Source organism: Myxacorys sp. (genome assembly GCF_059501405.1).
Genome location: NZ_JCACCM010000036.1, coordinates 1 through 56,568 on the forward strand (window position 1 = coordinate 1; position 56,568 = coordinate 56,568).

Here is a 56,568-nt window from a genome sequence, read left to right on the forward strand (position 1 = left end):
TGGACGCTCTCGCCTCATGAGTGGGGCAAACACATCTTTGGAGCGAAGCGCTCGTTATTTATCGTTTGCCAACTCTTGCTCATCAAAATTGACGCCTTCATACAAATCGCCAAAGCCAATCTCAAGCCCAACCGTTCCCAACCGCACCACAGAATTCTCGCTCTCGTAGTCTGTCAGCAGCCATCCCTGCTCAGTCTTCCGATACTGCATCACCCGCGATCGCGTCTGATCGATCAACAGATACTCCTCCATCTCTGGAATCGAGCGGTAATACGTGAACTTATCCCCCTGATCATAGTTCTGCGTAGACTTCGGCAACACCTCTGCAATCAGCATCGGATTAGTTACCGTTGTTGTGCCCTTGTCCGCATAAACTGGTTCACCCCGAATCACCATCACATCGGGATAGGTGTACTGTCGATGTTTAGGAATCCACAGCCGCACATCGCCAATGTAAACCTTGTAGGGTTGAGTACAACATCTAAGCAGGCCAAACTAAGATAAGAAACTGCACTCAAACGATCGAGTTACTTGTGAACGGTTTCCTCAATCTCAACAAACCCTCTGGCTTCACCTCACACGACTGCGTGGCAAAAGCTCGCAAGTTGCTCAAGCTCAAACGCATCGGACATGCTGGAACGCTTGACCCTGCCGCGATCGGGGTTCTACCGATCGCGATCGGACGGGCGACCCGACTACTGCAATATCTCCGTAGTGACAAAGCGTACCAAGCCACAATTCGATTTGGCGTTACCACTGCAACGGATGATTTAGAAGGCGAAACGCTGACGAGTCAAGCCGTTCCCCAATTGACGTTAGAGGCAATTAGAGAGAAGTTACCGCTTTTTTTAGGCAACATTCAGCAGATACCGCCAAACTACAGCGCCATTCAAGTTGAAGGAAAACGGCTGTATGACTTGGCGCGATCGGGAGAATTGATCGATGTACCCGCACGATCGGTAGACGTTTACACTCTCGATATTTTGGATTGGAGAGCGGGAGACTTTCCCGAATTAGAGCTTGCGATCGCGTGCGGGGCAGGCACTTACATTCGTGCGATCGCCAGGGACTTAGGCGCAGCGCTAAACACTGGAGCGACGCTCGCAAAACTCATCCGAACGGAGAGTAGTGGCTTTACGCTGACCGACAGTTTGACCTTCGAGGAACTCGCTCAGCAAATAGAAGCAGGAACCTTCACGCTGGTTTCACCCGATCGTGCGTTGTCTCATTTATCTAAAATCCATCTGCCCGAAGACTTAGCGCGGCGTTGGTGTCAAGGGCAAAAGATTGCTTCAGACCACTCCGAAGATCAACTCATGCGCGTGTGGGACGAGCGCGATCGCTTTTTGGGCATCACCCGTTCTATAGAAGGTGTCCTTGTGCCTCAAATGGTGTTTGAACCCGTGTGAGCTTTCTCTAAAATCCAATCCCGCAAAATCGGGTTGACGACTTCCGGTGCTTCATCTTGCGGGCAGTGCCCCACTCCCGCAAGCGGAATAAACGATTCGACTCGCGGATACTCAGCAAACGCACGCCCCAGCGCGATCGGTTCCCACGGATCTGCTTCGCCCCACAGCACGATCGCAGGGCACGACAACTCTGGCAACAAATCTTCGGGCAAGGGGCCTTGAGAATAATTTGTAAACGCAATGAATACTCCCATCGCGCCCTCATCCTTGGCGGCTCCCAACAGCAGATCGACTAATTCGTCCGTCACCGCGTCTGATCGTCCATACGCCTTCAGCAACACTTTCCGAACCGTCTTAGGTGTGGCAAGCTGCTTGAAAAACAACTGACCAAACCATTTCTTCTTCAGCACCTTCTGCAAAATTGGCGCACCGACACGCTTAAACCACGGTTGCGTCGCTTGATGCCGTTCATGCAGCAACCGCAGCGAACATCCCACCAAGGCAACACCACGCACCCAGTCAGGAGCATCAACCGCCGCTTGCATGATCGCGATTGAGCCAATCGAATTGCCCACTAAGAATGCAGGCTCACCAATCACCTCTCGGCAAAAATCTGCAAGCTGCGCTCCCCACGTCTCAAAGGTGTACTCCATCTGCTTGTCAGGAATCGGTTTAGACGATTTGCCAAACCCGATTAAATCGATCGCATAGACGCGACAGGTTTTTGCAAGCTCGGGCAAATTTTTGCGCCAGTGATAAAACGATGCTCCAAATCCATGCACTAGCACAACCGCAGGACCTGCTGTTCCCTCAGCTTGATAGGCAACTTGAAAGCCTTTCCACATCCAGGTGCTGTAATCAGACCGAACCGAAATTGAAGAGGTGAGCATAAACCTTGAGAGCGTTTGGGTAAGGATCCCCTGTTAGCGCCAGGGCGAATAGTGGAATTCTATTAAAATATGAACTTTCATAAATCTAGCATTCGGGATACGGTTCTTCGCTTGTCGCTCTAGTCCATTAGGCGACCCTTATTTGTCCAGTTCCTACGCTTTTGTCCAGTTCCTACGCTAATCCTTCATAAAAAAATGATAGAAACCCTTGGTACTTCGATTGGTAGCTATGCCCCAGATTTCGAGCTTCCCGGCACAGACGGCTTAGTGCATCACCTCGCTGACTATTTGAAAAATCAGCGCGCGATCGCAGTGGTGTTCATCTGCAATGGGTGTCCTTACGTCAATCTATACCTCGATCGCCTCAAACAACTCCAAGCAGAGTTTCACGATCAAGGCTTTCTGATGATTGGCTTAAACCCCAACGATGAGCAGCAGTTTCCTCAAGATCGCTTCGAGCAAATGAAATCGTTTGCTGCCAAAAACCAGCTCAATTTTCTGTATTTGCGTGATGTCACTCAAGACGTGGCCGAGACGTTTGGTGCAACCAAGACACCCCACGCGTTTCTGATCGATCAAGCCGGAGTGCTACGCTATCGCGGTGCGATCGATGACAATGCCGAAAATCCGAAAGCGGTCAAACGTCAGTATTTAAGAGAGGCGATCACGCAGGTTCTCAAGGGTCAATCTCCGTCGCCTGCCTCGACCGAACCGATTGGCGGCTCGGTCAAATGGCGTGCATCTTAACGAGCAGCATCAGGCTTCGCGGGTGAAGCCTTTACCTTCGGTGCAGAAGTGGCGGCTTTTGGCGATGGTGTTAGCCTGGGTGCAGGCGAAGTGAGTGAGGTCGGAGCAGCAGGACTTGCCGTGACTTGCGGGTTAGGCTTCGTGCCCAGAATGCTCGCAGCACCCGTATCGTATACTCCCGCCACACAAGCAATCATCAGCGTCGCAAGCGTGCCAACGAACAACGCTTTCCAGCCCAAATCAGCAATATCTTTGCGCCGCGAGGGAATCAGCGCGATCGTACCACCGACAAAAATTCCGACGGAGGCGAGGTGAGCAAAGCCCGACAGCGCATAGCTGACGATCAGAACGGCGCGATCGCTGAGCGGATTGTCAGGACGAGCAGCAGCCAGACCCAAGGCCTGATATGACGGAATGGCGGTTTCAAACAAGCGGCGTCCGATCAGCACCGACGATTCCCAAAGCTCACTCCATTCGAGAGAAACACCTGTCAAGATAGTGAACGGCAGGAATAACGCGCCTTCAATATTAGCAAGCGTCACCACTTTGAAGAAGTCACCTACACCGCCCGGAATTCCGGCGAGACCTGCAAAGATTTGATTGATCAGCGAAACGAATCCCAGAATGAGGATCAAGACAGCCGCGATCGCCACTGCCATTTTGACGCCATCTAACGCGCCGACGATCGCAGCATCAAGGGAATTCATCCGCTCGATCGGTTCTCCTCCAACCGTTTCTTGCACGCGCTGCGTCTTTTCTTCCTGAGGAACACCGCCCATTGTGAGGGGAATCTCGGTTTCTGGAACCAAAATTTTAGACAACACAAAACAGGCGGGAATCGCAATAATCGACGCCGATACTAAATGTCCCAGAATATTGGGAAAGACGGGACGCAGAAAGCTGACATAGATTGCCAGTGTGGAAGAAGCCGCCGTTCCAAAGCAGCAGGACAGAATCGCGCAAAGTTCGCTGCGAGTCATTTTGGCGAGGTAAGGCTTGACGACGATCGCGGCTTCGATGCCCACAAAAATATTTGCCGCGCCGCTGAGGGCTTCTGCTCCACTCAGCCGCATTGTGTGATAGAACGCCTTCGCAAACACGCCCGTAATCGCTTGAATAACGCCCAAATTTTGCAGCAGTGCCATCAGTCCTGAAAAGAAGACGACCGTCGGCAGCGCTCGGAACGCAAAGATGTAGCCTAAGTTGATGTCCGCAGGTTTAGTCGGAAGCGGCACTAAATTTTTGCCAAACACGAAATTCGCACCCGTATCTGCCGCCAAAAACACACCATCTAACAAACTACTAAAAACTTGAAGCGCCCATTGCGTCACTGGAAACCCAAACACAAGCGCTCCCAGCACAAGCTGAAGCAGAATACCCGTGAACACAACGCGCCAGGGAAAGAATTTCAGACGGCGGTTTTCTGAGAAGAGCCAAGCGATCGCGCAAAGCCCAAACATGCCAAGCAGCGAAATGAGATTGAGGATCATAAGGGCAGTAGAAGCGGGGGTAGGTATCGTCATTGACAATCTGTTCATACAGACGATACCCAAAAAATCTCTACTTGGCACAAATTATTGACCCGGACGTTGCACTTTGGGCGTGATGGCGAAATCAATGCTTGAAAGCTGTTATCCGATTAGAGCGGATGGTTAAAGATTGCTAAGTAATGCAGGCTGGGTAGAAGATTTGTCTCTACTGAGGAACTGGATGAAGCAAGCGATCCTTCGGAGCTTGCGGAGCAATCGCGCTTTTTTAATGCTTTTCACGGAAGCGATCGGCTTCAGAACGCGAAGTTCCGCCTTCAGAATGCAAAGTTCCACCTTCAGAACACGAAGTTCCGCCTTCAGAACACGGGTTGTCAGGCTCTATACTCGGAACTCCAGGCTTTTTACTCGGAGAGCGAGGCTCAAAGCTCGGAGTTCCGCCTTCAGAACTCGGAACTCCAAGCTTTTTACTCGGAGATTGAAGCTCAAAGCTCGGGACTTCGCCTTCAGAAGCCGAACTGCCAGGCTCTACACTCGGAACTCCGAGCTTTATAGCTGAAAATAGATGTTACTAACTTGGCGTCAGTTCAACAGAAGTAGTGCGCTCCGATTATGAATTCGAGAAGCCTCCCTAAATCTCTCAAAATTGGGGGACTTCAAGCCAAACCTTCCGATTCAAAGTTCCCCAGAATGAGGGATTTAGGGGGCAGAAGCCGCTATCAACGAAGCGAAAGAACTCGTCGAACTCAGGTTAACTTGCAAAAAATGATGCTTGCAAAAACTAGCGATCGCTCGGCTTCATCCCATTGCCGATTCCCTCATTCCCTCTAAAACACGTCATAATGAGCGAGACGCAACGCTGCAAATTCGCTACGCCATGATGGACGCTTTTGACCCGACTCCGCCTGCGTGGACCAAACCTGCCAGTCATTCTTACACGTTCGCCTGTCCGACCTGCCGCAAAACTTCCACGGAAGCAACCCAAGTTTGGATTAATCGCCGCTCTCCCGTGTTTACAGAAGACTACCGGAAAAAGTGGCAAGAGTTTTATCAGTGTCAGTGTGGTCAAGTCTGGTGGGCGTGGAGCAACGATCGCCCCCCCTCCGAACTCGGGCAGCGCGATCGCCCCACGCGAGATTTCTTCAATCCCTTCGAGGATTTCTAATGCGAAATCCATCCACTCGCCGTCTGCCACAACAACCACCCGTTCAGTCCGGCAATTAAGATTGCCACACCCCAACCCGTGAATTTGAGCCAAGTTGGATTGACAAAGGTTCCCATCAACTTACGATCGCTGGTAAACATCATGAGCGGAAACACCGCAAACGGAAGCTGTAAGCTCAGGATCACTTGACTGAGAATCAACAGATCCCCAGTGCACTGTTCTCCAAACACCAAAATCGTGATCAGCGCAGGCACGATCGCAATCAACCGAGTGATCAAGCGTCGCGCCCAAGGGGGCAGGCGGAAGCTTAGAAATCCTTCCATCACAATTTGTCCGGCGAGCGTTGCGGTTAAGGTTGAACTTTGTCCAGACGCTAGGAGCGCAAAGCCAAAAACAGCACTTGCCACCCCAACACCCAGCAGGGGCGACAGCAACTTGTAAGCATCCTGAATTTCTGTCACGTCATGATTCCCGGACATGTGGAAGGTAGCGGCAGCAACAATCAGAATTCCGGCATTGATCAGCAGGGCAAACCAGAGCGCCACTGTAGAATCGATCGTGCTGAATTTAATTGCTTCCCGTTTTTTCTTGATCGTGGGTTCAAATGCACGAGTCTGCACAATGGAAGAATGCAGATAGAGGTTGTGCGGCATCACCGTTGCGCCCAAAATGCCGATCGCTATGTAGAGCATCTCAGAATTCTTGACGATATCTAAGCTGGGGACAAATCCACCCAGAATACCGCCAACACTAGGACGGGCAAACCAAATTTCGGCGGCGAAACAGAGCGCGATCGTACCGACCAACGTAATAATTAGCGCTTCGACATAGCGGAATCCTTTCGATTGCAGCAGCAACATCACCAGCACATCGAATCCCATGAGACAAACGCCCCACGCCAACGGTAAGCCAAACAGAAGTTGTAGCGCGATCGCGCTACCCAGAAGCTCGGCTAAGTCACACGCTGCGATCGCGATCTCACAGACAATCCAGAGGGCAAAACTAACCCGTGGACTAAATTGCTCATGGCACATCTGCGCCAAGTCACGCCCGGTCGCAATGCCAAGCCGCACACACAGCGATTGCAGTAAAATCGCCATTAAATTCGAGAGCAAGATCACGCTGAGGAGGGCATAGCCAAACCGAGAGCCGCCAGCAATGTCTGTTGCCCAGTTGCCAGGATCCATATAGCCGACCGACACGAGGTATCCCGGACCGGCGTAGGCTAAGAGCTTGCGCCAAAAATTTTTAACGTTTGGAACCGGAACACTTCGATGCACTTCAGGAAGGCTCGGTCTCGACGCTGTACTGTTAAAGGACATCCGCTAAAATCCTTCGATTATGAAAAGAATATGACAAAGATGAAAGCGATAGGAAGCAAAGCGTTGTGCACTTTGATATCTGGGCTTTAATATCTAGGCTGAAAAATTGTTAAAAGACGGTCACGCAAAAGGAAAACCGAGCGCTTTAACGAATCCCGCTCAATCCTATTGAATCGTGACTACCCAACTCGTCTTTCTTGAGAGTCAGAGCCGTTGTGTCCATTGGCGGAATTTAATGAAACTAAATCGAAGCACTTTGGCTCCAGTCAATAAAGAAAATTGGCAGCGAGTTTTGGTGTGCGGTAGCGATCGCGTTTATGGTTGCAAAAGCAAAAATAAAGGAGCACTCTTTCAGATACTTCGCATTGTGAATTGTGCAACGCTCGAATTTTTATCACTCGGACTTCCGGTACTTTGACATCCCGTACCTTGACATTGAGGTGCGACTAAATCATCTCGATTGCTACTTCTCTTCTGCTGAACAAATCAAGCGATCGTAAGGTTGGAGGATACTCTCCCAGCAACCCCTTTAAACGCAAATGGTGCGAAAGCTCAGAACGCTAATCTGAAACTCTCACACCACATTTTTGCTTTTCTAATCGGGATGATAGGATTTGAACCTACGACCCCCTCGTCCCGAACGAGGTGCGCTACCAAGCTGCGCTACATCCCGATGCCTATAGTTCAGGTTAGCACACCCGTCTAAATATACAATCCTCCACACCAACTTGTTAAGATTAGGATTGCAAAACTTCAGGAACGACAGACGTGGTTGTGAAACCGGACTGGTTACGGGTCAAAGCTCCTCAGTGGGAGCGGGTCGGCAACGTTAAAGACATTCTGCGAGATCTCGCTCTCAACACAGTTTGCGAGGAAGCATCCTGCCCCAACATCGGCGAATGCTTCAACGCTGGAACGGCGACGTTTTTGATCATGGGACCCGCTTGCACCCGCGCCTGCCCCTACTGCGACATTGATTTTGAGAAAAAACCGCAGCCCCTCGACCCCACAGAGCCGACCCGGTTAGCAGAAGCCGTGCGACGAATGCGGCTCAACCATGTGGTGATTACGTCCGTCAATCGCGATGATTTGCCCGATGGAGGAGCAAGTCAGTTTGTGCGGTGCATTGAGGAGATTCGAGCCATTTCACCGGGTACAACGATCGAGGTTCTGATCCCCGATCTGTGCGCCAATTGGGAAGCGTTGGCGATTCTGCTAAGCGCTGCGCCCGAAGTGCTAAACCACAACACCGAAACGATTCCTCGCTTGTATCGGCGAGTGCGTCCCCAAGGAGACTACGCCCGATCGGTCGAACTCTTGAAGCGATCGCGGCAAATCACTCCGTCGGTCTACACCAAGTCTGGCATTATGGTGGGCTTAGGCGAAACCGATGACGAAGTGCGCCAAGTCTTGCGGGATCTGCGAGCCGTAGACTGTGACATTCTCACCATCGGGCAGTATCTCCAGCCGACGCAGAAACATTTGGGCGTTCAGGACTTTGTGACGCCCGAGCAGTTCGACGCATGGCGTGAGTACGGAGAAGCGCTAGGATTTTTACAAGTTGTCTCGTCCCCGCTTACCCGCAGTTCTTATCATGCAGAACAGGTGAGAGCGCTGATGAAGCAATATCCACGGGGGAACGCTTGAAGATCACCGTCGTAGGAGCAGGGGCATGGGGCAGCACCTTAGCAGAGCTTGCTAGAGGAAACGGTCATCAGGTCGAGATCTGGTCACGACGCTCTTCGACCTCTCTAGAAGACGTGATTGAGAATGCCGAGATCATCGTCTCTGCCATTTCGATGAAAGGCGTCCGCTCGGTGATGGCACAGCTACAAACGTGCGCGATCGCACCCAACACCATTCTCGTCACCGCTACTAAGGGACTTGATCCTGACTCTGGCAGCAATGTTGATCTGCCATTACTGCCGTCTCAAGTTTGGCGAACGGGCTTTCCGGCGCAGCTAATTAGTTCCGGCAAGCTCCAAAAGAATTCGCTAACCGAAGCCTTGAGGATTGCGATTCTATCAGGACCAAATTTATCAAAAGAAATTGAACAAGGCTTACCGGCTGCTAGCGTCATTGCAAGTGACCATCCAGAGACAGCGGAACGAGTGCAGGCGGCCTTTTCGTCCAGTCGGTTTCGAGTCTATACAAACTCTGATGCGATCGGCGTTGAATTGGGCGGGGCACTGAAAAATGTGATTGCGATCGCGGTTGGAGCCTGTGACGGACTGGAACTGGGAGACAACGCCAAAGCCGCCCTGATCACTCGCGGGTTAGCCGAAATGATTCGCATCGGCACCTATTGGGGAGCCAAAGCCGAAACCCTATACGGGCTCTCAGGATTAGGAGATCTGCTAGCGACCTGCAATAGTCCGCTAAGTCGCAATTATCAAGTTGGCTATGGGTTGGCACAAGGCAAAACACTATGTCAAGTTCTAGAAGCGCTAGAAGGTACGGCTGAAGGCATCAACACAACCGCAGTCTTGATCAAACTTGCTCAGCAACAAGGCATCTCAATGCCGATATCTCAACAAGTGCATCGCTTGCTCCAGGGAGAGATCACCCCTCAAGCGGCGGTCGGAGAACTAATGCAACGCGATAGCAAACCCGAAGTTTAGTCACTCGCATCTCTTACCAGTTTTAATTACTCGAGAGTGTTGTAGACCGTGGCTGAACGATCGCATTGCCCTCTAATCTTCGAGTTGAAGCTCGTCCAATTCAAGCGGCTCTTCTGCTCCTAAATCCTTTCGTATTTCTTCCGATGTATCCAACGCGATCGCTTCTCCATCCGTCACTTCTTCCCCGCTGGGTTTCGCCTTTCGCCGCGAAATCAATTGACTCATGCCTTCCGGTAGCTGATTCAACTGAAAATATTGGTGAAACTTATCGGTCACTTGCACCCAATAAGACCGACCATCCGACTTGCGCCGTCGCTTTACAAAGCCCTGAGTCACGAGTTCCTGAACGTGCTGATAAGCGCCTGATCCCCGCAAATCGACTAAATCCGTTTGGGTGAGCGGCCCTCTCATCGCAATGACCGCTAGCGTTCTGAGCGCCCCGACTCCCACATCCGCAGGGATTAAGGCATGAACCAAATTTTGGTACGACTCACGAAGCTGGAGTGTGTAGCCTTTTCCTGTATCTACCACTTCTAGCGCCGTGTCGCGATGGGCATAGTCTCCCATCAGTTCTAATAATCCTTCCTCGGTCGTTTTGCGATCGCAGCCCGCAAACTCGGAAATCTGCGCGATCGACAGAGGTTGCGCTTTGAGGTAGAGAATCGCTTCAATCGTACTGGCAAGACGAGACATGAGACGTTAATCGATAAGTCAGCAGAATGAATTAACAGGTTAGCAGGTTCAGCCCAACGTGCAGATTTATTTCAGTCAGCGCGTCAGTTGCTAGAGTAAGAGTGCCTCTCTTGTCACGGAATCTAGATTTTATGACTACACCCTCTGAAGCGCCTGTTGACCCGACTCCTGAGACGCCAACCGAGCGTCCGCCGACCTATGTCAAGCTCGCCATGCGAAACATGGTTCGGAAGCGGGGAACCTCCATATTTCACTTCCTCTTGACGGCAACTGGGCTACTAGCCGTGCTGATTGGTCTATCTTATCTAACTCGGTAATGGGCATCATGCACGTCGAACTCAGTGTGCAGGATTGCTTTTTTTCCACTCAACCGTCAGCCGAAACGTCTCCCGTCAGTTCGGAAACTTGGGAGATTTGGTTTCGTCGTTGGCTAGAGATGCTACGTCCTACCGATCCTGACGATGAGCTACCCCTCCATCCCCAAGAACTCTACGAGTTAAGCTTGCGGCTAACCGACGACCAAGACATCCAGGTTCTAAACCGTCAATATCGGCAAAAAGACCAACCCACCGATGTTTTGTCATTTGCCATGCTGGAAGTAGAGTACCCAGAATTTGATGAGCTGGACGAAGAACCCTTGTATCTGGGAGACATTATCATTTCGATCGAGACTGCCACCCGCCAAGCCCAGCAGCACGAGCATTCTCTAGAAACCGAATTAGCGTGGCTCTCTGCTCACGGACTCTTGCATCTCCTAGGCTGGGATCATCCCGATGATGAGCATTTAGAAAGAATGTTAGATCAGCAGCAGGTGCTTCTCAACTCCGTCGGAATCGCCGTTCATCTGTAATGTGATGTTTATGTAATGTGATGTTTACGTTTGATGGCATTGTTGCAATACTGTTTCTGAAGTTTATTGACTAACTTATAAAATAGCTCCACGCCTTACTCTAATCGCTGAAGAAATCGCTGAAGAAACGAATCGCTAAAGAAACGGTGAGTTCAATTTCCCCGCCCGTTATGTAAGTTATTGCTATGTCCTCAGAAGTTCCGACCCAGCCGCCGAAGCGCCCTCCCTCTAAAATTTTGTCTTTAGTGAAGCCCGATCGCGATTTGGCGTGGCAAGTTGCCCCCACGTTGTTTACCAGCTTTAAGTACGCTTGGATGGGCATCAGCTATGCGTTTCTGACGCAGCGTAATTTTCGGATTCATGTGTTGCTGGGGAGTGCGGCGATCGGGTGCGGAATTGCGCTGCGATCGAGCGTGGTAGAACTGGCGGTGATTGGCTTGACGATTGGGCTAGTGTTGGCGATGGAGTTGCTCAACACGGCGATCGAGTCAGTAGTGGATTTGACCGTGAAGCAGTCCTATCACGAACTGGCAAAGATTGCGAAAGATTGTGCGGCGGCGGCGGTGTTAGTTTCTGCGATCGCGGCAGTCCTAGTCGCTGGCTGTGTCCTTTTGCCTAAAGTATTTGTGCTGTTGCCTGCTCTTCCGGGCTAAGAAGGGACAGGGTAGACTAGAATTCACCGTTCTGGTCTATTGCCATGATTCTTGTGATCGACAACTACGATAGTTTTACGTACAACTTGGTTCAGTACCTCGGTGAATTGGGGGCAGAATTTCCGATCGCAGCAGACATTCAGGTTTACCGGAATGACCAGATTACGCTGGAGCAGGTGAAGCAGCTAAACCCCGCCGGAATTGTGATTTCGCCAGGACCGGGACGTCCAGAAGATGCCGGAGTCTCAATGGAGCTGATTCGGCAACTGGGAGTGACAACGCCAATTTTAGGCGTCTGTTTGGGCCATCAAAGTATTGGACAGGTGTTTGGCGGCAACATTGTTTCTGCACCCGTGTTAATGCATGGCAAAACATCTGACGTGCAGCATACGAATCTGGGCGTGTTTGCGGGCGTTGAGAACCCAATGACGGCGACTCGATATCACAGTTTGGTGATTGAGCGGGAGAGTTGCCCGGATGTGCTAGAAATTACGGCTTGGGTAGACGATGACACGATTATGGGCGTTCGGCATCGACACTACCCGCACATTCAAGGGGTGCAGTTTCATCCAGAAAGCGTGCTAACGGCTTCGGGTAAGCAGCTATTGCGGAACTTTTTGCAGGATATTAGCGATCGTTGAGACCATCTTTGAGATCTTCGTGAAGTCAAGCTGTGAAACCAATCATTCAAGGCGACTGGAGGAGATAAGTTGACGAGGGGAACCGTTTGACTCAACACTTAGAACTCAGGAGTCGTGATCGGCATTGTTGAGGAGAACTCGTTGAGGAGAACTATGAAACGGAGACAATTTTTACAGGTAGCGGGCGCAGGATTGGGAAGTGCAGTCGCGACGATCGCGTTATCAGACCGACGGGCGATTGCTCAGACGGGTTCTCTCTCAGTTCAGTACTTGGGACATAGCTGCGTCTTGCTGAGCGGTAGTGGACAGCGCATTCTCGTCAATCCGTTTAAGAGCGCAGGCTGCACCGCCGGATATCGTGCCCCCAAAGTGGGAGCCGATTTGGTGATGATTAGCAGTCAGCTTCTCGATGAAGGCGCAGTGGACGTTGTGCCTGGAAATCCTAAACTGCTCTACCAAGCTGGTGCTTACAATTTGAATGGGTTGAAGATTCAAGGCATTGCTACCGACCACGATCGCAATGGCGGTAGACGCTTTGGCAAAAATATCGCGTGGAAATGGACTCAAGGCGGTGTGTCCGTGTTGCATCTTGGCGGGGCGGCGGCTCCGATTAGTCTAGAGCAAAAGATTTTGATGGGCACTCCCGATGTGGTGTTCATTCCGGTGGGCGGCGGCCCGAAAGCCTATACGCCACAGGAAGCCAAACAAGCACTGCAAGTGTTGAACGCTAAACTTGTTGTGCCGACTCAATATCGCACTTCAGCGGCGAAAGATCAGTGTGAACTGACCGCGTTAGATAATTTCCTCACGCTCATGAGCGGCACACCTGTGCGGCGGGGAGGAAGCTCGCTCACGATTAGCCGTTCAGATGTGCCCAAAGAGGGTATGGTAATCCAGGTTATGAGTTACAAAGGTTAATAGAGGGTGTGTTTTGGCGTTGCCTAACACCCATATGTTTACCCCGTTTATTCCACATCGTTATGCAATCAGAATTTCGTCAACGGCGCGATCGCTTTCTCGAAAAAATTGGCAACGGAACTGCGATTCTTCGGAGTGCACCGACTGCCGTGATGCATAACGATGTGGAGTACAACTTCCGGCAAGATAGTAATTTTTTCTATCTAACGGGATTCAATGAAGCGGATTGTGTGGCGGTGTTTGCGCCGTGGCACGAAACCCATAAATTTGTGTTGTTTGTGCAGCCGAAAGATCGCGACAAGGAAACGTGGTCAGGCTATCGGATTGGGGTTGAGGCGGCGAAAGAACTTTACGGCGCAGATGAGGCGTATCCGATCACGGAGTTGACGGAAAAGCTGCCGCAATATGTCGAAAAAGCCGATCGCATCTACTATCACATGGGGCGCGATCGCAGCTTTAATGATCGAATCATTGCGCTGTGGCAGCGATGCATGGCGACCTATGAGAAAAAGTGGATTGGTCCCATTGCGATCGAAGATCCGGGGCCTTTGCTCTATCCGTTGCGGCAGGTGAAGAGTGAAAGCGAATTGGAGTTGATGCGCAAGGCGGTTGCGATCGCGGCAGAATCTCACAATCTCGCGCTCCAACTCCGCAAACCGGGCATGTATGAATACGAACTCCAAGCTGAAATGGAGCATCTGTTTCGCTTGCGGGGTGGATGGGGCGCGGCGTATCCGTCGATTGTGGCGTCGGGAGCGAATTCTTGCATTTTGCACTACACCGAAAACGATCGCCAAATGCAGGACGGGGAACTTCTTTTGGTGGATGCTGGCTGTTCCTACGGTTATTACAATTCAGACATTACGCGCACGTATCCGGTCGGCAGCAAATTTACTGAAGAGCAGCGCATTTTGTATGAGCTAGTTCTGAAGGCGCAACTGGCTGCCATCGCGCAGCTTCAACCCGGCAGCGCTTGGAATCAGTTTCACGAGACTGCTGTTCGCACGATTGTAGAAGGATTGATGGCGCTTGGCCTGTTGCAGGGAGACATTGAGGAAATCATTAAAGAAGAAAAGTACAAGCCGTTCTTTATGCATGGCACGGGACACTGGTTGGGGCTGGATGTACATGATTCTGGCGTGCGGCAAATTGGCGAAACGTGGCAGACTTTCCAGGCAGGGCATGTGGTCACGGTTGAACCTGGAATCTATATTCGACCGGACTTCAAACCGTTTGAAGGACAGCCAGAAGTGCCAGAGCGGTGGCGCGGCATTGGCATTCGGATTGAGGACGATGTGTTGGTTACGCCAACGGGAAATGAAATTCTAACGGCAGCCGTTCCGAAATCACTAGAGGCAATGGAGAGATGAAGCTACCAGAACTAGAACAAGCAAGTATCGATCGCATTGTTGAGATGGCGTGGGAAGATCGGACGCCGTTTGACGCGATCGCTACGCAGTTTGGACTAGATGAAAAACAAGTCATCGCTCTGATGCGACGAGAGATGAAGGAATCTAGTTTTCGGATGTGGCGCGAACGAGTGAGCGGACGCAAAACAAAGCATTTGAAGCCGCGAGGATTTGTCGAAGGACGATTTAAATCTCAAAATCAGAACACTTAAACAACGGCTTTACCCTCTGTTTATGGGTGCTGAAGGTTAACAAATGCTTAGAAGAGAAATGGTATAGTGCCCTTCCTAGCTTGATGGGCATATTGATTGGTATACACTCCATCTTTGGGATGAGCGGCATCATTCTTCTGATCTATAACCAATCCAATTTGACTTCTTGAAGCTCATGCCATTTTTTACCAGCACGTTATTCTCACCTCGCAGCATTAGTATTTCTGAAGCGGTAGATCTCTCAGCAGTTCTGAGAGCTTGCCAAGCTTTCTCTAGGGAAGTCGAGCTAGAGAAATTGATGGCTGCTCTGCTGAGGGATGTGAGCGAGTTTGCTGGAGCCGAAAAATGTGTTTTGCTGATGCACCAAGAGGATCAGTGGGTGATTGAAGGGTTGGCTGAGCGTGGAGGAGTAGCAGTCAATCGGCACTCTCTCTCAGTTGATATCAGTCAAGTGGTTCCGATTTCTCTCGTGGGTGCTGTTAGCCGCACGTTGCAGCCTATCGTTCATCAGAATGCGGTTTCCTATAACTCTTTCTCTAACGATCGCTACTTGCTGCACCATCAGCCGAAAAACGTGCTGTGTGCGCCTCTGTTGAATCAAGGTAAGCTGATCGCGATTTTGTACCTAGAAAATAGTCGGCATCTTGAATCATTTACCTGCGATCGCGTTGAAGGTCTCAACCTGCTGTTTACTCACGCCGCGATCTCGCTAGATCACGCTATTCTTTACCAGAATCTACACGCCACTGCCGCGATCGGGCGGGCAGAGAATGTCGAACTGAAGAACACGCTGGCTGCCCTCAAAGAGCAAGTTCGACAGGTGGAGTTTCGAGCAGAAGTTGACTTCGCGCTGACCAATGGCAGCACGCTGCAAGAGGTTCTGAAACACTGCACCGATGCAATGGTGCAGCACTTAGATGCGGCCTTCGCGCGGATTTGGACGTTGAACGCCAACGAGAACGTTTTGGAGTTGCAGGTGAGTTCTGGACTGTACACTCACATTGATGGCGATCACGCTCGCGTTCCGGTGGGGATGTTTAAGATTGGCTGGATCGCTCAAGAGCGACAGCCGCATTTGACGAATTCTGTTTTAGACGATCCGCGAGTGGGGGATAAGGACTGGGCGCGTCGGGAGGGAATGGTTGCCTTTGCGGGATATCCGCTTTTGGTCGAAGGGCGATTGGTTGGCGTGATTGCCATGTTTGCTTACAAAAAGCTCAACGATTCTGTTCTTGAAGCCCTCAAGCTCGCTGCAACTGATGTGGCCTTGGGTGTTGTTGGCAAACAAACCGAAGAAGCGCTGTATCAGTCAGAAGCACAACTGCGTCAGCAAACTCAAGAGTTACAGCAGGCGTTGCAAGATCTGCAAAAGGCACAGGCGCTGATGGTGCAGAGCGAGAAAATGTCGGCGTTGGGCAACCTGATGACTGGGGTGGCTCATGAAATTAATAATCCGGTTGGCTTTTTAGCGGGCAACATTACGCCTGCAATGAACTATGTCGAGGATTTGATGGGCTTGATTAGGCTCTATCAGCAGAAGTATTCTGATGCTGAAATTGAGGACAAGATCAGTGCGATCGATCTCGATTACATCGGTCAAGACTTGCCTAAGTTAATTGGCTCGATGCGCGAAGGGGTCTCTCGAATTCGCGGCATTAGCACTAGCCTCCGATCGTTTGCGCGTGCCGACTGCGATCGCGCCGTTCTGCACGATTTGCATGAGGGGATCGACAGCACGTTGCTGATTCTCAAGCATCGTTTGAAGGGGAGCGAGACACGCCCCGCGATTGGGGTGATTAAAGAGTATGGTCAGCTTCCGCTAGTCGAATGCTTTGCGGGGCAGCTTAATCAGGTGTTTATGAATCTATTGGCAAACGCGATCGAGGCGTTGGAAGAGTCGAATGTAAACCGGACGCTTGCTGACTTAATTGCTCGTCCGAATCAGATCACCATTCGCACTGCCGTTGCAGCCGATCAGCAGCATGTTGCCATCCGAATTCAAGACAATGGAATCGGCATGAGTGATGAGGTCAAAGAGAAGATTTTCAATCATTTGTTTACGACGAAAGCCGTTGGCGTTGGAACCGGATTGGGGCTTGCGATCGCGCGGTCGATTGTGGTGGAGAAGCACGCTGGAACAATAGAAGTCAATTCGGTATTAGGTCAGGGCGCAGAGTTTGTGATTACTCTCCCGATTGAAGCGGCAGGATCAGAACGGCAAGAAAAATGATCCGTCGTTGATGCTCAAACATTCACGCGCGAAGCTCAGACTTTCAACGATGATGCTCAGACTTTCAACGATGAAGTTCAAACATTCACGCGCGAAGCTCAGACTTTCAACAGTGAAGCTCAAACATTCACGCGCGAAGCTCAGACTTTCGTCGATGAACCTCAGACATTCACGCGCGAAGCTCAAACATTCAACAATGCACCTCAAACATTCAGGCGCGAAGCTCAGACATTCAACGATGAAGCTCAAACATTCAACGAGAAAGAGCGAGGCTCTATCACGGATGTAAAAAGCGCGATCGCTCAGCAAACTTGAAGGATCGCGCAAGTTAACTATTTCTTCATCGTATGGATCAGCAAGGCAACCGATTTGATGAGGATCGCGATCGCAAGAATGAACTGAGTTGTGGAATCTCTTTGCATCGGCTGCGGCGGTGTCACTGTGATAGGCACTTCGGTATGAGAATGAGCCGTGATGTAAGACATTGAAAGTTCTCCAAGTTGTTTGACGCTTCTAATGTCTTGCAAACAGCGTATTCGCTAGGCTTTTGCGCTGTGTGATTTGAGAGTGCGCTATGAGTGAGTTGTGAATGACTCCGCTAGAATAAGCTTAAGTTTTTTCGGTCGTCGTATGGTTCAGCGATCGCTTCAGGCTTCTCAAGACGGAATCCAAACTGCGGATACAGCACTCGTTAGCAAACGGTTAACTCAACAAGCTTTAGCAGATGCTTTGGGAGTGACTCGTCAGCCAATTAGTAAGTTTTTTAATGGAAAGTCTATTGATCGCGATCTGTTTGTTCGTGTCTGTGTTTTCTTGGGGTTGGAATGGCAAGCGATCGCGGTTCAGGCTCAAAAGAATGTTTCAGCATCGGATGAACCTACGGTTGATTCGGAGCAGCAGTTGAAATCGAGCCAACAGCCAGAATCTAAGATTGAGCAAACGAACCGCGATCGCAGTACAGGATTGCAAACCAAGGCTGAATCAGGCAGCAATGTGCATATTGCAGAGACGATGCACTTTTATGCTGGAGAGAAAGCGGAAGAGGCGAAATCTCAAACAGAATCAGAACAAGATATCGATGCTGTGGTGCAAGAGACTCGTGAATACATACGATCGCAGGTTGAACAGCAGTGCGGGACGATGCGTGTGTTGGATATGTCGCACCCAATCGAACTCAGCGCGATTTATACCGATGTCAACATTCTGCAAAAGCTAAGCGGACGGCAGCGGCTAGAAATAACAGAGCTACTAGCAAAATGCAGCCTTGAGAACTTCGATCGCTTTGGCTTAAGCACTGTTCAAGAGAAGCGCGTAGATGGGTTTGAGGCAGTAGAACAATATGACAAGCTGGTTGTTTTGGGTCAGCCCGGAGCCGGAAAGACAACATTCCTAAAGCGGTTGGCAATGCAGTGCATCAACCAAAAATTTCAGGCGAACCGAGTGCCGATCTTCGTCACGCTGAAAGCGCTTGCCGAAGCGGATGGAAAACCGAATTTGTTGAAGTATTTACCGCAGAGCTTTGAACTGAGCCAAGAATCGGACGAAGGTGCAGCGATCGCAGCTAAATTGCGCTCCATCCTAACCGCAGGAAAAGCCCTAATTCTTCTCGATGGCTTAGACGAGGTGAAAGAAGCAGACAGTCAGCGCGTTGTGCACCAAATCGAACGGTTTGCAACGCAGTTTCACCGCAATCAGTTTGTCATGACCTGCCGAATTGCAGCGCGGGAATATACCTTCAAACAGTTCACCGAAGTCGAAGTTGCTGACTTTGACGAAAAGCAGATTCACGATTTTGTGACGAAGTGGTTTGCCACAAAACAAGATCCCGTCAAAGCAAAGACGTTTAAGCAAAAGCTGGAAGAAAATGAGCAAATTCGAGAATTAGCAACCAATCCTCTGCTTTTGACGCTCCTGTGTTTGGCATTTGGGGAAGCGGGCGACTTTCCAACCAACCGTTCGGAGCTATATGAAGAGGGCCTGGATGCACTGCTGAGAAAGTGGAATGTTTCCCGGAATATTGAGCGCGATCGCGTTTACAAAAAATTGTCGCTCCAACGCAAAGAAGACCTGCTGAGCCAACTCGCCCATACATTCTTTGAGCGAGGCGAATATTTCTTTAAGCAGCGCGTGGTTGTAGACCACATCATCAGGTTTATTCGCAATGCCCCAAATGTTAGTCAAGACGAAGAGAGCTTAGAATTGGATGGCGCAGCGGTTTTGAGATCGATTCAGGCACAACATGGGCTGCTAATCGAGCGAGCGCACGGCATCTACTCGTTTTCTCACCTCACGTTTCAGGAATATTTCACCGCACGGCAGATTAAAGAAACGCGAAGTGACGAACTGCTGCAAAACTTAGTCAGCCACATGACTGAGAAACGCTGGCAAGAAGTTTTCCTGTTGACTGCGGAAATGCTGCCGGATGCAGATCATTTTATGAAGTTGATGAAAGCAGAAATCGATCAACTCTTAGCTGAAGAGCCGGCGACACAAGAACTCCTGAAATGGGTGCATCAAAAATCTGAATCTGTAGAAGCTTCCTACAAACCTGCTGCAATTAGAGCATTCTACTTCTACCTCGACCTCGCCCGCGACCTCGCCCTCGTCCGTGCCATCGACCGCACCCTTGTCCGTGCCATCGCTCGTGCCCTCGATCTCGACCTTGACCTTGACCTTGATCTCGACCTCGCCATCGACCTCGACCTCGACCTCGCCATCGACCGTGCTATCGCCATCGACCTCTCCATCGACCGTGCTATCGCTATCGACCTCGCCCTCGACCGTGCCATTGACCGTGCCCGTGCCCTCACTCGCGCCCTCGTCCGTGCCATCGCCCGTGCCCAAGATGTTGAATTAAAACGCAAGTTGCAAGAGCTACGCGACGATCTACCCAATGTCTCTCCGGAAAATCGAGAGAACTTTAAGCACTGGTGGCAATCGAATGGTCAAACCTGGGCTGAGCGACTGAGAACCGTAACGATTCAACATCGCAACATTGGGCACGACTGGCAGTTCAACCATGCCCAAGAAGAACGCTTACAGAAGTATTACGATGCCAATCTTCTGCTCGTGCAGTGTCTAAACAGCGAGTGTTATGTCAGCCCAGAAGTGCGACAAGAGATTGAGGACACATTGCTATTACCCCTTTCCGAAATCGAAAAACGGCGGAAAACTGAGGTCAAGCGAACTTAGCCAACTCATCTAATCGCGGCTTTTAACCGTAGAGAAATCCTCAAACCAGCCTTTGCGTTTGAAGTAATAGACTAGCGCGATCGCGATGCCAAACATCACCGTCAAACAAAGAGGATATCCCCAGTACCAGTTCAACTCCGGCATATTAAGCGGAGATTTCTCGGTATTAAAATTCATTCCATAGATTCCCGCAACGAAGGTTAATGGAATGAAGATCGTTGAAATCACCGTCAGCACCTTCATGATTTCGTTCATCTTGTTGCTCACCGATGACAAGTACACATCCATCAAACTAGACGCCAATTCGCGGTAAGTTTCGACCATATCGAGAACTTGAACCGTGTGGTCGTAGCAGTCCCGCAAATAGATCCGAACCTCCTCGCTAATCAAAGCATTGCCATCTCGAATCAGCGTATTGATCGCATCTCGCATGGGCCAAATGGCGCGACGCAACGTGAGTAGCTCTCGCTTTAAATAATGAATCCGTTCTAACGTTTGATGAGTCGGGCTTGCCACAACGGCATCTTCCAACTCTTCAATATCTTCGCCATAGATCTCCAGCACCGGAAAGAAGCCATCAATAATCGAGTCAAGAATGGTGTAAGCAAGGTAGTCAGCCCCCTGTTGGCGGATGGTTCCTTTGCCCATGCGGATGCGATCGCGCACTGCCCCAAAGCAATCAAACTCCGGCTCTTCTTGCACCGTCAACACATAGTGTTGGCTTAAAATCAGACTGACCTGCTCTTGGTGAAACGAACTGCCCGATCGATTAGGCATCACCATACGAGCGATAATCAGCAACTGATCGTCATACTCTTCTACCTTGGGGCGTTGGGGCACATTCACCACATCTTCCAAAACCAGAGGATGCAACCCAAATACTTTTCCGATTCGTTGCAACACGTCTTCGCTACCCAACCCTTTGACATCCACCCAAGATACCGATTCCGAATCGAGGTAAGGCGCACATTCTTCCGGCGTCTCAACTTGCAGACGCACGGCTTTCTGTTCGTTGTAGTCAATCAATCCGATCACTGGAGGCAGCGCATTCGATGGAATTCGCAATGTCCCCGGCATACTTCCCGGCACATCGTAGAAATATTCCATCTGAAAATTTGGTTCTCCTTCGCGTGTAACAACGTTGACAAGTTGACGGCGCTTTCCCACCATATCGGTTGATCCTTCCATTGATGTGAGCTTGAGATTATTGATGTGAGCTTGAGATTTATGAGCTTCAGAACCTAACAGACATCACTCTAATGTACTTATACCTGAACGGAACTGATATCCTTACTAACTAAGTTACTCATGGATTTTTCCATTGACTGAAACGCCCCAACCTCAAGCATCGGAATTAGGACTCTGGAGCCGCCGTCTACTCGCTGCCATCTTGCTGGGTGGTCAAGTTCTGGTTCATTTACTCAAAGGTCGAATTAATCGGCGCAACACACTCGATCAGATGGCGGCGGCTGGTCCTGCATCCCTACCGATCGCGTTAGTGACAGCTAGTTTTGTCGGCGCTGTGTTTACCATTCAGGTCTCTCGTGAATTTATCAACCTAGGGGCTGGCTCGGCAGTCGGTGGAGTATTGGCGATTTCTCTGTCACGAGAATTAGCGCCGGTGTTGACGGCAGTCGTGTTAGCCGGGCGAGTTGGCTCAGCCTTCGCTGCCGAAATTGGCACCATGAAAGTCACAGAACAGATCGACGCGCTTTATATCTTGCGGGCTGATCCGATCGATTACTTAGTCATTCCACGGGTCATTGCCTGCTGTTTGATGTTGCCAATTTTGACTCTGCTTTCCTTCGTGACAGGGCTAATTGGCGGCATGTTCGTTGCCAATGGACTGTACGGAATCTCAAACACGATTTTTCTCGACTCAGCCAGAGATCTCATGTCCGTGTGGGATTTGTGTAGCGCACCCATCAAAGGAGTTGTGTTTGGAGCATTGATTTCAATCATCGGGTCAAGCTGGGGACTAACGACCACTGGGGGCGCAAAAGGGGTCGGGCAATCGACGACAACAGCAGTTGTTACCTCGCTGTTAGCCATCTTTATTTCTAATTTTTTCTTATCCTGGCTCATGTTCCAGGGTGCAGGACGAGGAATCGTCGGATCGTAGAACTGCCTTGAAGAAGTGTATTGAAAATTCTTCCAAAGTACAGTTGTACTTTTAATTTTTTCTGTGTATTTTATGGCTCAAGGGTGACAAATTCAACTGAAGTAACGGCAACATACTAGAGATAGGGCAGAGATGCAGCCTTATAAAGGGCGTTAGCAATAGAGATGCTATTCGTCACACACGCGTTCTCGCACAGGGACGCAGCGGCAACGACGCAGCGCAACCTCTGCGATGACATCGCTCTCTAAAGCCTTCACGAAGCAAATGGTTTCCTATTGACGATTTACTATATCTAGTGTTTTATATGTAAGCGGCTCGCACAAAGACGCTATATCTAAATCCCTTTTTACGGTGCATTCAACCGACCTGTTCTTCTAACCCCCGAATGTCGCTATGGTTTCACAAGTCGAGACCCCTGTATTTGACTCTAAACGATCGCCTAACCTGCGTGTAGAAGGGTTGGTACAGGTGTTTACCTCTCCTCACCGCAGTTTTTTTACCAGTGTGATGGCGCAAGCGCTGAGAATTGCCAGTCAGGGAACACCCGTTTTGATTGTGCAGTTCCTGAAGGGGGGTATTCGGCAGGGGCACGATCGCCCAATTCAACTGAGCCAACATTTAGACTGGTTGCGCTGCGACATTCCTCGGTGCATCGATACGCCGCAACTCGACGATGAAGAGTTGCGATCGCTGCAAGACCTTTGGCAGCACACTCAAGATATGGTGCACCAGGGTAGATACGATCTGGTGGTGTTAGACGAATTGAGTCTAGCGATCGGGTTTGGATTTGTGCCTGAAGCGGAGGTGCTGGACTTTCTTAAGCAGCGTCCGTCTCACGTCGATGTGATTCTGACAGGCCCCGACATGTCACCTGCAATTTTAGATATAGCCGATCAAATTACTGAGCTTCGCCGCAGCCATCAGCCCTGAGTCATTCGTCCCGTTCTTCAAGTCACTCCTTACAGAGAAGGCAAATCATGATTAAAAACGATACCTGGATTACTCAAATGGCGCAGGAAGGGATGATTAGCCCTTTTGAGCCGAAACTTGTGCGCCGCTCGAATGAGCTTCCTGTTATTTCCTACGGATTGAGCAGCTACGGCTACGATTTGCGGCTGTCGCCGACAGATTTCCGCATTTTTCGTCATGTTCCAGGTACAGTCGTTGATCCAAAGAATTTCAGTTCTGCAAACCTAGAGCCTGCTGCGCTCCATCACGATGACAATGGCAGTTTCTTTATTTTGCCTGCGCATTCCTACGGGTTGGGTGTGGCGCTAGAGCGGTTAGAAGTTCCCGATTACATCACTGTGATCTGTATTGGTAAGTCAACCTATGCACGCATTGGACTGATTGCTAATTTGACACCCGCAGAAGCGGGCTGGCGTGGGCATTTGACGCTAGAGTTTTCTAACTCTTCGAGCGCCGATTGCCGGATTTATGCCAATGAAGGCGTTGTGCAGTTGCTATTTTTAGAGGGTGCGCCTTGTGCAGTGAGCTATAGCACTCGGAATGGCAAGTATCAAGACCAAGTGGAACAAGTGACGCTGGCGAGAGTTTGAAGACGAGACGCCAGCGGCAACGCTTTGTAAAGAAGGAGGAAGGAGCTAGTTCTTTATGTCCTCCTTTCTCCTTGGTCTGGGCATCTGCCAGTGAGTGTTTACTTGCTGCTTACGGGGGTTTTGATGAGCTTTCTTACATTATTTTTTGCCCGACCCTCGCTGCTTCTGCGGATGCGATCGCTCTTCCGAGTTCCGCCTGCCATTTCATACTCGCGGCTGTCGTTGCCATACTTCACCCGAACGCTGCTTAGCATCTGATCGAGCAAATCGCCCAACTGTTTCTCCATGTCGTCGATTTGGAGTTTCATAGCATCGATCTTCGCGAGTTCCGTGTTGTAGTCGTTGAGGGTGGTTTGCAATCGCTCGATCTGTTGCGTCAGGGTTCTAAGGTTGCCATCGCTGCCAAAGTCCATGTTGGGGTCGATTGCTTTAAGTTTCAAGACCCGTAGCTGTCCTTTGTCGAGAATGCGAGAGGTGCGGTGCGAAAGTGGCATAAGGTAGTGTCCCTGAAATAATGTTTTCTAGTGCTAGTTTGTCTTCTGCGATTCGCAAACTGGATGAGTACATCTCGCAAAAAGCTATATTTTTTTGATGAAGTTTTTTGAGCAGATCTCGTGATTTTCCGAACCCGCTTGGGGTCTACCCGTGTCTTTACTGAAAAAATTACGAGCTTCGTGACGAACGTTACGACATTGGTGACGACAACTACGAGCTTCGTGACGAACGTTGCGGGATTCACGAGGAACGTCACGAGCCTGATAACGACAACTACGAGCTTCGTGACAACGACGACGAGCTTTGCAGCGACGACGACGAGCTTCATGACGACGACTACGGTGGGGGTGCGATTCTCTGAAGCTTGGCAAAGCCAATTGCGCTTCATGTCACAGAGTTGATATCAGTAATTTCTACTTAAAGACGATAAGAACTGGCACAAGGTAGCATAGAAGGCAAGTTACACTCAGAAGCCCCTCATGCCCGAAGAATCAGCGCCAAAATCTGACTCTAACGCCGAATCTAAGTCGCCGAATCGCTCAGAGCAGATTGCAGATTGGATTCTCAAAGCGATCGTAGCGGGCGGGGGATTAAATGCGTTGTGGGCGGGGTTCAAAGATAGCGATCTGCCCAAGGCGTTCCTATCTGCTCTATTGGCGGGAGTTGCTTACTACGGCACGAGATTACTTCAACCGATGCACAAACGGGCTGAGGAAGAACTCGATCGCATGGGCAATTCTGTTGTTAAAAGGGGCGACAGCGTTGCGAGTCAAGTTTCTGGATTTGAGAAGAAATATCTCCAAGCGCTCAAGATTTACTGCGATGAATTGCAGATTGAAGGGGTTAAAAGTTACCTAAAGCGGGTTCCTTTAAACGAAGTTTTTGTGCCGCTTTGGTTGGGTGACGATTCGACTTCAGTAACTTATCGCGATCGTAGTAAACAGATATGGGATTTGTTACCGAAAAAGCAACACAAGAGCGATCGCGTGTGTCGGTTGGCAGTCGTAGCTGATCCGGGTTATGGCAAAACCACGCTGACGCGATATCTCACCCTAAGTTTTTCTAACGAAACGTATCGGGAGCATCACGCTCAGCGATTGATTCCAGTGTTGTTGTTGCTGCGATCGCTCTATCCAAAAATTCAAGACCAGCGCACGCCAGCACTGCCAGATCTGATTGCAGACGAGGTAAGACAATTGCCGCGCTGCGAGGACTTGAGAACATCGAGTCAATGGTTTAGAGAGCAGTTGCAAGATGGTAAATGTTTGGTCATGCTAGATGGCTTGGATGAAGTGCCCGAAGCTCAACGGGAGAAAGTCAGCCGTTGGGCAAACTGGCAGATGCAACACTATCCCACACCCTTGATTTTGATCGACCTCACGGCTACGATAGTACGTTGTTTGAGCAAACTCAGCAGATTGGAATCAAAGACTTTAATCGAGAGCAAAAATCGGACTTTATTCACAAGTGGTATCGTGCGGATGAGCGAGAATACTGGGATTCGGGGCGAAATTCGATTGACGATCGCGAGCAGATTGAAGCCCAAATTGAGCATCGTGCGAACGAGAGAGCAACGGAACTAATTAATCAACTGGCGCTCAATCCAGCGTTGAATGAGTTGGCAAATAATCCGCTATTGATCACGATTATTGCGATTACCTATCAAACGTCGCTGACGTTACCCAAGCACCGAGCAAAACTGTATCAAGAGATCTTCAAAACACTGTTAGAACTGCGTCCTCGTCGTCGAGATACGAAGTTAACACTATCGATTGCAGAAGAAAATCAAGCGGTGTTGCAGGTGTTGGCATTGAATTTAATGCAGCAGCAGAAAACATACTTCACGCCACAAGAAGGAGCGCAATGGATTCAAGCCAAATTATTGGAATATAGTGCAGAGCTTTCACCCAAGAAGTTTTTGCAGGAGATTCAAGATGTTGCTGGGTTACTGGCGGGTGCTGAAAGCGATATTGTGGCGAGTCATCTCTACCAGTTCACTCATAAAACCTTTCAGGAATATTTAGCGGCGGTCGAAGTGTATGAACACCATGACGGCGAATGTTTAATCGAGCAATTCCATAACTCCGATTGGAAGGAAGTGATCTGTTTCTATGCGGCGCTGCGAAATGCGACAAGATTTGTACAGGTTGCTTTGGACAACCGCACAGACTATGCCCTGCAATTGGCACATCGCATCGTAATAGATGAAGGCAGTAAGGTGGATGATGAGACCTACGATCGCTTAACCAAAGTACTAGAAACGATTGATTTAAGTGGTGCATTAGGAGCAAAGGTGCAACTCGAGCAACGGTTTCGAGATCGCTTAGCCAGTCTTGATGACAACAGGATTATTTCAGATGTCATCACGATTGGAGAGTACCATCTATTTATGACAGCCCAAGCCGATGGACAGTTTCATTCTCAAGCAAAAAGTATGCCTCTGTCGGTTAGTGAGAGTCGCCCTGTGACAGGCATTTCTTGGCAAGATGCACGATGGTTTTGTGCATGGTTGGCAACTCAGGCAAGTCTGCAATCGGATGATGTCGTGTATGACTATCGTTTACCGACTGAAGCAGAATTGCAACAGATCAACGATCGCGACAGTTTCACCGTTTCAGAAGACTCTCGCAACGACCGAACCTTACGAATTGTGCGTGAGGAACTGCCGAACCACTACAAATCATTGCTCAGTTATTTAGCAAACGGACGATGGCAAGAAGCCGACCAAGAAACAGATAACGTCATGCTAGAAGTAGCAGGACGAAAAGAAAAACGATATTTGGATGTCAAAAGTATTCAGAAATTTCCCTGCGAAGATCTCCGCATCATCGACCAGTTGTGGGTAAAATTCAGTGGCGGACATTTTGGATTTAGCGTCCAAAAGCAAATCTATGTGGAATGCGGCAATCCGTTGGATAGTCAGTATTACGAGGGAAAATGGGAAGCGTTCTGCGATCGAGTCGCCTGGATGAAAAACGGAAACTACGTAGACTATCCTAACGAAGTAATTTTTGATACCTCCGCTTTAAGAGGACACTTACCCTTGAGGGGTGTAATAAGTTGGGGGAGGTGGGCCGTTAGTTGGTCTCTTTTCTCTCGCAGAGACTTGTGAACTGTAGCATATCTAAGTCCTAGCGTTTTATTTAGTTTTTTTGCAGCGTTGATTTCAACGATAGAATCAGCGTTTCAGAAATTTCTTACCTTGCAATCGCCTCTGCACAACGATTAGCGCAAAGCACAACTCCGAAGGAAACGCAGTGCTACCTTAAAGAAAACAAATCAAAGACATTGCTATGACCTTGCAAGAACTAGAACAACAAGTTCAGCAGCTATCCATTGCAGAGCGATTGTCACTACTCAACACCATCACACAATCGCTGCAACACGATATCGCCCAACCACAAGCCCTCACTCAACCTGACAAGCGCACATTAGTCGAACAACTTCGAGGTTGCCTAAAACAACCTGGCGAACCTGCGCCTACCGATGCAGAAATTGACGCAATGCGCGAACAGCGTTTGGTGGAGAAATACTTGACGTGAAACTTCTGCTCGACACCAACATCATCCTTGATTTCTTTCTCGAACGTGACCCATTTTATGTAGAAAGCAGCCAACTCTTTGATGCGATCGCAGAGAGTAACGTGGAAGGCTTTTTCTCAGCATCAAGCGCCACAGATATCTTCTATATTTGTAGACGGCAAACCCAAAGCCTTGATACTGCAAGACAAATCTTTGAAAGAACGCTTGCCCTGCTTACGGTTTGTCCAGTCACTCAATCAGTCCTTGAGACAGCATTTAATTCTGGACTCCCTGATTTTGAAGATGCCGTCCAAATTAGTTGTGCCGTAGCTCAACGCTTAGATGCAATTGTCACTCGCAATCCCAGAGACTTTCAAACGACCCTCATTCCAGTTGTATCGATCGCTAACCTTTTGCAACAACTAAACAGTTAGCAACAGCTAGACAGTTAACAGAGTAGAGGTTCCCAATCAACACTTGTCCTAACCCTTCTGACTCCAGCTATATAATCTAGAAAACAAACAGCACCAGCAGCAAAAGACGTGACTCAAATGGAAAGCAATTGCCACGATCGCTAAACTTGAGATTGACAACACCTTAATTCAAGAAGCGCTGGCACTGGGCAAACATCAAACCGAACAAGCCGTCATCGAAGCTGCCCTGCAAGAATACGTTCAGCGGCGCAAGCAAGTGCAGCTTCTAGAATTATTTGGCGCAATCGATTACGACCCAAACTATGACTACAAACAACAAGGGTTAGCTTGTCTTCCCTGTGTCCTACGAGGGAAGACAGTTGATATACTACATGTCATATCTAGTGAATTGCATTCACTAGTTCGTGCTTTATGGCTGTGATTAGCGCAAAGCGCAACTCCGAAGGAACCGAACAACCAACGCTAGTGGATCTCGTGCGGGAAACGCGACAACGCTTGCAACTCTCACAAGCCAAGTTTGCGACGAAGCTAGGAGTTTCATTTCAGAGCGTTAATCGTTGGGAGAACGGGCGGACGAAGCCCGTACCGATCGCTTCGCTACACGGATACGTGCTTGCGTTGAAGCAGGTTGAGCAATTGCTGCACCAGATGGGCGACTCTGGCAAAGGTCTGCTTGCCAAATACTTTTCACAGCAAGGACGGAGACGATATGACTGATAGACTCCAGCGCTCTGTCCCTTCAGGCAGTGGTTTATCTCAAAATACTACTCTAGACATCACTGAAGCCGATGTCCTCATGACAGCAGAATTGGCAAGTCGTCCAGCTCGGCAGCCCGATTTAGCAGCGGAAATCCAAGCACTTCAAATCCTTGCCCAGCAGCTCACAGATGACCCGCAGGTGATGCTCAAAACCCTCGTTGGAATCGTGCTTGATCTCGCTCAAGCGGGCACTGCGGGAGTCAGCTTACTGGAAACTGCGCCGGATGGTGAATCCGTCTTCCGTTGGGTCGCGATTAGCGCAAAGCCCAACTCCGAAGGAACCGCAGGAGCATTCACAGATTTAGAGCACACCACAACCCCAGGTGATTTTAGTCTCTGTTGCACCACTCTTCGCAGTAACCAGCCCCAACTATATGCCTATCCTGAACGCTACTTCACCTATCTGCACCATCCTCAGTGTCCGATCGTCGAAGGATTGGTAATTCCGCTATGCGTGAACCATCAACCCTTGGGCACGCTGTGGCTTTTGTCCCATGATGAGGCACGTCGATTTGACTTAGAGGATCAGCGGTTAATGACCCGTTTAGCTGGCTTTGCCGCTGCTGCCCTCCAAAGCATGCAGCAGGTGCGCCAGAAGGCTGAGGACGCGCAGCGATCGCAGAAAGTGGATACAGAACAGGCACAATCAGCAGTGCCATTGCGCCAAAGCGAGGAGGTGAGTCAGCAGATCCTCGATAGTAACGATGACTGCATCAAGGTGTTGGACTTAGAGGGGCGAATTCTGTTCATGAGTCCGGCGGGGCAAGCGCTGCTGGGCATCCAGGATATAACGCCGTTCCTCAACACGCCCTGGGCTACGTTCTGGGAAGGCGCAGCTCAGCAAGCGGCCATCGAGGCGATCGCAGGGGCAAAAGCAGGAGAGGTTTGTACCTTTCAAGGGTATCGCCCGACGATGACCGGCGAACTCAAGTACTGGGATAACAAAGTTACTCCCATCCGCTCTCCGAATGGGCAAGTTGAACGGCTGTTATGCATCTCGCGGGACATCACCGAGCGCAGGCGGAGCGAAGACAAACGCAGACAGGCTGAGGAGTGCTTGCGTAAGAGTGAGGAGCACTTATCTGCGATCTTTTCACGAGCAGCGGTGGGGCTTTCCGAAGTCTCGCTCGATGGACATTTCCAGCGGATCAACGACAAGATGTGTCATATGCTGGGGCGATCGCGTCAGGATATGTTAGCGGCAAGCGTGTTCGGTGTTACGTATCCCGAAGACGTGCCCAAGAGCCTCCAGGCTCTTCAACATCTGGTTGAAACTGGCGAGCCGGTCTCACTTGACAAGCGCTACTTGCGCTCGGATGGAACGATCGTCTGGGCAAACAGCAGCCTCACCCGCCTCGACGATGAGCAGGGGCGTCCACGTACCCTACTAGCGGTCACTGTTGATCTAAGCGATCGCAAACAAGCAGAAGAAGCCATTCGCCGTTCAGAAGAAAAATATCGCACGCTGTTCGAGTCGATGGACGAAGGCTTTTGCCTCATCGAAGTTTTGTTTGATGAAACCGGAAAAGCAGACGATTACCGCTTCCTGGAAGCCAATCCGGCATTTGAGAAACACACGGGACTTGTGGACGCGATTGGCAAAACAATGCATGAGTTAGTGCCGCAGCACGACGCACCTTGGTTTGAGATTTACGGCGAAATTGCGCTAACGGGGACACCCACACGGTTTGAAAACTACGCCAGTGCGCTTAAGCGTTTTTACGATGTTTACGCCTTCCGCGTCGGCCAGCCACACGAGCGCAAGGTAGCAGTTTTCCTCAAGGACATCAGCGATCGCAAGCAGGCAGAAGAATCGTTGCGCGAATCGGAAGCGCGGCTGCAAAAGGCGATCTCCATCGAAACAGTTGGTGTAATTTTCTTTAGCGCCGAGGGCGTCATTACCGACTGCAATGACGCGTTTCTCCGCATGAGTGGCTACAGCCGTGAGGATTTTGAGCAAGGGCGAGTGCGATGGGACGAACTGACTCCACCAGAGTGGATGCCCGCTTCTTGGAGGGCGATCGAGGAATTTTTAACCCTGGGGCGCACAACGCCTTACGAAAAGGAATACATCCGCAAAGATGGTTCGCGTTGGTGGGGTTTGTTCGCGGCATTCCGCCTCAACGGAACTGAAGGTGTGGAATTTATTATCGACGTCAGCGAACGCAAAGGAGCCGAAGCCGCTGTCGCCGCAGACCTTAGAGATACCCAACTCTTGCGTGACTTGAGCGCACGACTGCTCGGCGAATCTGACGTTCAGGTGCTTTACGACGAGATTGTGACGACTGCGATCGCATTGATGCAGGCGGATGCTGGCTCATTTCAAGTGCTCGATACCGCGACGCAAGAACTGCTGTTGCTTGCTACGCAGGGCCTTAGTCAGGTAATAGCTGGGCATTTCGATTGCTTCGATCGCATTGATGCCAGTTTCAATACATCCTGTGGCATTGCCCTGGCAACTGGCGAGCGATCGTTTGTTGATTTTGATGTGCCAGAAAGCGAAGACCCAAATGGTTATCGGCGAATTCATGTCGAGGCTGGGTTGCTCTCTGCTCAGTCTACTCCGCTCATCTCTCGTTCCGGCAAGTTGATCGGCATGGTGTCAACCCATTGGCGCACCCATCACCGACCGACGGAGCGCGAACTGCGATTTCTGGATTTACTAGCGCGTCAGGCGGCTGACCTGATTGAGCAGCGACAAGCTGAAGCCGAACGCAAAAAACTCTTAGAACAAGAACAGGCGGCGCGGGAGGAAGCCGAACGAGCCAACCGCATCAAAGACGAATTTTTGGCAGTGTTATCTCATGAGTTGCGATCGCCGCTCAACCCTATTCTCGGTTGGTCAAAACTATTGCAGAAGGGCAATCTAGACGCGACAAGAACCCAGCACGCCTTGAAGACGATCGAACGGAACGCCAACCTGCAATCGGAATTGATTGAAGATCTGCTAGATGTTTCCCGGATTCTACAAGGCAAACTGTCCCTTACGGTGAGTTCGGTCAATTTAGCGGTGGTGATTCGAGCGGCGATGGAAACGATGCGACTTGCGGCAGAAGCGAAATCGCTCCAAGTCGAAGCCCGTCTTAACCCAGAAGTGGGGAACGTATCCGGCGATGCGACTCGTTTACAGCAAGTGATTTGGAACCTGCTTTCCAATGCTGTTAAGTTCACTCCCGCAGGGGGTCGGGTGACAGTGCAATTAGAACAGGTGGGGAATCAGGCTCAAGTCACTCTGAGCGATACAGGGAAGGGAATTCAGCCTGAGTTCGTGCCCTATGTATTTGAATACTTCCGGCAAGAAGATGGGGCGACGACCCGTAAGTTTGGTGGACTGGGACTAGGGCTAGCGATCGTGCGTCACCTCGTCGAACTGCATGGGGGCACAGTTAGGGCTGAAAGCCCCGGAGAAGGACAGGGAGCAACGTTTGTAATCCGACTGCCGCTGATGCGGGCGGCATCAAAAGCGACTCAGGACGAGCGACTGCCTGAGAATCCTGTCGCTTTGAATAACATCAACATTCTCATAGTGGATGATGAAACCGATTCTCGTGAATTGGTGGCGTTTTTATTGGAACAGCAAGGGGCACAGGTGAGAACCGCCGCTTCAGCACACGAAGCCCTGATCGTTCTGTCCCAATCAACGCCTGATGTCCTGCTGAGTGACATCGGCATGCCAGAGATGGATGGCTATATGTTAATCCAGCAGGTGAGAACGTTAGCACCAGAACAAGGCGGGCAAATCCCGGCGATCGCGCTGACGGCTTATGCTGGGGAAATGAATCAGCAACAGGCGCTGGCAGCAGGGTTCCAGAAACACATTTCTAAACCAGTAGAACCGCAGAAATTAATTCAAACGATTTCTAGTCTGATTCGGTCTGCTTAGCGATCGCTGCAAATCTTGCAATGAGGAAAAGATAATACGACTTCTCGCACCATGCGCTTACGTTTCATCTGGTTAGCACTCCTGGCCAACTCTACGACCTCACTGTTGAAGTTCACTGTTGAAAGCTCACTGTTGAAGGGCAAGCAGTAGGGTCATGTGTAGGAGTGCTATATCTTGTAGGAAGATGGAGTAAAAGTTACTACTTCAAATTCTATGGAAGATTCATCAGCAGCCCTATCCATCCTGGTGATAGAAAGTAATCCTGATCATGCTCAATTGATTCAAGAGGTATTGAGTAGTAATTCAATCCAGCACCAAATTGTCACGATCGCGGATGGATTAGAGGCGTTGGACTTTCTGCACCAACGGGAAAATTATGTGTCCGCTGCTCGTCCAGATTTAATTTTATTAGATTTAAATATATCAGGAAAAAATGGCAGAGAAATTCTGTCAGAAATTAAAACAAATCCGCAACTCAAGAGAATTCCAATTGTGGTATTAACGACCTCTACCGAGGAAGCAGATATTTTCAACAGCTATGCTCAGCAGGGCAACTGTTATGTGATCAAATCTTTTGATGCCAATCAACTATTTCAAGTTGTTAAGCGAATTGAAGAATTTTGGTTGGGAATTGTAACTCTTCCAGTGGAGTAGAGACTTTCATACACAAGAAGTTTTATTAAAAAAAGCCGATTTTTATAATCAAAACCAAACTTATAAATTGTTTATATCGTGTAAGAAAATATTTCTTTTTTTAGTCAATGGAAGCTTTCTTTTATTTAAGAATTCCCGCCCCACGATCCACAATTTTCTGCGATATGCTGCTGACGGAGGACTAAAAATCGAATGCATATATCGGTAGGTAGATTTATCGGTAAGCATATTAGTAAATTCATGCCCTCCAGGTTTGCTTTATTTCAGTTCAATTTGTACTTTGGCTCTGTGGAGGCTAATCATGGTTGGTATGAATTTAGAGACTCAAGAAATTAATTTAACTCGATTAAAACAGCCATCAATTCATACCCTGACGCAAATTCAACCTCATGGAGTTTTGCTGGTTCTACAAGAACCCGATTTAAAGATTCTGCAAGCCAGTAAGAATACATCTACAGCCCTTGGTATTAAGGCAGAAGACGTTTTGGGCAGAACGCTAGATGAGGTGCTCGATTCGTTTCAGGTCGATCGCTTTAGGACTGGGCTAGCTCAGGAAAACCTGGATCTGATTAATCCCACCAAGGTCTGGGTGAGACGGAAAGGGGATGATTATCTAGTGTTTGATGCTGTTTTTCATCGCAGTGCTGACGGCTTTTTGATATTGGAATTAGAGCCTGCTCTAAGCCATGAAAATATTCCCTTTCTCAGCTTCTACCATCTGGCAAAAGCCTCTATTAACCAGCTAGAGGCAACCTCTAGTCTGCAAGATTTCTGCCAAATTATTGTGCGAGAAGTTCGCAATGTCACGGGGTTCGATCGCGTCATGCTCTATAAGTTTGACGATGATGGACATGGTGAAGTGGTTGCCGAAGAAAAACTGGATGAAATGGAGCCTTATCTGGGGCTGCATTTTCCAGAGTCAGATATTCCCCAGCCTGCCCGCAAAATGTTCGTCTCCAACTGGATTCGCGTCATTCCTGACGCTCACGCTGAACCTGTTGCACTTTATCCGGCGGCGAACCCGGTTACCAATCAGCCGCTCGATCTGACGCTTTCCATTTTGCGTAGCCCCTATTCCTGCCATATGGAATACCTGCACAACATGAAAGTGGGTGCGTCACTCACGATTTCGCTGATGAAAGACCAGAAACTTTGGGGGCTAATTGCCTGCCACCATCAGACGCCCAAGCTAGTCAACTATGAACTGCGAAAGGCCTGCGAATTTCTGGGGCGAGTCATTTTTGCCGAAATTTCTACCCGTGAAGAAGCGGCAGATCATAGCTACAAAATGAAGCTAGCTGGGGTTCAGTCGGCGTTGATTGAATCCATGTCCCAAGAGGACAATTTTATTGATGGCTTGATGCAACATGAGCCAAACCTGTTAGATTTAGCCGACGCAACGGGTGCTGCCATTTGTTTAAGTGGACAGTGGACGACGATCGGTCGGACACCTGGTGAAGAGGAACTCAACTACCTAGTTCACTGGTTAGGAAAAACGGTTGATGAGGAAATCTTTTACACCGATTCGCTGCCGCTGATTTACTCCGATGCAGAACGGTTCAAGGATGTGGCGAGTGGCTTACTGGCGATTCCGATCTCGAAGCGGAGCTACGTTCTGTGGTTCCGTCCTGAAGTGATTCAAACGGTGAACTGGGGAGGTGACCCCAATAAGGCGTATGAATTGATCGAATCCGGTAGTCATCCGCGCTTGTGTCCCCGTAAGTCGTTTGAGCTGTGGAAAGAGACGGTGCGCTTGAAGTCTCTACCCTGGAAGCAGGTTGAGGTCAAAGCCACGCTAGAGCTGAGAAAGGCGATCGTTAACATCGTGCTGCGGCAAGCAGAAGAACTGGCACTGTTAGCTCAAGATTTGGAGCGTTCAAACGCAGAGTTGAAGAAATTTGCCTATGTTGCTTCCCACGATTTGCAGGAACCGCTGAACCAGGTCGCGAACTATGTGCAGCTGTTAGAGATGCGCTATCACGATAATCTTGACCAGGATGCTACGGACTTCATCGATTTTGCCGTTGAAGGTGTTAGCCTCATGCAAACCTTAATCGATGATGTATTGGCTTACTCCAAAGTCGATCTGAAAGGGATTGAGTGGGAACTGACGGAAGTTGAAACCGCTCTCAATCAGGCGTTAGGGAACGTTCGCGGTCGGACGACGGAAACGGGCGCTGTGATTACCTCTGAGCCGATGCCGACGATCGTGGCAGATGGCACCCAATTGATGCAGCTCTTCCAGAACTTGATTGGCAATGCCATTAAATTCAGGCAAAAAGACGAGCTGCCCAAAATTCACATCGGCGTGCAGCGGCAAGAGGATGCCTGGTTATTCTCGGTCAAAGACAATGGGATTGGGATTGATCCACAGTTTGCCGATCGCATCTTTGTGATTTTCCAGCGGTTGCATACCCGCGATGAGTACGCCGGTTCTGGCATGGGGCTCGCCATCTGTAAGAAGATTGTTGAGTGCCATCGGGGACGGATTTGGGTTGAATCTGAACTCGGCAAAGGTGCAACCTTTTATTTCACTATTCCGGTAGGAAGGCGCGATCGTCATGCCAGTGGACGCAAAAACCAAAATTATCCTTCTGGTCGAAGATAACCGGGGTGATGTTCGGTTAATTCAGGAAGCCTTAAAGAGCACCACTGCCCAATGTCAGGTGGTGGTAGCTCGTGATGGCATGGAAGCCATGGCATATCTGCGGCAGGATGGGGAGTATGAAGAGGCAATGCGCCCTGACCTCATCCTGCTAGACCTGAATTTACCTAAAAAAGATGGGCGGGAAGTGCTAGCAGAGATTAAGGCCGACCCCAATCTCAAGCACATTCCCGTCGTTGTTCTCACGACTTCTCGCAACGACGAGGACATTTCTAAGAGCTACGATCTCCATGTAAACTGCTACATCTCGAAATCGCGAAATTTGCCTCAGTTATTCAAAATCGTCCGGGGGATTGAGGAATTTTGGTTGGAAACGGCAACGCTGCCATCGGAGGAACGGTAGGCAGACCTCTCATCAATATTCTGCTAGTTGAAGATAATCTAGCAGAAGCCCGCTTACTACAAGAGATTCTCAAAGGAGCAATTCTCAGTCGCTTTAACCTGACTCATGTACAGCGGTTGGGAGAAGCGATCGCTTTGCTGAAATCGTCAACCTCAATCGCCTCAGTCAATTTTCAACCAACCCATTCTCAATCCGTCAACGTCCAGCAACCACCGTTGGATACCATTCTGTTTGATGTCATCCTGCTTGACCTGACATTGCCAGATAGCTATGGCTTAGCGTCTCTCGATGCGTTGATTCAGCATGCGCCCAACTTACCGATCGTCGTTTTAACCAACACAAACGATGACCAATTGGCCGTGCAAGCGGTGCGACAGGGTGCTCAAGATTATCTGGTGAAGCGACATCTAAATCAGGATAATTTGGTTCGGTCATTGCACTACGCGATCGAGCGCAAGCAGGGGGCAGAGGCTCTGCGGGAAGCCAACGAGATTTTAGAAACGCGAGTTCAAGAGCGCACAGCCGAATTAGAAACCGCCAATGAACGACTGCGGCAAGAAATTGAATGGTGCCAAAAAATTCAAGAGCGGCTAGAACTGGCTCAAAAAGCGGGCAGAATTGGCCCGTTTGAGTGGAATGTTCAATCCAATGCAGTCACCTGGACTGCCGAACTAGAAGCGCTATACGGTTTGGCAGCAGGCAGTTTTGCCAATCAATATGACGGATGGATTAAAACCATTCACCCAGACGATCGCCCCAAAACAGAACAGGAGTTGGAGCAGGCGATCAAGCTGGGAGAGGGATTGAACACCGAATTTCGGATCATTCTGCCAGATGGAGAAGTGCGCTGGATTGCGGTTAAAAGTAGTTTGTTCCATGATCAGACAGGTAAACCCCTGAGGATGATTGGCATCCACATGGACATCACTGAGAAAAAACAGTTGGAGGCACAGTTCCTGCGAGCCCAGCGCTTGGAAAGCCTAGGTACCCTAGCAAGCGGTATTGCTCATGACCTCAATAATATCTTGACGCCGATTCTGGCCGTGGTGCAGCTACTGCCGCTGAAACTACCCGACCTGAACGACTCAACCCGACAAATGCTGAAGGCGGTAGACACCAGCGCCCACCGGGGAGCAGAACTGATCAAACAAATTCTGTCATTTACACGGGGGGTAGAAGGCAAACGGCTGTCGCTTCAAATCCATCATTTGTTGCTCGAAATCATTCAGATCATTCAACAAACTCTACCCAAATCGATCGACATTAATACAAATATTTCGCCGGACTTGCTGCCAATTCTAGGAGATGCAACCCAACTGCACCAGGTGTTTATGAACCTGTGCGTTAATGCTCGTGATGCCATGCCCTACGGAGGCAAGTTGACGATTACCGCGAACAACTTGCTGATAGATGAATCCTATACCCGGATGCACTTGGATGCCAGCGTTGGTCCCTATGTTGTCATCACGATCGCAGATACTGGAATGGGCATTCCCCTGTCAAATTTGCACCGCATTTTTGATCCCTTCTTCACGACGAAAGACATTGGCAAAGGTACAGGACTGGGACTTTCGGCAGTGTTGGGCATTGTCAAGAGCCATGGTGGATTTGTGGATGTTCAGAGCGAGGTTGGTAAAGGTAGCCAGTTTCAGGTATTTTTGCCCGCAAGCCAATCCATTGAGTCTCAAATGGATGATGAAGTTGAGCTATTGAGCGGGCAACAGGAATTGATTTTGGTGGTGGATGATGAGGTTGCCATCTGCGAAGTAACGAAAACTACCCTGGAAGCCTATAACTACCAGGTATTAACCGCCAATGATGGAATCGAAGCGATCGCTCTATTTGCTGAGCACAAGGATGCTATCAGCGGCGTTTTGATGGATATAATGATGCCCTCAATGGATGGGCTGACGACTCTCCCTTTGCTGCGCCGATTGAATCCTCACGTTCAAGCGATCGCCATGAGCGGTCTAAGATCGATCGAAGCAGTAACGCAAGCTGAAAAGCAGGGATTCCAAAGCTTCTTACCCAAGCCATTTACAACTAAAGACCTGCTGCATACACTGCAGAACGGGTTGTGTCACAACAATAAATAATAGAAATAGTAGAAAGAAATAATAGGGTAGAAAGGTTTGTTCCTCTAACCTGAAGTAAATGGCTGCTCTATCCCCATACCCTATGGGTAAAGCGACAGATCGGGCGACCGGACTTTAAGTTTGACAAATAATTCATCGCTACAGTCAAACAATCTGTCACTCTACAGATGGGTTTAGAACATATAGATTTAGATCTGGAAGTGGGTTTAGATCTGGAAGAGGCGCTCATGATGCAACTGAAGCAATAGATGTGTTTTGAACTACGTCACGTGTCGTTGGGTCATCGCTGCCCAGATGTGATATGAGAATTAGAATGGACGAGATGTAGAGGTCGGACTTGAATATGGTAGCCCCCATCTCTGAAATAGTAATTTCGCATCATGCAACCAGCAACTCCTTTAGCCGAGGAGAAGATTACTACCACCGGAGCGCCGTAATCGATCTGGTGCAACGAGGCAATACGATTCACGCTGAAGTCGAAGGTAGTGAAGTTACTCCATATCGTGTCAGTCTTCAGTTTGACTCCGGTGGCATTACCTCGGTTCGGTGTACCTGTCCTTACGACTATGAAGGCTGGTGTAAACATATTGTGGCAGTGGCATTGACCTGGGTGCGGCAACCGGATCGACTTGAACTCCGACCTACGTTACCACAATTATTAGACCGACTGGATCACCTGCAAACGCAGCGATTGGTGCAGGCATTGGTGGCAGAACAGCCAGAACTAATTGATGCAGTCGATCGTCAGGTGATGCTGATGTCGAATCCTGCCTCGTCAACGCCGATGGCTGCGCCTCAGCGTCGATCGACGCTGGATGTGGCTCCCTTCCGACGGCAAGTGAAACAGATCTTACAAGAAGGTGTGCGATCGCTGGAGGAGGGCTATGAAGATGATCCATTCACCGATGACTTGTTGGGCATTATTGAAAAAGCACAAGCATTTGCGAGAAATGAAGATGGGAATAGTGCGATCGCTATTCTAGAAGCAATCACAGCCGCTTGTGTAGACGAATGGGATGACATCCAAGATTATGGGGGAGATGCCTTTCCGATTGCCGAGTCGCTAAACGAAGCTTGGACAGAAGCCATTTTGAGCGCGGATCTCTCGCCACCCGAAGCTGTCGATCTGCGGGTGATGTTAGAGGAATGGCAAGATGCGTTGGATAGCGATTTTTCGATGAGCTTAGTAGCATTGCAGCAGGGATGGACTGATCCAGACCTACTGCGGGCACTGCAAGGCAACGGCTATGCTGATCCAGAACGGTTGAATTCCCCGTTTGCTCAAGAACTAGCATTGATTCGGCTACAAATATTGAATCGGCAAGAACGGCAGACCGAGTATTTGAACCTGGCTCGAACAGAAGGATTGACGGCGCAATATCTCACTCGATTAGCGGAAATCGGTAACATCGACGAAGCGATGACTGTGGCACGCGATCGTATGACTACGGCAGAAGAAGCATTTGCCCTGGCAAAAACCTTACGAGAACAGAATTATTTGTCCGAAGCGTTGACCATTGCTCAAGCTGGACTGCCCTTACCCGGAAATTGTCGATATGCTCTGGCAAGTTGGACGAGTGAACTGGCAGAAGGGCTAGGAAATCGAGAAGCTGCATTAGATGCCAGTGTTCTCGCCTTTAAGCTTCGCCCTAGTTTTCCAGAGTATCAACGGGTCGCTCATCTTGCTGCCGCTCAGTGGGAGGGCATTAAATCAGACTTGCTGAAAACCCTGCGTCAGTCTCAGGACTGGCAAGCCAGGGAAGCAAAGGTAGACATTTTCTTGCATGAGGGATTGCTGGATGATGCCATTGAAGCGGTGCGCTCCGACCATTACTACCGCTCCGAGTTAGTACATCGCGTCATGCAAGCAGCAGTGTTCACCCATCCTGATTGGGTCATTAAGGCGGCACTCGAACGGGCAGAACCAATTATGGAGCAAGGCAAAGCCGATCGCTACCAGGAAGCTGTGCAATGGTTGCAGCACGCAAAAGCGGCTTACATTCAATCCGAGCAGCAATCAGTTTGGATGATTTATTTCAATCAATTACAGTCTAACCACGCCCGCAAGCGTAAACTCATGGATTTATTCAAGCAATTACTGTAATGCAGGATGACGAATGGGATTTACCTAAAAAATGGTGTAAGGGTGTGATGCCGTTGGCAAAATAGGAACCGACATCATGTAAAGATTCTCCCTCTCTTCTGGCATCCTCTTTGACTGCCAGACTATGGGTCTGCAAAGCTCCAATCTCTCCCTATCGGCAGGGCTGTTTTATTGTGAGAAATGGAAATTTGCATACTCGATTCTCTCGTCCAGCGTTCTTGAATTTTTTGAACCTCGCAAACGAGGGCTTGCGGCTTTCAGATATCTCCTAATGACAATGAAACAGCCCTACCAACTGCACCGCTCATTGTCCCCATGATCACTAACACCAACACTGCCCACAGGGGATAGCGCGGTTGGGTCCGATAATCTCGCACGTGTTTGAGATGCTCAATCAAGCTCATGGTCAACGCAACCTAAACAGCGTCTTGATTCTAGTTTTTCTATCATCAATAAAACAGCCCTGCCCAGTAGATGGTGAAACGTACGTAAACGAAATTTTGGAGCGGTTTAAGCAAGTACATCAAGCCTAAAAGCGATCGCATCCTCATAGCTTCAAAGCATCACTTCTACCATTTACTGCGATCGCCCAGTCAAATCGCTAAAGCAACAGGTCTACATTTTGATACGTCACAACAATCAGTAAGTTACATCGCTAAACTCGGCAGATACTACGATCTGCTATTGCATTCGAGCGTTCTAGCTGTTATGGAGCCGTTGCATAAACTGTAACCAATGAATTTCTATTCTCTCTAGCTCGGCATAATAGCAGCAGCAAATTCTATCGCTAGTTCTGAGTTATGGCGTTTCAAGATGCTCGGCTGGTTCAGATTCTTTTTCTCTCAACATTTCTATTTCTGGGCTTTTGGACTCGCGACTGGACACTGCGATCGCAGGTCATCGGAGTCGCGATCGCAGCATGTCTGTTAACTCAATTTGCAGTGCAACGATACAGAGAAGACCAACCGTTCACACCTCAATCTTTTTTGAGTCCACTCATCACATCACTCGGATTGAGTTTGCTGCTACGGGTAGATCATTGCAGCACTATGGCGCTGGCTGGCGGAGCGGCAATTTTAAGTAAATCTGTATTTCAGGTCGGCGGCAAACATGTGTTTAATCCAGCCAATTTTGGAATCGTAATGGCATTGCTGCTAACAGGAGATGCGTGGGTGTCTCCGGGACAGTGGGGGGAAGAGGGGTGGTATGTGGTGCTGTTCTTAGCTACAGGTGGATTAGTCGTGGGTAAGGTCGGGAGATGGGACACCACACTGGCATTTCTGGGCATGTATGCCGGGTTAGAGGCCGTACGAAATGTCTGGTTGGGGTGGACTTGGGATGTTTGGGCGCATCGATTGATGAGTGGATCGCTGCTGATGTTTGCGCTGTTTATGGTGACTGATCCGCGATCGATTCCCAATGCTCGAACGGGTCGAATTATTTGGGCAGGTGCGATCGCGCTACTTACTTTTATTCTTCGCAACTATTTTTTCATTCCAACGGCAGTGTTTTGGGCGTTGTTTGCTCTCGCGCCGCTCACGATTCTGTTAGATCGTTTGTTTCCAGACGATCGTTTTATATGGGCACAAAATTCTCAAACGCAAGATTCTCAACTGGAGGTTTCAGTATGAAGCTCATTCGATTCGCACTTTCATTATTAGTGATTGTCATTAGTGGATGTATATTTGCTACAAAAGCATGGGCATTCTGTGGTTTTTATGTTGCGAAAGCTGATTCCAAGTTATACAACCAAGCGTCACAAGTTGCGATCGCGCACAGCGGTAAGAAAACTGTTTTGACGATGGCAAACGATTACCAAGGCGAGGTGAAAGATTTTGCCATTGTTGTTCCCGTTCCCGTTGTATTGCAAAAGGAGCAGGTTAAAATTGCCGAGCCTAAAATCATTGAGCGATTAGATGCTTTTAGCGCTCCACGATTGGTTGAATACTTTGACGAAGATCCTTGTCGGGTGGATGAAAATCGAGCGTATAATGGAGCGCCAATGCCTCAAGCAGCTCCAGCCCCCGCCGCCAGTCAAAGGGGTGAGGTATCACTCGGAGTGACGGTTGAAGCCAAATTCAATGTAGGAGAATACGACATTCTGATTCTAAGTGCCAAAGAATCTAGTGGACTCGAAACGTGGCTGCGTCAGAATGGCTACAAGCTGCCTCAAGGCGCAAACCAATTGCTGAAACCCTACATTCGCCAGAAGCTAAAATTCTTTGTTGCTAAGGTCAATTTAGAAAAATTTGACCAATCTGGAATCGAAAAATTGCGTCCTCTGCAAATTGCTTATGAGTCACCGCGATTTATGTTGCCGATTCGGTTAGGCATGATCAATGCAAAACAAGCACAAGATCTATTGATTTACATCCTTTCACCCAAAGGACAAGCAGACGTAACCAACTATCGAAGGGTGAAAGTGCCGTCGGGTGAGGAAGTTCCCGTGTTTGTGAAAAATGAGTTTTCCGACTTTTACACCTCAACGTTTGCCAATTCTTACGATCGCGAAGGTCGAAATGTCGCTTTTCTAGAATACGCGTGGGATATGAGTAATTGCGATCCCTGTTCGGCTGAGCCTCTCAATCAAGACGAACTGAAGCAAGCAGGTGTATTCTGGCTCAATGGTTCTGAAGCATCAACGAGATCGATGCCACCAATATTTGGGCGTCCGATGCCCGAGGCTGATGCAGGAGTGTTTATCACTCGGCTACATGTGCGCTACACTCGCGACAAGTTTCCTGAAGATCTAATGTTTCAAGAAACGTCAAATCGCGATTCATTCCAAGGGCGGTACGTGTTGCGCCATGCTTTTACAGGCGAGACGACGTGTCAAGAGGGAAGACGGTATACGCGATCGCTGCCTCGGCGCTATGAAAAAGAAGCTCAAACTCTCGCTCGCTTAACGGGCTGGAATATTAATGACATTCGCAAGAAATTGCCGCAAGTTCAGAAGCTCTCGTGGTGGCAGCAGGTGTTCCTGTCGTTAGTAGACTAACGTTGCATTGATGACGTTGCATTGATAAAGAATGGGTTGGTGTGGATCGCGCTCATTGCGTCAGCCACACCAACCCATCTCTGTTTGCAGATCATGTTTACAGGGATACCTTCATCAATATCCCTGTAAACCAATTTAGAAGCCTTTAGCAGCCATATTTTGCGCCATCTCTAAATGATCTGAGACAATCGGCAAGAACTGCTTTGCAAACGCTTTCAAATTTGCATCGCGTCCTGCTCTCTGATAAGTCTGATATTCAGCTTGAGTTCCGGCATGACCTCGGACTTGACCGACAATATAGGCTCTATCAAATTCAGAGCCTGATAATTGAGACAACTCGTCTAGCAAAGGACGATTGAGAGGGCCAACATCCTTTGGCAAGGTGATGCCTTTCTGCATCGCGATCGGCATGAGTCTTTGGCTAGAAGTCGTATGGTCGCGAATCATACGTTCTGCATACTGGCGCACGTTTGGATTGGTTGATTTCTGCAACGCCAGTTGGCTGGTTTGAATTTCCGTTTGGTCACTTTGGGCAGCTTTAATCGCGAACTTAGTATCGATATCGCGAGTTGCCGCAGGAGATACTCTCGAACCTGGTGTAGCTGGTCTTGCTGGTGTAGCTGGTCTTGGACGAGGCGAAGTATTGACTTGAGGCGCACGAGGAGACGAGGGAGAAGTAGGAGCTTGAGCTAAAGCAAGCGAGTCTGCCTCTAAAGGCGAATGAGTCTTCAGCCCAGAATGAGGCAGTCCCATCACTCCAAACAATGCCCCAATGCCGACCAGACTTAGAGAACCAGCAATTTTTCTAACCTTGTGTTTTTGAAAGATAGACATGAGGGGTAACAGCGTTCTATTAAGGATTAATCTTCAGCTTCAGATTAGCGATCGCGACTCCACGATTCGTCTACCCAAAGAACAACTTGGTCTCAACCACCAGACAGAACACATTTATCACCACGCCTACATCACCATTACGGACAGTGGCTTAAAATCGCCTCAACTTTGATGAAATGTTCTACAAAAAATTAAGTGTTCTACAAATAAAATTCAGTTTTGTTTGGGCTGGTATGATATGCAAGACCAAACCAGATCGAGCATTCATTGTTTTTGAGGGACATAGGCATGAAAGGCATGATCGTCGCGCTGCTGTTGGTGCTAACCCTATTAGGATTTCCGAAAGCAGCGTCTGCCCACGCACTACAGGCAGACTATTCGCTGCTCCAGAAGTCTCAGCTAGAAATTCAGGCGAAGTTTAGCGATGGAGAACCATACCCGTTTGCGGATGTGCAAGTCTTTGCTCCTAAAGATGCAACTCGCCCTTGGCTAGAAAGCAAAGCCAATGCTCAAGGACAGTTTGAATTTATTCCAGATGCATCGCTGAAGGGCGATTGGACAGTCAAAATTGGCAAGTCAGATCACAAGGATATTTTGACGATTCCGGTCAGCGATCGCGGAGTTGAAGTAAACGAGATCAGCCAAGGATTCGGGCGATCGCTAAAAGCTCAACTGGCTGTTTGGGGCTTTGCCGCGATCGCGGGTATTACCGGAACTCGCTTGTTATCACCCCGTCTGCTAAATCGGTAGGTTTTTCACATTCGATACTCCAACGCGCGATCGCACTTCAAATCAAGGGCGATCGCTTTTTTACAATTACTCAACTCACGCTCCACAAAAGTGCGATCGCTTACAACACGGTTACTCTTACAACACCGCTATACGTTAACAGTTAGTAAGTTAACAGCGACATAACTTACAACGAAGGTTTTCCCATGAAACGACTGCATCAATTCGCGGGTTATCTCACAGTAATGCTATTCGGGTTTGCCTTGACCGCATCGCCTGCGATCGCGCATCCACTCCACCTAGAATTTCTGCTCACACAACCATTGACACCCGCCTTATTTCTAGCAGGATTAGGTCTTGCGTTTTGTATTGGTGCGGGACATGCGTTAACGCCAGGTCATGGTAAGACGATGGTTGCAGCTTACTTAGTTGGAACTCAAGGCACTCCGCAACAGGCAGTCTTACTCGGAGTTGTCACTACGTTAACGCATACGATCGGAGTATTTGCTTTAGGAATCGTTGCGTTAGTTGCTTCTCGATATGTTGTACCAGAAGATCTGTATCCTGTTCTCAGTTTGGTGAGCGGAATTACGATCGTTGGTGTTGGTTCTCAACTGATTTTAGATCGGCTTCAATCATCGTCCAGCCATCATTCTCACGATCATCATCATGAGCATCACCATCACAAATCTGTTGCCACCTCTTCGCTGATCTCTTTAGGAATTGCGGGTGGATTAGTTCCTTGTCCGTCGGCGTTGGTATTATTGCTCAGCGCGATCGCACTTCATCAAACCGTTTATGGCATCGTTCTGGTGAGCGCTTTTAGTCTCGGTTTGGCGTCTGTATTAATCGCATTAGGCATTGCGGCAATTTATGCCCACCACTGGTTTGAGCAGTTCTCATTTGAGCAGTTCTCAACCGGGCAACTGCTTCAAAAATATCTTCCGATTGCTAGTGCGATCGCCATCACCCTCGTTGGCGTTGTACTGTCCACAAACGCACTTCTGTAGTCCGTTTGTAATTCGATGTAAGTTCAACTTAAAATTACAGTTCCGAAATTGCGCATCTTGAGAGTGAAGACTGAAACAGTCGTTTCTATAGATGATGGAGATTTCGTAAATCTGTCATAAGATAGAGTAGACATATTGATACTACATGTGTAGTATTTTAATAGAAGAATATTTGAGGAGTTTGCCTTCCCATGTTATGTAACTTCCCCTGGAACAGTACCGTTGAGCCACGACCCAGCACCAGCTTGGGAAATGTGCTGTTCGCAGTTGTGGGAACATATAGCGTCGGTGGCGATGCAGCTATTAATGCCATAGGCATAATCTCGGAAAAATTAGACTACAGAGAGCCAGATCTAGAGCAATCGACCCAGAGCGGAAGGTGCAGGCGCGTCCTGTCACCCACATAAAGCCAGAGCAGTTTATCGACTGTAACTAGCTACCCCCGCTCTTAGAACCAGAGACGGGGGTTCTTTTTTGGGGGTTTGCACGTTAGCCGCCGCTAACCAGTTTTAGAACATTAAGGACATTAGTTAACCAAGCCGGTCATGGATTGAATGAGACTTCAACCTTTGTATGGCTGACTCAAACCGCCACCCAGGAGTGACGCACGATGTTAAAGCTCACCTACACCGAATTTGGATTGCACTTAGAGCGGGTCACCACTTCTCTAGAGACGCTGGTTGCTCAGCGAGTTGTGTTGGCGTTGCGTTTAGGATGTACGCTGCACGTTGAGTCGAGCCGCGCTGCCTTTCTGATTTCTGCTCACGCTCCGGGGTTAGCCACTCTAGAAAGAATGGTGCGATCCTTCGGAGCTTCGCAAAGCGAATCGAAGGAATCGCAGCACTCGACGCTAACACTGGCATTGGTCGATGATGAATTTGTCGAGGTCGGCTTGCAAGGGTGCTGGATAGCAGACAGCGCTGATGCTGACGAGGGAATGTTTGTCACGGCATTAGAGGAGCGGGTTGAATTCTTTGTTTATGAGTTGTGGCAAGTCACCCAAGCAGAAGCCGTCTGCAATTCGTAAGTTGTAATCCACAGTCGATTGAAGAATCACGGTGGATTACGACCCACTAGAGACATTGTGTTGTTTTAATCGAGGAGGTTTAAGAAAAGGTAACTTTCAAAAATTAGACAGCACCTCTGTTGACAGTGACTTTTGTTCTGAAGCTTTTCTTGACTCTCCATTAAACTGGAACTTTTAGAATAAAGAGAGATGCTGAGTAGTTCAAGTTTGTGATGCGGGGTACAAAAGATGTATAGCGTCAAGACAGAAAATCTCTTGAAGATTGGAGAAGTGGCGGCTAGCACCAATTTGCCGATCAAAACAGTCCGCTATTATGAGGAGCTTGGATTGCTGACACCCACTGTCAGTCGCTCAGAATCTAACTATAGATTGTTTAAACCGACTGTTCTGGATCGGTTGTCGTTCATTAAGCGATCGCAAGCGTTAGGTCTTACCTTGCGTGAGATTCAAGACGTTCTGAATGTGCATGATCAAGGACAACTTCCGTGTGACGAAGTAAAACACAATCTTCAGAGAAAACTTCAACAAATTACCGAGCAGATTGAAGCCCTACAACTGCTGCGCTTTGAGTTACAAGGTTTGTTGTCAGGTTGGCAAGATCAGCCTTCAGAAGAGATTGCGGCACGAACTATTTGTCCAAACCTAGAAACAGCAACTCTGTTCGAGATCGATCAGAATTAAGGCTCTTTAGTGAAGTTCCGCATCAAAACTCGAAGCGCCTTTAAGGAGAAGGTTTAGAGCGCGTCGAACGGATTCTGTCCAAGATTCAGGGTTTGGTTGAAAAATTAATGCATAAAGCATGATTCCGCTCATCGCATCGAAGACTAAACCAGGATCTAGGTCTGCCCCAATTTCATGTCTTGCTTTTGCTCGCTCCAGTACAACCGCAAAGGCTTGGCGTCGAGGTTGTAAATATTTTGTCCAGTAAATCTCCGCAAACTCAGGATTGCTCGATGCACTGCTGATAATCATGGCAACGGTTTGTCGTCCGAGCGGACTGAGCGTGATTTGTGCAGCACTTTGAATTAGTGCGTCAATATCGCTCTTCAGGCTACCTGTATCAGGAATGACGATTTCTTCTCGAACTCGTTCGATCGCATCCGCAACCAGTTCTGCTTTAGAGGCATAGCGACGATAAATAGTTGCTTTGCCGACTCCAGCCCGAGCCGCGATCGCGTCAATGCTCATAGCATCAAACCCAACTTCTCCCAGTAATTCTAAGGTCGCTTGCAGCATGGCTTGATGAGATTGGGCACTGCGAGGTCTTCCTGGCGACTTTTTATGAATGTCATTCATGAGTGCTAGTATAAATTTACGAAACTGCACCGTATCGAAATAAACGATGAGCCAGCAGCCTCGTCCTCATTACACGGACAAAACCAGTACTCAGACGCTTCGAGAAGGACTAGAGGAATACTATGCCTTAAATCCGAACATCACCGATTCAAGAGGACTCCCCCCGGACTTTGCAAAAATTTTGCTGGCACATGATGTCTCGCACATTATCTACGGTTGCGATACAGGCATGTACGATGAACTCAAAATTTTGCCGCTCACTTGGTGGACAAGCAACTACAAGTTTCGGGATCACCTCAACACGATTAAAGATCCAACCATTAGCCCTGCAATTCGCGTGATGTATGACGACTTGATCAAAGAGCATGGAGTGCTCTGGTTATATGCCTCGATTTTCGTTGTGTTGCCTCAACTATTCCCAGAATTGATTTCAATGTGGTTGAAGTCACGTCAGAGATCCCAGTTGGTTCCATTTCTTGATTTTGAATCCTTACTCGATCGTTCTCTCCTGGATATCCGTCAAGAGTTTGACCTATTGCCGTTTATCAAATGACCGATTCTGGCTAATCTGTTGCGATTGGCTTCGCCAAGCTTCGAAGGATCGCTTAGACTCGACAAACTGTTTCCCGCAGTTCTTGCAGCGATAACACTGCTTTCCCCGACGATACCCATTTTTTGATACCTGCTCAGATTGGCAATGGGGACATTTCATTACTTTCATTACATCATCTGACAGATTGTCTCCTACATGCGGCTCTAAATACGATACGAGCAACTCTTCAATTTGATCAGTCAATTGTTGCCTATGTTGGAGATCCGGGTTACGCAGTGCAGCAAGCATCACTGCATTGCTGCTGTGAACGCACACCTCTGCTAGTAAGCTGCACTGCGCTTCACTCAAAGCTGAGTTTCGCTGCTGCAAGAGACTTGCCATAAAATTAATCGCTTCCTGGGTCATGCTTTCATCGATCGACTGGAAGATCTCGCGAGAGACATAAAACTGCACAAACACCACCCGTGACACTGGTTGCTCAAACAGTTCTGCGACAGCACTTGCAACGGCGTGAATCATTTGGCGGAGAGGTAGCTGAACAATTTCTGGGGTGTTGGTCTGCGCCCACATTCGTTTGACCCGCTCACTGTGGCGCAACTCCATCGCTTGAAAGATGGCAGCTTTATCTGGAAAAAACTGATAGAGAGACCCGATCGCTGTGCCCGCTTTTGCAGCAATTAGATGGGTGGTCGCTGTTTCGTAGCCCACTTCGTCAAACACGGTTGCCGCCGCATCCAAAATTTTTTCGACCCGTTCTTTTCCTCGCTGCTGTTTGGGCTGACGACGCAAACTTCTTGACGAAAGCGAATGTTTTGTCATATTTTAAAAACACGACGGATTTTTCACAATTTTATATCTAGCGGAGAACACTATGCAGTCTATGCTTCCCGGTGCGCCTTGGTTGTTGGCGCACAAGTCGATGCTGACCGTGAATCAACCTCGCAAGATCTCGTTGTACGGTGCTGATTATGTGATGTGGAAAGATGCTACTGGAGAGGTTCACGCCCTGCCCAACGCCTGTCCGCACATGGGGGCCATGTTGTCAGAAGGATGGTGCGAACCCCAAGACGATGGTAGGAGTGCGGTTGTCTGTCCATTTCATGCACTGAAGTTTGATGCTGAAGGCTGCACTGTCTTGCCAGGATCGAACAAAAGAACATTACCGCAACTGAACCCTTTAGACCTCATTATCGAAGGCGATTTCGTTTGGTCGTATGCAGGTCACGAACCGAAAATTCCCATTCCTACTGTGCTGAATGCGATCGCAGAGACGTATTCCTTTATTGGGCATACTGCCGATCGCAGTGTGGAAACCGATCTGTTGACCATGCTGCTGAATATGCATGACTACAATCACCAAAACGGCACGCATCGAGACTTGTTTCGCATCACCGATGTCGAGTTTCATCAATTTATTGATCAGGGGCATCATTCCCATGCGTTTTATGACATGCCTACTGCTCCTTACAGCTTGACCGAAAAGCTGAGAAAACCCGATCTCATGTTGTTGCCTAGCACGATTAAAGCGCACCTGGAAAATCACTTCCCGTCCTTGGTCATTTTTCATGGCGAAATGCCGTTGGGGAAAGCGGCTCAGTGTCATATCTTTGTGCCAGAATCCGAGAATTGCACTCGGACATACATCCTGCTCTTTGGTCAGGCTAAGCACCCACTCTTCAAGGTGTTTGGCAGCACGTATCTCAAGTTTGGTGAGGTTGTCGTGAATCAAGATGCCGATATTTTAGGAAAGATTTATGCCGACACGCCTCAGAAAATTAAACTCAACAATGAAGTAGGAATGGATTGGGTACGGCGTAATTTTGCGAGTTTTCCTACTGTTGTGGAACCAAATCTTTCTAAGTAATGTAGATCAATCTATTTGCATCCCGTAGCGTGAGCGTCTCGAACCGATAGCGCTAGTTGTTTTGCGATCGCGGCAAAGATGCTCACACTACATTTGATAGTCAATATGACAGTCAATAGCTTGTTCTATGTTCTACCTAAATGGTTCTACCTAAATGATGGCTATGCTGTTGGTTCAACATGCTCTAAATCTCACATGCTCTAAATCTCACATGCTCTAAATCTCATAGTGCCAAACTTCCATATCGCTAATGACCATCTGTTGGCGAGACAAGCGGTTGATCAATCCTTGCTCTTCAAGATGACTAAGAATCCGAGTTACCGTCACGCGGGTTGTGCCCAAGAGTTCTGCTAAATCTTGATGAGTCAGGTGAAAGTCGAGTAAGTGTCCTTGCTTCACCGTTCGCCCAAATCGCTTCGCCAGCCAAAGTAACAACTGGATCAGAGCATCCTCAATGCGTTTGTGATGTCGAATAACAGTGAGTTCTTCTAAGCACTGAATGTGCCCCAGTACTGCTTCTGTCATATGAGACAAACTTTCTGGCGGTAGAGCGATCGCTTCTACGGCAGTGAGACATTCCATTTGAAATGGATTAACCCTGGAAAGGGTTTGTCCGACGATATCTCCCGCTTTCCAAATCCCAAGTGTAATTACGGTTCCATCCTCTAGCCAAGTTAAGGTTCGCACAATACCCTGATCAATGCGCCAAAGAGAACCTGATGTTGGTGGTAAGAGCGATCGCCGATTAAACGATCGGGTATAGGTTGGGTAGTACGGTATGAGGGGCGTTAGTCGCGCTGTTGGCATATCTGGTTTAATCATCTTTAGCAGTGACCTTTACGAGAGTTGTCGGCTTCAAATTCCTGCACCATCTAGAAACTCTTCAATTAGTTGATTGGAGACTGCATGATCGGAGACTGCATGATTGTTACGAGGATTAAGAGAGGGAGTTGCTACCGATGTCATTGGCTTCTGCGATTCCTGCCGAGGTACGCCTTGCGTCGATTGGATATGCGCAATCGCGTGTTCTAACTCCTGAATGCGATCGAACAGTACTCGAATCACCTGAGCCTCAACGTCGGGCAGTGCATCGGTATTGAGGCTCTCTTTCGTTTTCTTTTCTCTCACGATTCGTCCTGGAATGCCGACAACCGTGCAATCTGAGGGCACGTCTCGCAACACGACTGAACCCGCACCAATCCGGGCTTGATTACCGATTTGAATATTGCCCAATACTTTCGCGCCTGCGCCTACGATCACGTTTTCCCCTAGGGTTGGATGCCGCTTTCCGGTTTCCTTTCCGGTTCCACCCAGGGTGACATCTTGATACAGCAAACAGTTGTTTCCAACGATCGCAGTTTCTCCGATTACGATGCCGCTTCCGTGATCAATCACTACTCCTTGACCAATGGTTGCGCCAGGATGAATCTCCACCCCAGTTAAAAATCGTGCCAATTGCGAAATTAGCCGAGGGATAACAGGCAGCCCAAGCAGGTAGAGCCAGTGGGCGATGCGGTAAAACCAGAGGGCATGAAGTCCGGGGTAGCACGTGATCACTTCTAGCCAGTGGCGAGCAGCAGGATCGCGCTGATAGATAGCTTGCAAATCGGTTAACAGCATGAGCATCCGCAAGGAGTGACAAGGAAAATCATCTTAAATTTCTGCCGATAGAGTGAACCTTAGAGTGAGTTCTGATTAAACTACGGCAAACTTATCGATTTATAGTAGATTACTTGAATTAGCATACTATCACACTCTCAAAGCTCTCCTGCTTGAAGTCGCACTTCATCTCCAGATAAATTCCAAAAGACTAAACCTCCACCGTTACAATCAGTTGGCCCATTACAATCAGTCATAGTGTCTTGCAGGCGGGTTAAATGTGCCAACTGTTGGGAATGAACTGCAATGTGCCGACAGATATCTGCTTCTCCTTTGAAGGCTTTGCGGCACGAGGCGGAAAGACAGATGAACATCAGGACGGCTGGGGAATTGCCTTTTTTGAGGGGGCAGGTTGCCGAGTATTTCTCGATGAAAAACCCGCGATCGCATCCCCGATCGCCGAATTAGTCCGCCACTACCCGATCAAGTCGAAGCATGTAATTGCTCATATTCGTAAGGCAACATTTGGCAAAGTGGCACTAGAAAATTGCCATCCCTTTCAGCGTGAACTTTGGGGACGATATTGGGTGTTTGCTCACAATGGCGACTTGCCCAACTTTGAGCCAGCCCGTCAGGGGTTTTATGTTCCTGTCGGGCAAACTGACAGTGAACGCGCTTTCTGTTTGATCCTCAATACGTTGCGGCAAACGTTTCCGCAGGGCAAGCCGACTTTAGAGCAGTTGTACGTCGTACTACAAGCCGTTACTCAAGACATCGCGCATTATGGGACGTTCAATTACCTGCTGTCAGACGGAGAATCTTTTTTCGCCCATTGCTCTACAAAACTCTGCTACATCGTGCGTCAGGCTCCCTTCGCCGCCGCTCACCTAATAGACGAAGAAGTGACCGTTGATTTCCAGGAATTGACCACGCCACTCGATCGAGTGGCCGTCATCGCTACGACGCCACTGACCGATAATGAAGCCTGGACGGCTCTCCAACCGGGAGAACTGCTAGTTTTTCAGGATGGTCTATCGCGCCGATTTGCTCAGCATTGCTGATCCTGCCACCAAGAAGCCCTTGTGCCAGTCCTGAGCCGATCAAATCAATCTCGCCTTTGCCGCTCAAGATGCAGGAGATTATTCTTGCGTTTGTCACCCGTACTCGGTACAATCAGAGTCTACTGTAATTACGGTAACTTGAGAGGGAAACCGTAGATTGTTTGGGAGATGACAGAATGAAGGCTTGGCAGCGCACGCTACAAACTGTGCAGGAAATGGTTAACCCATTTAAGTTTAAGATTAAATTCGGTTCGCTTCGAGGGTTTATATCGCTGTTTCTGATGGGGGCGGTGTTGAGTGTTGCGATCGCGGCTTGCTCGTCTGGTAACAGCGCTTCTAATAACGCTAGCCCAAGCGGTGCCAGCCCAGCCTCTAATCAGCAGCAAGATATTCAATTGACGTTAGTTGGCTATGCGGTGCCCAAAGCAGCACATGATGCCATCATTCCTAAGTTTGTGGAGCAGTGGAAGAAAGACCACAACGGTCAGAACGTCACGTTCAATCAAAGTTATGGAGGATCGGGTTCTCAGACTCGCGCGATCGTAGATGGCTTAGAAGCGGATGTTGTGCATCTCGCGATCGGAGCGGATGTTCTCAAACTGGTGAGTGCTGGGTTCGTCAACCCCAACTGGAATCAGCGCGTTCCCAACAATGGCAATGTGGGTGAAACAGTGGCTGCTATAATCACCCGTCCAGGCAATCCCAAAGGCATCAAATCATTTGCTGACTTGGCGCGGGATGATGTCAAGTGGGTGACGGCTGACCCGAAAACCTCGGGAGGTGCGCGTTGGAACTACTTTGCATTGTGGAACTCTGCTATCAAAGCTGGAAACGATGAAGCCAAAGCCAAGGATTTTGTCGCGAAGGCGTACAAGAACGTGGTGGTGTTAGCGAAAGATGCACGGGAATCGACGGATGCGTTTGCCAAGCAAGGTCAGGGAGATGCTCTGGTGAACTACGAAAATGAGGTGATTCTGGCAAAGCAAAAGGGTGAAGCTTTGGATTTTGTTGTACCCGATGTGAACATCTCGATCGACACGCCAACGGCAGTGGTGGACAAAAATGTGGACAAGCACGGGACACGCGAAGCGGCTGAAGCCTTTGTACAGTTCTTGTTTACGCCAGACGCCCAGCAAGAATTTGCCAAAGTCGGATTCCGCCCATTAGGCGATTTGGGCAAGCAGAAGGAATTTACCGACAAGTACCCACCTGTGAAGCAGTTAGGAAAAATCGACGAGTTTGGCGGTTGGGAACAAGCCCAGAAAGTCTTTGAGGACGGCGGCACGTTCGATAGCATTCGCGCTCAATCGTAGTATTGTCTGGTAGTCGATCGTAAGCGTTTGATCTAAATTCAGCCTTCTCAGTGGGCAGATCGGCTGCCAGTCCCCATCCACTTTGCTAACCGCTTATCTCAACTCAGCTTTTTTCACCATTTTTTCACCAATGGCTATTTCTTCAGTTCCGCAGAAACCGACGTTCGGAAAAGCCTTCCTTCGTCAAATTATTCATGCACCTTGGACATGGCGGATCATGATCGGCTACTTAGCCGTGATGCTCATCTTGCCGGTGCTAGCAATGCTAACCAAAGCAAGTGCCGTTGGCCCTGCCAAGTTTTGGCAAATTGCCACTAGCCCAACTGCCCTATCTGCTTATGATGTGACGTTTACTACCTCATTCATTGCAGCAGCATTCAACGGAGTGTTTGGCACCCTGATCGCTTGGGTGTTGGTGCGTGAAGACTTTCCATTAAAGCGATTTATTGATGCGTCAGTTGATTTGCCCTTTGCGTTACCGACATCCGTTGCAGGTTTGACATTGGCAACCGTCTACAGCCAAAACGGATGGGTAGGTTCACTGGTTGCGCCGTTTGGCATCAAAATTGCCTTTACTCGAATTGGGGTAGGCGTGGCAATGACGTTTATCTCACTGCCCTTTGTAATCCGGACGGTGCAGCCCGTGTTGGCAGAGCTAGAGCAGGACATTGAAGAAGCCGCTTGGTGTTTAGGCGCTTCGCCGTGGCAGACCTTTCGGCACGTCATTTTTCCGCCGCTTCTGCCTGCTATTCTGACCGGAGTTGCGCTGGGATTCTCGCGCGCGGTTGGAGAGTATGGTTCGACGGTGATCATTGCGTCAAATACTCCCTTTAAGGATCTGATCGCGCCAGTGTTAATTTTTCAGCGATTAGAACAATACGACTACTCGGGTGCAACGGTGGTCGGCATGGTGTTGTTGATCATCTCACTAGTTGCACTGATTGGAATTAACTTACTACAGGCTTGGGCAAGACGGTATGACTAGTGTAGATCCCCTTCTAACAACAGCTCGGGCAACCTCTGAGAAAAAGCCAGCGAAATCTAAAAGTTGGGCTTCGATCGCATTAGTTAGCGTTGCGATCGCATACCTCGCTCTCGTTCTCTACATCCCTGCCTTAAACGTCTTCATGCAAGCGTTTAGCAAAGGCGTTGGGCCTTTTCTCGTGAACCTAACTCAGCCAAACTTCTTGCACGCGATCAAGCTCACGGT

General features: G+C 49.1%; 57 protein-coding genes and 1 tRNA gene (1 of these 58 only partly in view). 43 read left to right on the forward strand and 15 right to left on the reverse strand.

What is annotated here, in order from left to right:
- Positions 1 to 54: 54 nt before the first annotated feature.
- Positions 55 to 489, reverse strand: a complete 435-nt coding sequence (locus AC5I6P_RS03025; RefSeq protein ID WP_495692337.1) for a Uma2 family endonuclease — start codon at positions 487 to 489, stop codon at positions 55 to 57.
- A 44-nt stretch (positions 490 to 533) separates the two neighbouring features.
- On the opposite strand from AC5I6P_RS03025, the gene truB reads away from it, so the two are divergent.
- Positions 534 to 1,409, forward strand: coding sequence for a tRNA pseudouridine(55) synthase TruB (gene truB / locus AC5I6P_RS03030; RefSeq protein WP_495692283.1), 876 nt, complete (start codon positions 534 to 536; stop codon positions 1,407 to 1,409).
- Here truB and AC5I6P_RS03035 read toward each other — a convergent pair.
- The gene (locus AC5I6P_RS03035; RefSeq protein ID WP_495692284.1) at positions 1,385 to 2,299 is read right to left on the reverse strand and encodes an alpha/beta fold hydrolase; all 915 of its coding nucleotides are present in this window, start codon (positions 2,297 to 2,299) and stop codon (positions 1,385 to 1,387) included. The two genes, truB and AC5I6P_RS03035, sit on opposite strands and share 25 nt — an antisense overlap.
- A gap of 195 nt (positions 2,300 to 2,494) precedes the next feature.
- On the opposite strand from AC5I6P_RS03035, the gene AC5I6P_RS03040 reads away from it, so the two are divergent.
- Positions 2,495 to 3,046, forward strand: coding sequence for a thioredoxin family protein (locus AC5I6P_RS03040; RefSeq protein ID WP_495692285.1), 552 nt, complete (start codon positions 2,495 to 2,497; stop codon positions 3,044 to 3,046).
- Here the strand turns inward: AC5I6P_RS03040 and AC5I6P_RS03045 are convergent.
- Positions 3,043 to 4,536 carry a NupC/NupG family nucleoside CNT transporter gene (locus AC5I6P_RS03045; protein ID WP_495692286.1) on the reverse strand — a complete coding sequence of 498 codons (1,494 nt, stop codon included), beginning with the start codon at positions 4,534 to 4,536 and terminating at the stop codon, positions 3,043 to 3,045. The genes AC5I6P_RS03040 and AC5I6P_RS03045 overlap by 4 nt on opposite strands.
- A 769-nt stretch (positions 4,537 to 5,305) precedes the next feature.
- Here AC5I6P_RS03045 and AC5I6P_RS03050 point away from each other — a divergent pair.
- A complete protein-coding gene (locus tag AC5I6P_RS03050; protein WP_495692287.1) occupies positions 5,306 to 5,698 on the forward strand; it encodes a hypothetical protein in 393 nt (130 codons plus the stop codon).
- Here the strand turns inward: AC5I6P_RS03050 and AC5I6P_RS03055 are convergent.
- Both AC5I6P_RS03055 and AC5I6P_RS03060 read right to left on the reverse strand, forming a co-directional pair.
- Complete coding sequence (locus AC5I6P_RS03055; protein ID WP_495692288.1) at positions 5,695 to 7,020, reverse strand: Nramp family divalent metal transporter; 1,326 nt, start codon at positions 7,018 to 7,020, stop codon at positions 5,695 to 5,697. The two genes, AC5I6P_RS03050 and AC5I6P_RS03055, sit on opposite strands and share 4 nt — an antisense overlap.
- Before the next feature lie 599 nt (positions 7,021 to 7,619).
- Positions 7,620 to 7,693: transfer RNA gene (locus AC5I6P_RS03060), tRNA-Pro, on the reverse strand.
- Between the two features lie 95 nt (positions 7,694 to 7,788).
- Here AC5I6P_RS03060 and lipA point away from each other — a divergent pair.
- Together lipA and AC5I6P_RS03070 are read left to right on the forward strand one after the other, a co-directional pair.
- The gene (gene lipA, locus AC5I6P_RS03065) at positions 7,789 to 8,667 is read left to right on the forward strand and encodes a lipoyl synthase (protein WP_495692289.1); all 879 of its coding nucleotides are present in this window, start codon (positions 7,789 to 7,791) and stop codon (positions 8,665 to 8,667) included.
- Positions 8,664 to 9,641 (forward strand): NAD(P)H-dependent glycerol-3-phosphate dehydrogenase, encoded by a 978-nt coding sequence (locus AC5I6P_RS03070; protein WP_495692290.1) that lies wholly within the window; start codon positions 8,664 to 8,666, stop codon positions 9,639 to 9,641. The genes lipA and AC5I6P_RS03070 overlap by 4 nt, the downstream gene beginning before the upstream one ends.
- Before the next feature lie 72 nt (positions 9,642 to 9,713).
- Here the strand turns inward: AC5I6P_RS03070 and scpB are convergent, their stop codons facing one another.
- Positions 9,714 to 10,334 carry an SMC-Scp complex subunit ScpB gene (gene scpB / locus AC5I6P_RS03075; protein ID WP_495692291.1) on the reverse strand — a complete coding sequence of 207 codons (621 nt, stop codon included), beginning with the start codon at positions 10,332 to 10,334 and terminating at the stop codon, positions 9,714 to 9,716.
- 131 nt (positions 10,335 to 10,465) lie between these two features.
- Here scpB and AC5I6P_RS03080 point away from each other — a divergent pair, with 131 nt between their 5' ends.
- From AC5I6P_RS03080 to AC5I6P_RS03115, 8 genes are all read left to right on the forward strand, one after another.
- On the forward strand, positions 10,466 to 10,651 hold the full coding sequence (locus AC5I6P_RS03080) for a DUF3285 domain-containing protein (protein ID WP_495692292.1): 186 nt from the start codon (positions 10,466 to 10,468) through the stop codon (positions 10,649 to 10,651).
- An 8-nt stretch (positions 10,652 to 10,659) separates the two neighbouring features.
- Entirely contained in the window at positions 10,660 to 11,184 is a 525-nt protein-coding gene (ybeY, locus tag AC5I6P_RS03085; protein WP_495692293.1) for an rRNA maturation RNase YbeY, read from the forward strand.
- Positions 11,185 to 11,369: 185 nt separating this feature from the next.
- On the forward strand, positions 11,370 to 11,837 hold the full coding sequence (locus tag AC5I6P_RS03090; protein WP_495692294.1) for a diacylglycerol kinase: 468 nt from the start codon (positions 11,370 to 11,372) through the stop codon (positions 11,835 to 11,837).
- 44 nt (positions 11,838 to 11,881) lie between these two features.
- Positions 11,882 to 12,478, forward strand: a complete 597-nt coding sequence (locus AC5I6P_RS03095) for an anthranilate synthase component II (RefSeq protein ID WP_495692295.1) — start codon at positions 11,882 to 11,884, stop codon at positions 12,476 to 12,478.
- 153 nt (positions 12,479 to 12,631) lie between these two features.
- Positions 12,632 to 13,396 carry an MBL fold metallo-hydrolase gene (locus AC5I6P_RS03100; protein ID WP_495692296.1) on the forward strand — a complete coding sequence of 255 codons (765 nt, stop codon included), beginning with the start codon at positions 12,632 to 12,634 and terminating at the stop codon, positions 13,394 to 13,396.
- A 62-nt stretch (positions 13,397 to 13,458) separates the two neighbouring features.
- The gene (locus tag AC5I6P_RS03105; RefSeq protein WP_495692297.1) at positions 13,459 to 14,766 is read left to right on the forward strand and encodes an aminopeptidase P N-terminal domain-containing protein; all 1,308 of its coding nucleotides are present in this window, start codon (positions 13,459 to 13,461) and stop codon (positions 14,764 to 14,766) included.
- Positions 14,763 to 15,017, forward strand: a complete 255-nt coding sequence (locus AC5I6P_RS03110; protein WP_495692298.1) for a TIGR03643 family protein — start codon at positions 14,763 to 14,765, stop codon at positions 15,015 to 15,017. Before AC5I6P_RS03105 ends, AC5I6P_RS03110 begins: the two co-directional genes overlap by 4 nt.
- A gap of 175 nt (positions 15,018 to 15,192) precedes the next feature.
- Complete coding sequence (locus tag AC5I6P_RS03115; RefSeq protein ID WP_495692299.1) at positions 15,193 to 17,247, forward strand: GAF domain-containing sensor histidine kinase; 2,055 nt, start codon at positions 15,193 to 15,195, stop codon at positions 17,245 to 17,247.
- Between the two features lie 332 nt (positions 17,248 to 17,579).
- Here AC5I6P_RS03115 and AC5I6P_RS03120 read toward each other — a convergent pair whose 3' ends face one another.
- A complete protein-coding gene (locus tag AC5I6P_RS03120) occupies positions 17,580 to 17,732 on the reverse strand; it encodes a hypothetical protein (protein WP_495692300.1) in 153 nt (50 codons plus the stop codon).
- A gap of 145 nt (positions 17,733 to 17,877) precedes the next feature.
- Here AC5I6P_RS03120 and AC5I6P_RS03125 point away from each other — a divergent pair, with 145 nt between their 5' ends.
- On the forward strand, positions 17,878 to 20,439 hold the full coding sequence (locus AC5I6P_RS03125) for an NACHT C-terminal helical domain 2-containing protein (RefSeq protein WP_495692301.1): 2,562 nt from the start codon (positions 17,878 to 17,880) through the stop codon (positions 20,437 to 20,439).
- A 9-nt stretch (positions 20,440 to 20,448) separates the two neighbouring features.
- Here AC5I6P_RS03125 and corA read toward each other — a convergent pair whose 3' ends face one another.
- Complete coding sequence (corA, locus tag AC5I6P_RS03130) at positions 20,449 to 21,627, reverse strand: magnesium/cobalt transporter CorA (protein ID WP_495692302.1); 1,179 nt, start codon at positions 21,625 to 21,627, stop codon at positions 20,449 to 20,451.
- 133 nt (positions 21,628 to 21,760) lie between these two features.
- Here corA and AC5I6P_RS03135 point away from each other — a divergent pair, with 133 nt between their 5' ends.
- The 3 genes from AC5I6P_RS03135 to dcd all read left to right on the forward strand — a co-directional run bounded on the left by AC5I6P_RS03135 (position 21,761) and on the right by dcd (position 24,120).
- A complete protein-coding gene (locus AC5I6P_RS03135) occupies positions 21,761 to 22,561 on the forward strand; it encodes an MlaE family lipid ABC transporter permease subunit (protein WP_495692303.1) in 801 nt (266 codons plus the stop codon).
- Positions 22,562 to 22,954: 393 nt separating this feature from the next.
- Positions 22,955 to 23,491, forward strand: a complete 537-nt coding sequence (locus AC5I6P_RS03140) for a P-loop NTPase family protein (protein WP_495692304.1) — start codon at positions 22,955 to 22,957, stop codon at positions 23,489 to 23,491.
- 47 nt (positions 23,492 to 23,538) lie between these two features.
- The gene (gene dcd / locus AC5I6P_RS03145) at positions 23,539 to 24,120 is read left to right on the forward strand and encodes a dCTP deaminase (RefSeq protein WP_495692305.1); all 582 of its coding nucleotides are present in this window, start codon (positions 23,539 to 23,541) and stop codon (positions 24,118 to 24,120) included.
- A gap of 98 nt (positions 24,121 to 24,218) precedes the next feature.
- On the opposite strand, the gene AC5I6P_RS03150 is transcribed toward dcd, so the two are convergent.
- Positions 24,219 to 24,614, reverse strand: a complete 396-nt coding sequence (locus AC5I6P_RS03150; RefSeq protein WP_495692306.1) for a hypothetical protein — start codon at positions 24,612 to 24,614, stop codon at positions 24,219 to 24,221.
- Positions 24,615 to 24,734: 120 nt separating this feature from the next.
- Between AC5I6P_RS03150 and AC5I6P_RS03155 the strand changes: the two genes are divergently transcribed.
- The 13 genes from AC5I6P_RS03155 (at position 24,735) to AC5I6P_RS03215 (ending at position 41,074) form a co-directional block, all read left to right on the forward strand.
- Complete coding sequence (locus AC5I6P_RS03155) at positions 24,735 to 25,016, forward strand: hypothetical protein (RefSeq protein ID WP_495692307.1); 282 nt, start codon at positions 24,735 to 24,737, stop codon at positions 25,014 to 25,016.
- A gap of 78 nt (positions 25,017 to 25,094) precedes the next feature.
- A complete protein-coding gene (locus AC5I6P_RS03160; protein WP_495692308.1) occupies positions 25,095 to 26,198 on the forward strand; it encodes an NACHT domain-containing protein in 1,104 nt (367 codons plus the stop codon).
- Positions 26,199 to 26,251: 53 nt separating this feature from the next.
- Positions 26,252 to 27,727 (forward strand): GUN4 domain-containing protein, encoded by a 1,476-nt coding sequence (locus tag AC5I6P_RS03165; protein WP_495692338.1) that lies wholly within the window; start codon positions 26,252 to 26,254, stop codon positions 27,725 to 27,727.
- Between the two features lie 181 nt (positions 27,728 to 27,908).
- Positions 27,909 to 28,157 (forward strand): hypothetical protein, encoded by a 249-nt coding sequence (locus tag AC5I6P_RS03170; RefSeq protein ID WP_495692309.1) that lies wholly within the window; start codon positions 27,909 to 27,911, stop codon positions 28,155 to 28,157.
- Positions 28,154 to 28,570 (forward strand): PIN domain-containing protein, encoded by a 417-nt coding sequence (locus AC5I6P_RS03175; RefSeq protein WP_495692310.1) that lies wholly within the window; start codon positions 28,154 to 28,156, stop codon positions 28,568 to 28,570. The genes AC5I6P_RS03170 and AC5I6P_RS03175 overlap by 4 nt, the downstream gene beginning before the upstream one ends.
- Before the next feature lie 151 nt (positions 28,571 to 28,721).
- Entirely contained in the window at positions 28,722 to 28,991 is a 270-nt protein-coding gene (locus AC5I6P_RS03180) for a type II toxin-antitoxin system VapB family antitoxin (protein ID WP_495692339.1), read from the forward strand.
- Entirely contained in the window at positions 28,982 to 29,287 is a 306-nt protein-coding gene (locus AC5I6P_RS03185) for a helix-turn-helix domain-containing protein (protein ID WP_495692311.1), read from the forward strand. The genes AC5I6P_RS03180 and AC5I6P_RS03185 overlap by 10 nt, the downstream gene beginning before the upstream one ends.
- Positions 29,280 to 33,212, forward strand: a complete 3,933-nt coding sequence (locus tag AC5I6P_RS03190) for a PAS domain S-box protein (RefSeq protein ID WP_495692312.1) — start codon at positions 29,280 to 29,282, stop codon at positions 33,210 to 33,212. The genes AC5I6P_RS03185 and AC5I6P_RS03190 overlap by 8 nt, the downstream gene beginning before the upstream one ends.
- A gap of 213 nt (positions 33,213 to 33,425) precedes the next feature.
- On the forward strand, positions 33,426 to 33,866 hold the full coding sequence (locus tag AC5I6P_RS03195; protein ID WP_495692313.1) for a response regulator: 441 nt from the start codon (positions 33,426 to 33,428) through the stop codon (positions 33,864 to 33,866).
- A gap of 301 nt (positions 33,867 to 34,167) precedes the next feature.
- The gene (locus AC5I6P_RS03200) at positions 34,168 to 36,474 is read left to right on the forward strand and encodes an ATP-binding protein (RefSeq protein WP_495692314.1); all 2,307 of its coding nucleotides are present in this window, start codon (positions 34,168 to 34,170) and stop codon (positions 36,472 to 36,474) included.
- On the forward strand, positions 36,428 to 36,874 hold the full coding sequence (locus tag AC5I6P_RS03205) for a response regulator (RefSeq protein WP_495692315.1): 447 nt from the start codon (positions 36,428 to 36,430) through the stop codon (positions 36,872 to 36,874). The genes AC5I6P_RS03200 and AC5I6P_RS03205 overlap by 47 nt, the downstream gene beginning before the upstream one ends.
- Positions 36,835 to 38,970, forward strand: a complete 2,136-nt coding sequence (locus AC5I6P_RS03210; protein WP_495692316.1) for a hybrid sensor histidine kinase/response regulator — start codon at positions 36,835 to 36,837, stop codon at positions 38,968 to 38,970. Before AC5I6P_RS03205 ends, AC5I6P_RS03210 begins: the two co-directional genes overlap by 40 nt.
- Before the next feature lie 343 nt (positions 38,971 to 39,313).
- A complete protein-coding gene (locus AC5I6P_RS03215; RefSeq protein WP_495692317.1) occupies positions 39,314 to 41,074 on the forward strand; it encodes an SWIM zinc finger family protein in 1,761 nt (586 codons plus the stop codon).
- Positions 41,075 to 41,331: 257 nt separating this feature from the next.
- Here the strand turns inward: AC5I6P_RS03215 and AC5I6P_RS03220 are convergent, their stop codons facing one another.
- Positions 41,332 to 41,478 (reverse strand): transposase family protein, encoded by a 147-nt coding sequence (locus AC5I6P_RS03220; protein WP_495692318.1) that lies wholly within the window; start codon positions 41,476 to 41,478, stop codon positions 41,332 to 41,334.
- Positions 41,479 to 41,874: 396 nt separating this feature from the next.
- Here AC5I6P_RS03220 and AC5I6P_RS03225 point away from each other — a divergent pair, with 396 nt between their 5' ends.
- Together AC5I6P_RS03225 and AC5I6P_RS03230 are read left to right on the forward strand one after the other, a co-directional pair.
- Positions 41,875 to 42,705, forward strand: a complete 831-nt coding sequence (locus AC5I6P_RS03225) for an RnfABCDGE type electron transport complex subunit D (RefSeq protein WP_495692319.1) — start codon at positions 41,875 to 41,877, stop codon at positions 42,703 to 42,705.
- The gene (locus AC5I6P_RS03230) at positions 42,702 to 44,072 is read left to right on the forward strand and encodes a DUF2330 domain-containing protein (RefSeq protein ID WP_495692320.1); all 1,371 of its coding nucleotides are present in this window, start codon (positions 42,702 to 42,704) and stop codon (positions 44,070 to 44,072) included. The genes AC5I6P_RS03225 and AC5I6P_RS03230 overlap by 4 nt, the downstream gene beginning before the upstream one ends.
- A gap of 135 nt (positions 44,073 to 44,207) precedes the next feature.
- Here AC5I6P_RS03230 and AC5I6P_RS03235 read toward each other — a convergent pair whose 3' ends face one another.
- The gene (locus tag AC5I6P_RS03235) at positions 44,208 to 44,906 is read right to left on the reverse strand and encodes a DUF4142 domain-containing protein (RefSeq protein ID WP_495692321.1); all 699 of its coding nucleotides are present in this window, start codon (positions 44,904 to 44,906) and stop codon (positions 44,208 to 44,210) included.
- Between AC5I6P_RS03235 and AC5I6P_RS03240 the strand changes: the two genes are divergently transcribed.
- The 5 genes from AC5I6P_RS03240 (at position 44,905) to AC5I6P_RS03260 (ending at position 48,353) form a co-directional block, all read left to right on the forward strand.
- Positions 44,905 to 45,078, forward strand: a complete 174-nt coding sequence (locus tag AC5I6P_RS03240) for a hypothetical protein (RefSeq protein ID WP_495692322.1) — start codon at positions 44,905 to 44,907, stop codon at positions 45,076 to 45,078. The two genes, AC5I6P_RS03235 and AC5I6P_RS03240, sit on opposite strands and share 2 nt — an antisense overlap.
- Positions 45,079 to 45,194: 116 nt before the next feature.
- Entirely contained in the window at positions 45,195 to 45,656 is a 462-nt protein-coding gene (locus tag AC5I6P_RS03245; RefSeq protein WP_495692323.1) for a hypothetical protein, read from the forward strand.
- Between the two features lie 185 nt (positions 45,657 to 45,841).
- A complete protein-coding gene (locus AC5I6P_RS03250) occupies positions 45,842 to 46,645 on the forward strand; it encodes a nickel/cobalt transporter (protein ID WP_495692324.1) in 804 nt (267 codons plus the stop codon).
- A 610-nt stretch (positions 46,646 to 47,255) separates the two neighbouring features.
- Positions 47,256 to 47,672, forward strand: a complete 417-nt coding sequence (locus tag AC5I6P_RS03255) for an alr0857 family protein (RefSeq protein ID WP_495692325.1) — start codon at positions 47,256 to 47,258, stop codon at positions 47,670 to 47,672.
- Positions 47,673 to 47,900: 228 nt separating this feature from the next.
- Positions 47,901 to 48,353: a heavy metal-responsive transcriptional regulator gene (locus AC5I6P_RS03260; protein WP_495692326.1), complete on the forward strand. Its 453-nt coding sequence runs from the start codon at positions 47,901 to 47,903 to the stop codon at positions 48,351 to 48,353.
- Between the two features lie 6 nt (positions 48,354 to 48,359).
- On the opposite strand, the gene AC5I6P_RS03265 is transcribed toward AC5I6P_RS03260, so the two are convergent.
- Positions 48,360 to 48,968 (reverse strand): TetR/AcrR family transcriptional regulator, encoded by a 609-nt coding sequence (locus AC5I6P_RS03265; protein ID WP_495692327.1) that lies wholly within the window; start codon positions 48,966 to 48,968, stop codon positions 48,360 to 48,362.
- 46 nt (positions 48,969 to 49,014) lie between these two features.
- Between AC5I6P_RS03265 and AC5I6P_RS03270 the strand changes: the two genes are divergently transcribed.
- Entirely contained in the window at positions 49,015 to 49,521 is a 507-nt protein-coding gene (locus tag AC5I6P_RS03270) for a hypothetical protein (RefSeq protein ID WP_495692328.1), read from the forward strand.
- Here the strand turns inward: AC5I6P_RS03270 and AC5I6P_RS03275 are convergent.
- Positions 49,501 to 50,340: a TetR/AcrR family transcriptional regulator gene (locus tag AC5I6P_RS03275; protein ID WP_495692329.1), complete on the reverse strand. Its 840-nt coding sequence runs from the start codon at positions 50,338 to 50,340 to the stop codon at positions 49,501 to 49,503. The two genes, AC5I6P_RS03270 and AC5I6P_RS03275, sit on opposite strands and share 21 nt — an antisense overlap.
- 52 nt (positions 50,341 to 50,392) lie before the next feature.
- Here AC5I6P_RS03275 and AC5I6P_RS03280 point away from each other — a divergent pair, with 52 nt between their 5' ends.
- Positions 50,393 to 51,385, forward strand: coding sequence for a Rieske 2Fe-2S domain-containing protein (locus tag AC5I6P_RS03280; protein WP_495692330.1), 993 nt, complete (start codon positions 50,393 to 50,395; stop codon positions 51,383 to 51,385).
- A 216-nt stretch (positions 51,386 to 51,601) separates the two neighbouring features.
- On the opposite strand, the gene AC5I6P_RS03285 is transcribed toward AC5I6P_RS03280, so the two are convergent.
- Together AC5I6P_RS03285 and cysE are read right to left on the reverse strand one after the other, a co-directional pair.
- On the reverse strand, positions 51,602 to 52,207 hold the full coding sequence (locus tag AC5I6P_RS03285) for a Crp/Fnr family transcriptional regulator (protein ID WP_495692331.1): 606 nt from the start codon (positions 52,205 to 52,207) through the stop codon (positions 51,602 to 51,604).
- Between the two features lie 33 nt (positions 52,208 to 52,240).
- Positions 52,241 to 53,005 (reverse strand): serine O-acetyltransferase, encoded by a 765-nt coding sequence (gene cysE / locus AC5I6P_RS03290; protein ID WP_495692332.1) that lies wholly within the window; start codon positions 53,003 to 53,005, stop codon positions 52,241 to 52,243.
- Between the two features lie 257 nt (positions 53,006 to 53,262).
- Between cysE and AC5I6P_RS03295 the strand changes: the two genes are divergently transcribed.
- The 4 genes from AC5I6P_RS03295 to cysW form a co-directional block, all read left to right on the forward strand.
- Positions 53,263 to 54,045, forward strand: coding sequence for a class II glutamine amidotransferase (locus AC5I6P_RS03295; protein ID WP_495692333.1), 783 nt, complete (start codon positions 53,263 to 53,265; stop codon positions 54,043 to 54,045).
- A gap of 176 nt (positions 54,046 to 54,221) precedes the next feature.
- On the forward strand, positions 54,222 to 55,358 hold the full coding sequence (locus tag AC5I6P_RS03300; RefSeq protein WP_495692334.1) for a sulfate ABC transporter substrate-binding protein: 1,137 nt from the start codon (positions 54,222 to 54,224) through the stop codon (positions 55,356 to 55,358).
- A gap of 130 nt (positions 55,359 to 55,488) precedes the next feature.
- On the forward strand, positions 55,489 to 56,343 hold the full coding sequence (cysT, locus tag AC5I6P_RS03305; protein ID WP_495692335.1) for a sulfate ABC transporter permease subunit CysT: 855 nt from the start codon (positions 55,489 to 55,491) through the stop codon (positions 56,341 to 56,343).
- Positions 56,336 to 56,568, forward strand: partial view of a sulfate ABC transporter permease subunit CysW gene (gene cysW, locus AC5I6P_RS03310; protein ID WP_495692336.1) — the beginning only. Its footprint extends 640 nt past the window's final position; only the first 233 of its 873 coding nucleotides appear in the window; the start codon lies at positions 56,336 to 56,338; the stop codon falls past the right edge of the window. The genes cysT and cysW overlap by 8 nt, the downstream gene beginning before the upstream one ends.

What these genes read in the sequence shown, in the direction of transcription:
- AC5I6P_RS03035 (WP_495692284.1), bottom strand. Translation starts at nt 2,299, where the DNA reads ATGCTCACCTCTTCAATTTCGGTTCGGTCTGATTACAGCACCTGGATG.
- AC5I6P_RS03040 (WP_495692285.1), top strand. Translation starts at nt 2,495, where the DNA reads ATGATAGAAACCCTTGGTACTTCGATTGGTAGCTATGCCCCAGATTTC.
- AC5I6P_RS03045 (WP_495692286.1), bottom strand. Translation starts at nt 4,536, where the DNA reads ATGATCCTCAATCTCATTTCGCTGCTTGGCATGTTTGGGCTTTGCGCG.
- AC5I6P_RS03055 (WP_495692288.1), bottom strand. Translation starts at nt 7,020, where the DNA reads ATGTCCTTTAACAGTACAGCGTCGAGACCGAGCCTTCCTGAAGTGCAT.
- scpB (WP_495692291.1), bottom strand. Translation starts at nt 10,334, where the DNA reads ATGTCTCGTCTTGCCAGTACGATTGAAGCGATTCTCTACCTCAAAGCG.
- AC5I6P_RS03080 (WP_495692292.1), top strand. Translation starts at nt 10,466, where the DNA reads ATGACTACACCCTCTGAAGCGCCTGTTGACCCGACTCCTGAGACGCCA.
- ybeY (WP_495692293.1), top strand. Translation starts at nt 10,660, where the DNA reads ATGCACGTCGAACTCAGTGTGCAGGATTGCTTTTTTTCCACTCAACCG.
- AC5I6P_RS03090 (WP_495692294.1), top strand. Translation starts at nt 11,370, where the DNA reads ATGTCCTCAGAAGTTCCGACCCAGCCGCCGAAGCGCCCTCCCTCTAAA.
- AC5I6P_RS03095 (WP_495692295.1), top strand. Translation starts at nt 11,882, where the DNA reads ATGATTCTTGTGATCGACAACTACGATAGTTTTACGTACAACTTGGTT.
- AC5I6P_RS03100 (WP_495692296.1), top strand. Translation starts at nt 12,632, where the DNA reads ATGAAACGGAGACAATTTTTACAGGTAGCGGGCGCAGGATTGGGAAGT.
- AC5I6P_RS03105 (WP_495692297.1), top strand. Translation starts at nt 13,459, where the DNA reads ATGCAATCAGAATTTCGTCAACGGCGCGATCGCTTTCTCGAAAAAATT.
- AC5I6P_RS03110 (WP_495692298.1), top strand. Translation starts at nt 14,763, where the DNA reads ATGAAGCTACCAGAACTAGAACAAGCAAGTATCGATCGCATTGTTGAG.
- AC5I6P_RS03115 (WP_495692299.1), top strand. Translation starts at nt 15,193, where the DNA reads ATGCCATTTTTTACCAGCACGTTATTCTCACCTCGCAGCATTAGTATT.
- AC5I6P_RS03120 (WP_495692300.1), bottom strand. Translation starts at nt 17,732, where the DNA reads ATGTCTTACATCACGGCTCATTCTCATACCGAAGTGCCTATCACAGTG.
- AC5I6P_RS03125 (WP_495692301.1), top strand. Translation starts at nt 17,878, where the DNA reads ATGGTTCAGCGATCGCTTCAGGCTTCTCAAGACGGAATCCAAACTGCG.
- corA (WP_495692302.1), bottom strand. Translation starts at nt 21,627, where the DNA reads ATGGAAGGATCAACCGATATGGTGGGAAAGCGCCGTCAACTTGTCAAC.
- AC5I6P_RS03140 (WP_495692304.1), top strand. Translation starts at nt 22,955, where the DNA reads ATGGTTTCACAAGTCGAGACCCCTGTATTTGACTCTAAACGATCGCCT.
- dcd (WP_495692305.1), top strand. Translation starts at nt 23,539, where the DNA reads ATGATTAAAAACGATACCTGGATTACTCAAATGGCGCAGGAAGGGATG.
- AC5I6P_RS03150 (WP_495692306.1), bottom strand. Translation starts at nt 24,614, where the DNA reads ATGCCACTTTCGCACCGCACCTCTCGCATTCTCGACAAAGGACAGCTA.
- AC5I6P_RS03160 (WP_495692308.1), top strand. Translation starts at nt 25,095, where the DNA reads ATGCCCGAAGAATCAGCGCCAAAATCTGACTCTAACGCCGAATCTAAG.
- AC5I6P_RS03170 (WP_495692309.1), top strand. Translation starts at nt 27,909, where the DNA reads ATGACCTTGCAAGAACTAGAACAACAAGTTCAGCAGCTATCCATTGCA.
- AC5I6P_RS03185 (WP_495692311.1), top strand. Translation starts at nt 28,982, where the DNA reads ATGGCTGTGATTAGCGCAAAGCGCAACTCCGAAGGAACCGAACAACCA.
- AC5I6P_RS03190 (WP_495692312.1), top strand. Translation starts at nt 29,280, where the DNA reads ATGACTGATAGACTCCAGCGCTCTGTCCCTTCAGGCAGTGGTTTATCT.
- AC5I6P_RS03195 (WP_495692313.1), top strand. Translation starts at nt 33,426, where the DNA reads ATGGAAGATTCATCAGCAGCCCTATCCATCCTGGTGATAGAAAGTAAT.
- AC5I6P_RS03200 (WP_495692314.1), top strand. Translation starts at nt 34,168, where the DNA reads ATGGTTGGTATGAATTTAGAGACTCAAGAAATTAATTTAACTCGATTA.
- AC5I6P_RS03205 (WP_495692315.1), top strand. Translation starts at nt 36,428, where the DNA reads ATGCCAGTGGACGCAAAAACCAAAATTATCCTTCTGGTCGAAGATAAC.
- AC5I6P_RS03215 (WP_495692317.1), top strand. Translation starts at nt 39,314, where the DNA reads ATGGTAGCCCCCATCTCTGAAATAGTAATTTCGCATCATGCAACCAGC.
- AC5I6P_RS03220 (WP_495692318.1), bottom strand. Translation starts at nt 41,478, where the DNA reads ATGAGCTTGATTGAGCATCTCAAACACGTGCGAGATTATCGGACCCAA.
- AC5I6P_RS03225 (WP_495692319.1), top strand. Translation starts at nt 41,875, where the DNA reads ATGGCGTTTCAAGATGCTCGGCTGGTTCAGATTCTTTTTCTCTCAACA.
- AC5I6P_RS03230 (WP_495692320.1), top strand. Translation starts at nt 42,702, where the DNA reads ATGAAGCTCATTCGATTCGCACTTTCATTATTAGTGATTGTCATTAGT.
- AC5I6P_RS03240 (WP_495692322.1), top strand. Translation starts at nt 44,905, where the DNA reads ATGAGGGGTAACAGCGTTCTATTAAGGATTAATCTTCAGCTTCAGATT.
- AC5I6P_RS03235 (WP_495692321.1), bottom strand. Translation starts at nt 44,906, where the DNA reads ATGTCTATCTTTCAAAAACACAAGGTTAGAAAAATTGCTGGTTCTCTA.
- AC5I6P_RS03245 (WP_495692323.1), top strand. Translation starts at nt 45,195, where the DNA reads ATGAAAGGCATGATCGTCGCGCTGCTGTTGGTGCTAACCCTATTAGGA.
- AC5I6P_RS03250 (WP_495692324.1), top strand. Translation starts at nt 45,842, where the DNA reads ATGAAACGACTGCATCAATTCGCGGGTTATCTCACAGTAATGCTATTC.
- AC5I6P_RS03255 (WP_495692325.1), top strand. Translation starts at nt 47,256, where the DNA reads ATGTTAAAGCTCACCTACACCGAATTTGGATTGCACTTAGAGCGGGTC.
- AC5I6P_RS03260 (WP_495692326.1), top strand. Translation starts at nt 47,901, where the DNA reads ATGTATAGCGTCAAGACAGAAAATCTCTTGAAGATTGGAGAAGTGGCG.
- AC5I6P_RS03265 (WP_495692327.1), bottom strand. Translation starts at nt 48,968, where the DNA reads ATGAATGACATTCATAAAAAGTCGCCAGGAAGACCTCGCAGTGCCCAA.
- AC5I6P_RS03270 (WP_495692328.1), top strand. Translation starts at nt 49,015, where the DNA reads ATGAGCCAGCAGCCTCGTCCTCATTACACGGACAAAACCAGTACTCAG.
- AC5I6P_RS03275 (WP_495692329.1), bottom strand. Translation starts at nt 50,340, where the DNA reads ATGACAAAACATTCGCTTTCGTCAAGAAGTTTGCGTCGTCAGCCCAAA.
- AC5I6P_RS03280 (WP_495692330.1), top strand. Translation starts at nt 50,393, where the DNA reads ATGCAGTCTATGCTTCCCGGTGCGCCTTGGTTGTTGGCGCACAAGTCG.
- AC5I6P_RS03285 (WP_495692331.1), bottom strand. Translation starts at nt 52,207, where the DNA reads ATGATTAAACCAGATATGCCAACAGCGCGACTAACGCCCCTCATACCG.
- cysE (WP_495692332.1), bottom strand. Translation starts at nt 53,005, where the DNA reads ATGCTGTTAACCGATTTGCAAGCTATCTATCAGCGCGATCCTGCTGCT.
- AC5I6P_RS03295 (WP_495692333.1), top strand. Translation starts at nt 53,263, where the DNA reads ATGTGCCAACTGTTGGGAATGAACTGCAATGTGCCGACAGATATCTGC.
- AC5I6P_RS03300 (WP_495692334.1), top strand. Translation starts at nt 54,222, where the DNA reads ATGAAGGCTTGGCAGCGCACGCTACAAACTGTGCAGGAAATGGTTAAC.
- cysT (WP_495692335.1), top strand. Translation starts at nt 55,489, where the DNA reads ATGGCTATTTCTTCAGTTCCGCAGAAACCGACGTTCGGAAAAGCCTTC.